Source organism: Actinomadura terrae (assembly GCF_022751215.1).
Lineage (GTDB): Bacteria > Actinomycetota > Actinomycetes > Streptosporangiales > Streptosporangiaceae > Spirillospora > Spirillospora terrae.
Map to the genome: position 1 here is coordinate 284,309 of NZ_JAICDG010000001.1, position 57,671 is coordinate 341,979.

Here is a 57,671-nt window from a genome sequence, read left to right on the forward strand (position 1 = left end):
GCGTCCACCACGATCAGGCCCGGCAGCCGGCCGGCGGCCAGCAGCCGCGCCGCGTCCAGCGCACTGGTCTCCGGCGTCACGGTGGGGTAGTCGACGGCGAGGTCTCGGGCGCGCACCCCTCCGACGGTAGCAGCCGGTCGACCCGCCGACCTGGGCCTTCTGGAGTGCGAAACACGCCGCGACCCCGTTAGGGTCGGGTGCTGGTGTGCCGGGAAGGCTGGTCGGCGGTTCTGTTCAGCGACCCCTCGGAAAGGGGAGCCTCTTGGCCGCCACAGCCGCGATCATGATCTTCATCGGCGCGTACCTGCTGATCGCGTCGGAGAAGGTCCACCGGACGGCGGTCGCGCTCGGCGGCGCGGGGCTGATGCTGCTGCTGCACATCACCGACGCGGACGGCGCGTTCTTCTCGGCGGAGACCGGCGTCGACTGGAACGTCGTCTTCCTGCTGCTCGGCATGATGGTGATCGTCTCGGTGCTGCGGCGGACCGGGGTCTTCGAGTACGTCGCGATCTGGGCGGCCAAACGCGCGCGCGGCCGCCCCTACCGGCTGATGGTGATGCTGGTCGTGCTGACCGCGGCGGCGTCGGCGCTGCTGGACAACGTCACGACCGTGCTGCTGGTCGCGCCCGTCACGTTCCTCGTCTGCGAGCGGCTCGCGCTGCGGGTGGAGCCGTTCCTGGTCGCCGAGGTCATGGCGTCCAACATCGGCGGGACGGCGACGCTCGTCGGCGACCCGCCCAACATCATCATCGCCAGCCGGGGCGGGCTGTCGTTCAACGACTTCCTGGTGCACCTCGCGCCGCTCGTCGTGCTGCTGATGGTCGTGTTCTGCGTGCTGTGCCGGTGGCTGTTCCGCGCGTACTTCCACTACGACCCGGAGCTCGCCGCCGAGGTCATGGAGCTGGAGGAGCGGGAGGCGATCACCGACCGGCGGCTGCTCTGGCAGGGGCTGTCGGTGCTGGCGCTCGTGGTCGTCGCGTTCGTCCTGCATCCGGTGCTGCACTACGAGCCGTCGGTCGTGGCGCTGCTCGGCGCCGGGCTGCTGGTCGCCGCGACCAAGGTCACCACCCAGCAGGCGCTGGACGAGGTCGAGTGGCCCACGCTGGTCTTCTTCGCCGGGCTGTTCGTCATGGTCGGCGGGCTGGTCGAGACGGGGGTCATCGCCGACGTCTCACGTGCCGCCGCCGACGCCACCGAGGGGCGTCCGGCCTTCGCGGCCATGCTGCTGCTGTGGGCCTCGGCCGGGCTGTCGGCGATCGTGGACAACATCCCCTATGTCGCCACGATGAGCCCGATCGTGTCGGACCTCGTGCAGCAGCAGCCGGGGACAGAGGGGCACGTGCTGTGGTGGGCGCTGGCGCTGGGCGCCGACCTCGGCGGCAACGCCACCGCCATCGGCGCGAGCGCGAACGTGGTGGTGCTCGGCATCGCCGCCCGCAACGGCGCCCCGATCAGCTTCTGGTACTTCACCAAATACGGACTGGTCGTCACGCTCGTCACGGTCGCGCTCTGCGTGCCCTACCTGTGGCTTCGCTATCTCTGAGCCGGCTCGCGACAACCATTTCTCAGGACGTCTTGTCGGCCCCACTGTACAAGCGTACGATGGCGCCGTCGCCGAGTTATTGAACACTTGTACAGGCTGGTGGACGTGGGCACGGACGAGTCCGAGGAGACCGCGCGGATCCGGATCAGGGACGCGGCGCTGGCGCAGTTCGCCGAGCACGGCGAGCGGGGCGCCACGATCCGGGGGATCGCGCGGGCGGCCGAGGTGTCGCCCGCGCTCGTCCAGCACTACTTCGGGACGAAGGAGGCGCTGCGCCAGGCGTGCGACGAGTACGCCATCGAACTCCTCCGCACCACCAAGCGGGACGCGATGAGCGGCGGGCTCGGCAGCCCGGGGTTCATGGAGGTGGCGTTCCGCGCGGGCATGCCCGTCCAGCGGTACCTGGCGCGTGCGCTGGTGGACGGCTCGAAGGCCGCCGACAAGTTCTTCGACGACGCGGTCGCGCTCAGCGAGGAACTGCTCCAACGCGACCTGCCGGGGCTGGCCAAGCCGAACACGGGCGACCTGCACGGATACGCGGCCGTCATGACCGCGATCAGCTTCTCGCTCGTCGTGATGCACCACCATCTCTCGCGGGCCCTCGGCGCCAACACCCTGACCCGGGAGGGATATCCGCGGCTCGTGCTGGCGGCGCTCGACGTCCATTCCGACGTCCTGCTCTCGCCGGAGCTGCTCGACCAGGCCCGCGTCGCGATACGGCAACTCGCCGCCGCCGAAGACGACCCCGATTCCGACCCGCCGAACGGATGAGCACGCCGCCCCCCGCCCCCGCTGAACATGCGCCGGGGCCGGCCGCGGCGTGCCGTCGAACCCCTGACAAGGAGCACGAGTGACCCCCGACTCGATTCCCATATCCGTGAGCGGTCTGGTCAAGACATTCGGACAAACCCGCGCGCTCGACGGCCTCGACCTGACCGTCCGGAACGGCGAGGTCCACGGTTTCCTCGGCCCCAACGGGGCGGGAAAGTCGACGACGATCCGCGTCCTGCTCGGCATGCTCCGCGCCGACGCGGGCACCGCCCGGCTCCTCGGCGGCGACCCCTGGCGCGACGCGACCGAGCTGCACCGCCGCCTCGCCTACGTCCCCGGGGACGTGACGCTGTGGCCGAACCTGTCGGGCGGCGAGGTGATCGACCTGCTCGGCCGCATGCGCGGCGGCACCGACAAGCGCCGCAAGGCCGAGCTGCTGGAGCGGTTCGAGCTGGACCCGCGCAAGAAGGGCCGCGCCTACAGCAAGGGCAACCGGCAGAAGGTCGGCCTGGTCGCGGCGCTGTCGTCGGGCGCCGAGCTGCTGATCCTGGACGAGCCGACCTCCGGCCTCGACCCGCTGATGGAGGAGGTCTTCCAGGAGTGCGTGCGGGAGGAGCGGGACCGGGGCCGCACGGTCCTGCTGTCCAGCCACATCCTCTCCGAGGTCGAGGCGCTGTGCGACCGGGTGACGATCATCCGGAACGGCGCGGCGGTCGAGACCGGCACGCTCGCCGAGCTGCGCCACCTCACCCGGACCTCGATCGACGCGGAGCTGGCGCACTCGCCCGGCGGCCTCGCGGACCTGCCGGGCGTCCACGACCTGCGGGTGGACGGCGGCCGGGTGCGCTGCGAGATCGACACGACCCGGCTGGACGGCGTGCTCCGCCTGCTCGCCGACGGCGGCGTCCAGAGCCTGTCGATCCGGCCGCCGACGCTGGAGGAGCTGTTCCTGCGCCACTACAAGGACGACCTCGCCGCGGAGGAGGCGGCGCACGCCGCCGCGTCCGCCGACCGGGAAGGCCGCGCGTCATGACCGCGCTCGCGGGGACCGGCGGGATGATCCGGCTGATCCTGCGGCGCGACCGGTACCTGATGCCGGCGTGGGTGCTGGTCGCGGTGCTCGTCCCGGTCAACTTCGTGGCGGCGACCGACAAGCTGTACCCGACGGCCGCCGAACGGATCGAGTACGCCCACACGAGCGGGACGAACGCGACGTTCCTGGCGCTCTACGGGCCGCTGTTCGACTCGGGGCTCGGGAGCATCGTCGCGCAGCGCTCCGGGTTCATTCCGGTGATGCTGGGCCTGCTCGCGTCGCTGACCGTCGTCCGGCACACCCGGACCGAGGAGGAGGCCGGGCGGCGCGAGCTGCTCGGCGCGACCGCCGTGGGACGCGGCGCCGCGCTCGCCGCCGCGCTCGCGGTCACCTGCGCCGCGGGCCTGGTGATCGCGCTGCTGCTCACCGCCGGGATGGCCGCGCAGGGCCTGCCGGTGGCCGGATCGCTGGCGTTCGGGCTGGAGCTCGGCCTCGCGGTGTGCGTGTTCGCGGCGGTCGCGGGCGTGGCCGCGCAGCTCACCGAGGGCGCCGGGGCCGCGCGGGGGCTGTCGGTCGCCGCGCTCGGCGCCGCGTTCACGGTCAGGCTCGCCGCCGACGTCGGCGGCGCCGGGAACGGGCTGTCCTGGCTCGGCTGGCTGTCGCCGCTCGGCTGGGTGCAGCGCATCCGCCCCTACGCGGGCGAGCGCTGGTGGGTCGTCGCCCTCGTGGCGGCGCTGACGGCGGTGCTGGTCGCGGCGGCCTCGGCGCTGTCGGCGCGGCGGGACGTCGGCGCCGGGATCATGCCGCCGAGGCTCGGCCCGCCCGACGCCTCGCCCCGGCTGAGGGGGGCGTTCGGGCTGGGCTGGCGGTTGCAGAGCCGCGCGCTGTACGGGTGGCTCGCGGGGTTCGCGGCGCTCGGGCTCGTCTACGGCGGCGTCGCGGGCAGCGTCCAGGAGCTCGTCGACGACAACCCGGACCTGGAGAAGATCTTCACGAAGCTGGGCGGGCAGGCGGCGATCGTGGACGCCTACTTCGCCTCGGTGATGAGCATGCTCGGGCTGTTCGCGGCGGCCTACGCGGTGTCGGCGACGCTGCGGCTGCGCGCCGAGGAGTCCGGGCAGCGCGCCGAGCCGCTGCTGGCCACCCCGGTCGGACGGCTGCGCTGGGCGGCCAGCCACCTGGTGTTCACGCTGCTCGGGTCGGCCGCCGTGCTGGCCGTGGGCGGGCTGACGGCGGGCCTGGCGCACGGCGTGGACGACGGCGACCCCGGCCGCGAGGTGCCGCGCGTCCTCGGCGCGGCGCTGGCGCAGCTCCCGGCGGTGTGGCTGGTCGCGGCGGCGGCGATGGCGATCTACGGGCTGGCGCCCCGCTACAGCGCCGCGGGCTGGGGCGTGGTCGCGGTGGCCGCCGTGATCACGCTGTTCGGGACGTCGCTGGACCTCGCCCAGATTGTGCTGGACATCTCGCCGTTCACGCACGTCCCGAAGCTGCCGGGGCACGAGTTCAGCGCGACCCCGTTGGCCTGGCTGCTCGCGGTCGCGGCGGCGCTCGGGGCGGCCGGGCTGGCCGCCTTCCGCCGCCGGGACCTCGCGCTCGGCTGACGCCCTCGGCGTGTCCGGGTGAACCGGATGCGGGCTCCGGACGTACAAGAGAGGGTAGGGAGGGGCGACGCGGCACGGCGGGGGGCACGGTGACGACGACGGACGACGGCCTGGAGACCAGGCCACCGGCGGCGGACGCACCCCCCGCGCCTGGACAGGAGCGCCGCGTCCTGGGTTGGTTCGTCACGGGCCTGGCGGGCGCGCTGGTGTACCTCGCGCTCGTCGTCCCGGACGAGTTCGCGCGGCTGACACCCGGAGCCCTCGTCCGGGTCCCGGCGGAGGCGGTGGTCGGCGCGGCCGTCCTCGCCGTCCTGCCGGGAAGGGCGCGGAAGGCGACGGCGGCGGCCGCCGGGGCCGCGCTCGGGCTGCTGACCATCGTGAAGGTCCTGGACGTGGGGTTCGACGCGGTGCTCGTCCGGCCGTTCGACCTCGTCCTGGACTGGGTGCTGCTCAGGCCCGCCGTCGAGTTCCTGGACGCCTCGCTCGGCCGCGCCGGGGCGGTCGCGGCGGTGATCGGAGTGATCGTCCTCGCGGTCGCGGTACTCGCGTCCATGACGCTCGCGGTCCTGCGGCTGGCGCGGCTGGCGTCCGCGCACCGGCGGGAGACGCTCGCGGGCGCCGGGGTCGCCGGGACGGCGTGGCTGGCCTGCGCGGCGCTCGGCGCGCAGCTCGTCCCGGGCGTGCCGGTGGCGTCGGGCGGCGCGGCAGCCCTCGCCTACGACCACGCCCGCGAGGTCCGGACGAGCCTGCGCGACGAGCAGGTCTTCGCCAAGCAGGCCGCCGTGGACGCCTTCCGCGACACCCCGGGCGACCGGCTGCTGACCGGCCTGCGCGGCAAGGACGTCGTGCTCGCCTACGTCGAGAGCTACGGGCGCGACGCGATCGAAGATCCCCAGTTCGCGCCGCAGGTCGACGCCGTCCTCGACGCCGGGAGCAAGCAGCTCCGCGATGCGGGGCTCTCGTCCCGCAGCGGGTTCCTGACCTCGCCGACGGCGGGCGGCGGGAGCTGGCTCGCGCACGCGACGCTGCTGTCGGGGCTGTGGATCGACAACCAGCAGCGGTACCGGACGCTCGTCGGCAGCGATCGGCTGACCTTGAACCGCGCGTTCCAGCGGGCCCGGTGGCGGACGGCCGCCGCGATGCCCGCGAACGTCCGCGCCTGGCCGGAGGGCCACTTCTTCGGCTACGACAAGGTCTACGACTCGCGGAACATCGGCTACCGCGGTCCCCGGTTCAGCTACGCGACGATGCCCGACCAGTTCACGCTGTCGGCGATCCAGCGGTCCGAGCGCGCGCGGCCCGAGCCGGTGATGGTCGAGTCGGCGCTGGTGTCGAGCCACGCGCCGTGGGCGTCGATCCCGAGGATGGTCGACTGGAACGCCGTCGGCGACGGGTCGGTCTACCGGCCCATGGTCACCGACGAGAACCCGCCGTGGCCCGCGCACATCCGCACCGAGTACCGGAAGTCGATCGAGTACTCGCTGAACAGCCTGATCTCCTACGCGAAGACCTACGGCGACGAGAACCTGGTGATGGTCTTCCTCGGCGACCACCAGCCCGCGGCCACGATCACCGGGCCCGGCGCCGGACGGGACGTGCCGATCACGATCGTCGCCCGCGACCCCCGCGTCCTCGACAGGATCTCGGGCTGGGGCTGGCAGGACGGCCTGCGTCCCGGCCCGCACGCCCCGGTCTGGCCGATGAGCGCCTTCCGCGACCGCTTCCTCACCGCGTTCGGCGGTTAGAGACCGGCGCGGGCCTCGGTGGGGGTGCGGCCGAAGCGGGCGCGGAAGTGGCGGGCGAAGTGCGCCTGGCTGGAGAAGCCCCACCGGTAGGCGACGTCCGCGATCGTCGTCGCGGCGGCGCCCGGGGCGGTGAGGTCGTCGTGGGCGTGCTGGAGGCGGCGCTCCAGAATGTGCCGGGCCGGGGTCGTCCCGGCCGATTCGAAGATCCGTCCGAGGTGCCGGACCGACACCCCCATCACGCCCGCGACCTGGCCCGGGGTGAGGCAGGCGTCGTGCAGGTGCCGCTCGATGTAGTCCTCGGCGATGATCAGCTGGGTCTGGTAGGCGGCGGGCGCGGGGCGGCCGCCCGAGCGTCCGGCGGCCAGCAGCTTGATCAGGTCCAGGACCGTGCCGCGCGCGCCCTCGCCCGGGTTCTCCAGGACGGAGCGCAGCGCCACGACCAGCTCGCCCTCGCGGGCCGTCCCGCGGCCGAACAGCATCGGCGCGGGCACCCCGCCCGCCATGCACTCCTCGACGAACAGCTCGCGCGGGATGTCGACCAGGAACTGCCGCATGGACGAGGAGAACCCGAACAGGTAGGGCCGCCGCGTGTCGTAGACGACGAGGTCGCCGGCGGTGGCCGACAGGCAGCCGTGCTCGTGCAGGAACACCGCCTCGCCCTTGACCAGCAGCGTCGCGAACACCGAGTCCTTCGGGGCGTCCTTGGCGACCTGCGGGGTCCGCTCGACGGCGTGCGCGTTGCCGCTTATCTCGGCCAGCCGCACGTCGCCGAGCTGGAAGTTGGCCTGCCGGGCGAGCAGCCCGCGCTCGGAGTAGGAGGTGCAGGACAGCCCGACCAGAGCCCGGCGGTTGTACTCCTCCCAGAACCCGATCCGTTCGCGCGGATCGATGTCCTCGGTGGTCGCGTGGCTGGTCATCAGTGCGGGTGCCGGCATGGGGCTCCTTCCCGGGCGCGGGCGGTCCTGAAAGGAGCCTATGTCCTGTTCACGGCTATACCGCCAGGTAGCCTCCATCCACCGGAAGGACCGCGCCGGTCATGTAGGACGCGGCGGGCGAGCACAGGAACGCGTTCACGGCGGCGATCTCCCGGGGCCGCCCGTAGCGGCCGACCGGGATCCGGGCGCGGACGGCCTCGGCGGCGGGCGGGTCGTCCAGCAGGCCCCGGGCCAGCGGCGTGACCACGAACCCGGGCGCGACCGCGTTCACCCGGACGCCGTCGGCCGCGTACTCGGCCGCCAGCGACTTGGTCAACTGCGAGATCCCGCCCTTGCTCGCGCTGTAGGCGGGCCGGTCGCGGCTGCCGGTGAAGGAGAACATCGAGGAGACGTTCACGATCGACCCGCCGCCCTCGGCGCGCGCGAGCGCGGGCCGCGCGGCCTGGCAGGCGATCATGGTGGCGGTCAGGTTGATCTCCAGGACGCGCCGCCAGCGCTCCAGGTCGTACTCGTCGCGGTCGTGGCTGACGCCCGCGCAGTTGACCAGGACGTCCAGCCGTCCCGCCTCGGAGATCAGCCCGGTCAGGCCGCCGCCGTCCAGCACGTCGTGCTCGACGACGCGGACCGCCGGGTGCCCGGGCAGCTCCTTCTCGTCGGCGGGACGCAGGCCGAGCGCCGTCACCTCGGCGCCCAGTTCGGCGAACAGCACGGCGGTCGCCGCGCCGATCCCGGACGTCCCGCCGGTCACGAACACCCGCCGCTCGGCGAACAGCCCGGGCGCGAGGCCTTCGGTGTCGTTGGTCATGGCCGCACCAGCACCTTGATCTCCTCCTTGGAGCCCGCGCCCAGCAGGGTCTCGAAGCCGCCCGCGACGACGTCGGCGAGCGGGACGGTCGAGGTCACGATCGGGGTGAAGTCCATCCCCTCCTCGGCGGCGAGGCGGATCAGCTCGGGGTGGACGTCCCGGTAGCCGACCGTCCCGATGATCGACTGCTCGTTGTTGACCAGCGCGAACGCGTCGAACGCGAACGTCCCGCCGAGCCCGGCGAGGACGACCCGGCCGCCGCGCCGGGTGGCGGCGAGGCTGTCGCGCAGCGTCCCCTCGGTGCCGACGGCCTCGAAGGCCACGTCGGCGTCGCCGGACGGCAGCGCCCCGACGCCGACGGCCTCGGTCGCGCCGAGCCGCACCGCGAGGTCGCGCCGCTTCTCCGACGGGTCGGACGCGACGACGCGTCCCGCCCCGTACCGGGCGGCGAGCTGGACGATCAGCAGCCCGATCGGCCCCAGCCCGACGACCGCGACACTCTCTCCGGGAACCAGCCCGGAGCGCCGGATGGCGTGCAGCGCCACGGCCGCAGGCTCGAAGACCGCCGCCTGCTCCAGCGAGACGTTGTCCGGCAGCCGGTGCAGCATGTAGGACGGCACGACGGCCCGCTCGGCGAGCCCGCCGTCGCCCATCAGCCCGGCGAACCCGAAGTGGTCGCACAGGTTGTACTCGCCCGCGCGGCAGCGGGCGCAGTCGCCGCACCGGTAGTGCGGCTCGACCGCGACCCGGTCGCCGGGGGAGAACCCCTCGACGCCGGGGCCGACCTCCGCGACCGTCCCGCTGAACTCGTGGCCGAGCGTCAGCGGGGCGCGCCGTCCCGACTCGGGGTGCGGTTCCCCGACCGGGATGGCGTGCGGCCCGTCGGCGTACTCGTGCAGGTCGCTGCCGCAGATCCCGCAGTACGCGACCGTGATCGCGACTTCCCCGGGCCCCGGGGGAGCGGACGGGACGTCCTCCACCCGCACGTCCCGGGCCTGGTACCAGACGGCCGCCTTCACGCGGTCACCTCCGCTTTCCCCGAGCGGCGCAGGACCGCCGGGGCGGTCTCGCGGAGCCCGAACGACAGCGCGACGACCAGCGCGGCGCCGCCCGCCGCGATGAACATCGCCGCCTGGAGCCCCCAGGTGTCGGACGCCCAGCCCGCCACCAGCGGACCGAGGAACCCGCCCGCCAGCTCGCCCACGCCCATGATCACGCCGAGCGCGGTGGCGAGCGCCGCGCGCGGGACGGTCTCGGCCGGGATCGTCGCCATGAACAGCGTGAAGCAGCCGAGGCCGGTGTAGGTGAGGATCATCAGGCCGCCGAGCAGCCACGGGCTCCCCACGTACACGACCGCGATCGGGCAGCCCACCGCGAGCGCGGTGAACCCGATCAGCGCGGGCCGGCGCCCGATCCGGTCGGAGATCCCCGGCGTCGCGAAGCCCCAGACCACCCAGGCGACGCCGAGGCAGGTCATGACCGCGCTCATCGTGCCCGAGCTCCAGTCCTTCTCGTCCGTGAGGTACTTGGGCGTGAAGGTGATCAGCGTGACGAACCAGGTGAGGTAGCACGGGGCGATCAGCATGCAGATCACCACGTTGCGCAGCTTCAGGACCTCCTTGACCGGCACCTTCGGCGCGGCCTTGGCGGCCCTGGCGGCCGCGGCGGTCTCGGCGTCCTCCCGGTCCACCGGCGGCTTCTCCAGGACGAACTTCGCGATCAGCGCGGCGACGAGCAGGCCAGGGACGATCGTGACGAAGAACGCCGTCCGCCAGCCGAACGTGTCGGCCATCCAGACCACGACGACCGGCGCGACGATCCCGCCGAGCAGGCCCGCCGAGGAACCCTGGAGCAGGCCCATGTTCAGGCCGCGCCGCGACTCCCGGGACGCCTCCACCATCATCGACTGCGACATCGGGAGCACCGCGCCCTCGGCGGTGCCCATCAGCGCCCGCGCCGCCAGCAGCCCGACGAACCCGGTCATCAGCCCGGACGCGGAGGAGAACACCGAGAACAGCAGCACGGCGCCGACCAGGATCGGCTTGCGCCGCCCCAGCCGGTCCGACAGGCTTCCGGCGAACATCCCGGCCAGCGCCCAGGTCAGCGCCAGCACCCCGGACAGGATGCCGAGCTGGGAGTTGGACAGCCCGAAGTCGTCGTCCATGTAGGGCGCGAGGAACGCCAGCGCCTGCCGGTCGAAGAACACGAAGCCGAACGCCAGGAACAGGATGAGCAGCAGCCGGTTCTCGTACCGGTCGGCCGCCCCACGCGCCGTGCGCGTCAGGATCTGGGTCATGTCTGGGTCCAGGTTTTTCTCAGGGGGCCCGGCCCGGTGCCGGCGCCCCAGGGCCCGTTCTCAGCGAACAGCCGTCAGCGGAACAGCGAGTTGACGTAGTCCGCGCCCAGCCCGACCTTGTCGTAGTGCTTGCGGCACATGTCGATGTAGTCGTGGACGTCGAAGAAGCCCTCGGTCTCGCCGTTCTCGTCCAGCCAGATCAGCGGGCCCTTGACGATGAACAGCGTCTTCATCGGCTCCTCGTGCTCGTAGGCGACGAGCGTGTGGCCCTCGCCGGGCGCCTCGTAGACGAAGTCGCCGGCGGTGGCGGTCCAGGGACGCTCGAGGTAGCCCCACTTGCCGGAGATCGTGTAGGCGAACACCTCGTGCGGGTGGTAGTGCCGGTTGACGAGCCCGGCCTCCTTGGACCGCAGGATGTCGGACCAGGTGTTGTCCTTGACGTTGATCCACAGCGGCCGGGACCCGACCGTGTCGGTGAACGGCACGTAGTACCGGTCGTCGTCGGTCGCGACGTTGCTCAGGTACACCTCGGGCAGCGCGTCGGGCTTGAACGAGTTCTCGATCGGCTTGAGGTTCTTCCAGAACTCCGAACCAGGGGTTTCAGGCATGTGAACGGCTCCTCTCGTTGCGGCGAGTGAACCCCGTCGCGCGGGGTCCCGTCTTTCGTGTGGCAGACGCCACGGTTTGCACATCCAAGACATGACCCGGGCTTGACCCGGGCGTCCATGATCCGGCGACGCGCCAGCCCCTCCGCCGGTTGCCATCGGGCCCGCACATGGCCATGACCCGCGATAACCCGGTACCGATCACCACTTACCGGTAAATCTGGGGATCTCCTACAGAAGGGACCCACGGGGTGAAGAGAATCGTCGTCATGGGGGCCGTCGCCATCGCCGGAGCGACCGGAGCGGCGCTGCTGGCCGCCGCACCGGCGGAGGCCGCGAGCGCGGTGCAGATCCACCGCGTCTACTACGACTCGCCGGGCAAGGACACCCGCTCGAACTCCTCGCTGAACGGGGAGTGGGTGCAGCTCTACAACACCTCCAAGTCGTCGCGGCAGCTGAAGGGCTACAAGCTCCGGGACAAGACCGGCTACACCTACACCTTCGGGTCGTTCACCCTCGGCGGCCGCAAGTCGGTCTACGTCCACACGGGCAAGGGCCGCAACACCGCGACGCACCGCTACTGGGGCCGCGGTTCGTACGTCTGGAACAACAACGGCGACACCGCCTACCTCCGCTACCCGAACGGGAGCACGGCCGACTCGTGCTCGTGGGGCAGCAAGGGGTCCAGCAAGTACTGCTAGCGGACGGTCCGCCCCGTCCCGGCGGCCATGGACAGCAGCGCCAGGGCGTCGTGGGACGGGGAACCGGGCGACGCCTGGTAGATCGTGACGCGCTGTCCGGTGCCGGTGAGGCGCAGGGACTCCACGTGCAGGGTCAGGTCTCCCACTTCGGGATGGTGGAAGACCTTCTCCTCGCCGCGCCGGTGCCGGACGTCGTAGCGCCGCCACAGGGCCGCGAACTCCGGGCTCCGCGCGTCCAGCTCGTCCACCAGGGCGGCCAGGTCGGGGGCTTCGGGGTCGGACGCCGCGACGCCGCGCAGGTTCGCGACGCACCCGGCGGCCGACCGGTCCCAGTCGGCGAGGAGGCCGCGCGCCGCCGGGTGCAGGAACACGTACCGGACGGTGTTGCGCCGCTCCTCCGGCCAGTCCGCCAGGCCCGCGTAGAGCGCGAGGGCCTCCGGGTTGGCCGCGAGGACGTCGCCGGTGCGCGACAGCGCGTAGGCCGGGCACGGCCGGATGTTCTCCAGCAGCAGCCGCACCGACGGGCGGAGCGTCCGGTCGGCGGCGCCGCGTCCGGGGGGCGTCCGGCGGGCCGCGTGGTCGGCCAGCGCGTAGAGGTGGGCGTGCTCCTCCTCGTCCAGCCGCAGCGCGCGGGCCAGCGCGTCCAGGACGGCGCCGCTCGGGTTGGTCTCCTTGCCCTGTTCGAGCCGGATGTAGTAGTCGATGCTCACGCCGGAGAGCGCCGCCAGCTCCTCGCGGCGCAGACCGGGCGTCCGGCGCGCGCCGGGGCCCGGCGGCAGCCCCACCTCGGACGGCCGGACGCGGGCACGGCGGGCGCGCAGGAACACGCCGAGCTCACTCGACACGGCCCCAGTCTCCCAGCACCGAACCCCGCCTGGGTGACCCTGTCACTGCCAGGAACGCGGGGGCCCTCACGCTCCGGCGCCGGATGGTCCAGCCTCGGCGGCATGACCTCTACGACCTTCGGGGCGGGCTCGACCGCCATGGACGTGATCGCCGAGCACGACCTGTCCGGCAAGGAGACGATCGTGACGGGCGGGGCGTCCGGCCTCGGCCTGGAGACGGCCCGCGCCCTCGCCTCCGCCGGTGCCCGCGTGGTGATCGCGAGCCGCGACCCCGCCGCAGGCGAGGCCGCGGCGGCGAAGCTGCGCGCCGAGACCGGGAGCGAGGTGGTGTTCCGCCCGCTGGACCTCGGCTCGCTCGCGTCCGTCACCGGCTGGGCCCGCCGCCACGTCGAGACCGGCAGGCCGCTGCACATCCTGGTCAACAACGCGGGGATCATGGCCACACCGCTGACCCGGACCGCCGACGGGTTCGAGTCCCAGTTCGGCGTCAACCACCTCGGGCACTTCGCGTTCACGGCCGGACTGCTGCCCGCCCTCCGCGCCGCCGGGGGCGCGCGCGTGGTCGTGCTGTCCTCGCGCGCGCACCGGCGCGGCGACGTCGACTTCGACGACCCCAACTACGAGCGCCGCCCCTATGACCCGTGGCAGGCCTACGGCCAGTCCAAGACCGCGAACGCCCTGTTCGCCGTCGGCCTCACCGCCCGCCACGCGGCGGAGGGGATCACCGCCAACGCGGTCATGCCCGGCGCGATCATGACGGGCCTGCAACGCCACATCCCGCAGGAGGTACTGGCGGACATGGGCTGGTCGGGCGTGCCCGACCGGCGCGGCTGGAAGACCCCCGAGCAGGGCGCGGCCACCTCCGTCTGGGCCGCCGTCGCCTCCGAGCTGGACGGCGTCGGCGGCCGGTACCTCGACAACTGCGCCATCGGCACCCCCTGGACCGGGACCGGCGACCCCCCGACCGGCCACTACCTCCCCTACGCCCTGGACCCCGCTAACGCCGACCGGCTCTGGTCCCTCTCCGAGGACCTCACCTGAGATCGCGGGGTGTTTTACGGAGTTTCCGCTGGGCAGGGGGAGATCGACCCCCCGAGAGACGGAAACGCCGACCTGTCCGGTGGGAGGGGACCGATGGCGAGCGCCGCGCCGACGGCGTCCGGGGTGGACGAGGGAAACGCCCTGTGGACGTCCGAGGGAACGAGCCGAGAGGGCGAGGACGCCGCGGACGCTCCGCCGGGCCCGGCGCCGCGCGGTGAGTGCGCCTGCGGCGACCCGTCGGGGGTGCTGCGCTCGTACGGGCCGTTCGTCCGCGCGCTGCGGTCGATCACCCGATGAGCTGGGACGACGCGCGGGTCCGCGAGCACGTCCGGCAGGTGGAGGGGCTGCTCGCGGGGCTGGACGCGCACGCGGCGCGGACCGTCCGGGCTTTGGTGGAGCTGTACGGCGAGGCGCTGGAGCGGGTGCAGCGCATCGCGGCGAACGCGGGCGCGGACGGCGCGCTGACCGGTGACGAGCTGATCGGCCACCTGCTGATGGCGCACGGCCTGCATCCCGACCCGCCGGAGGTGCGGGTCGGGCGGGCGCTCGGCGCGATGGAGGCCTTCCTCGCCGGGCACCGCGCGCGGGCCGAGGTCGCGGGCATCGACGCGGCGACCGTGGAGCTGGTCGTGGCCGGCGAGGGGGCCGCCGGCGGGGAGGTGCCCGCGCCGGTCGCCGACGCGGTCGTGCGGGCAGTGCGGGCGGCGGCGCCCGAGCTGGAGCGGGTCGAGGTGCGCTCGCCCGGGCCCGCGCCGTGAGCGCTCCCGACCTGGCGCTGGACCTGCTCGGCATCGAGCCCGAGCGGTGCGCGGCGACGCCGACGCTGAACCTGGTGGTCAGGCTGCGGCGCGCGGACGGCGGGCCCGTCCAGTGCGTGCTGCTGACGACGGTGGTGAGCATCGCGGCGGCCCGGCGCGGCTACGACGGGGAGGACCAGGACCGGCTCGCGGGCGTGTTCGGCGCGCCGGAGCTGTGGGACCGGTCGCTGCACGGGCTGACCTGGGCGCGGATCACCGCGACCGTCCCGGCGTTCCGGGGCGCGACGAAGCTGACGCTCGGGCTGCCGTGCGGCCACGACATGCAGGTCGCCGCCGACCAGTATCTGAACGCGCTGCGGGACGGGGACGTGCCCATCGACCTGTCGTTCAGCGGCACGGTCTTCTACCCCGACGCGGACGGCGCGCTGCGCACCCGGCAGATCTCCTGGCACTACCAGGCGACGGGGGAGCTGACGATCGGCCTGTGGCGCGACCTCATGGACCGCTACTACGGCTCGGCCCGCTGGCTGCGTCTGGACGAGGACCGCTTCGACCGGCTCGCCGCCTACCGGGCGCGGCGGGCGCTCGCGACCTTCGACGACGCGGTGGACGAGCTGCTGCGCGTCGCCGAGCCCGAGGCCAGGCACGAGCCTAGGCGCGTGCCTAGGCGCGAGGCCGGGCACGGGGGCGAGGGCCGGCGCCGGTGGACGCGGTGACGCCGTCCCGTCCACCGGCCGGCCGGAACCCTCTTCAGGCGCGCCCGCGCCGCTCGGCGGCGATCCGCTCCAGGGTGACCACGACGTCGGCGGGGCTCGGCGTCGCGAGCCACTGCTCGTGGACCGCCTCGGCGCCGCGCTTGTAGGACTCGTCGGTGGCGACCGTGCGGATCAGCTCGCGCATCTCCTCGACGGACTGGGCGCGGTGGTCCAGCCGGGCGCCCGAGCCCTTGGAGATGACGAAGTTCGAGACCGGCGTCGCCTCGACCTTCTTGGCGGGCAGCTCGAACACCGGCGGCGGGCCGTCGGCCTCCCGGTCCTCCCGCTTGCCGATCTCCAGGCCGGGCAGCAGCGTGCCGGTGCGCGAGGCGTCCTGCTCCTGGACGGGCTTCAGCATCAGCGACTCGCCCTCGATGTCGCACACCAGGTGCGGGACCTTCGCCGGGACCGCCGCCGAGTACGTCCCGATGCCGCCGTGGTGGATCATCGCCGAGCAGGTCGGCAGCAGGTGGGTCAGGTTCACCCACTCGATCTGCCGGACGTTCTCGGGGATCTTCTCGACGCCGTCGAGCTGGAGGTCGTTCAGCGTGGCCACGACCTCGACGTCCAGGCCGTCCAGCGCCTTCATGATCTTGGGGGTGCGGTCCCAGTCGCCGCGGACGAACCGGCGGGTCGACTCGCCCAGCGACATCGCCACCCGGGGCCGCTCCGGCCGCTCGCGCAGCCACTCCGGGAACTCCTGCGCGCCCGCGTACGGGATGTGCCGCATGTGCACCCGCGTGATGTTGGCCGGGAGCTGCATGCCGTCGGGGATCGTGTCCACCGTGAAGTCGCCGAGCAGCAGGTTCTTGTCGATCTCCATGCCGTATTTCTCGGCCAGCGGCGAGAGCAGGGTCGCGAGCGGGTTCGGGTCGAGGCCGGCGGCCCTGACCTGCGCCTCGCGCTCGGCGAGCTTCTCCAGGCTGTAGGCGAGGACGTCCTCGCCGTTGCAGAGCCGCGCGTGCGCCGCGCCGCAGGCCCGCGCCGCCACCGCGCCCGCCGGGACCGTCACGTCCCACAGCACCAGGTCCGGCTTCCACGCGCGGCAGAAGTCGACGAGGTGCTCCGCCTCGGACCGGTCGACCCGGACGTAGTCCGACATCGGCACGAACAGGTACTGGTAGAAGGTGATCCAGAATTCGCGCTCCCGGTCGTCCAGGCCGAGCGGGCCGGTGTAGCGGTCGACCTCCTCCGGCGTCTTCGGCGGGTTGGCCTCGTCGGTGAGGCGCACCTCGGCGACATCGGTGTCGCCGAGCTGGACGGGGGACAGGCCGGTGCTGATGATCTGCTCGGCGGCGCTGTGGTGCGAGGCGACCCGGACCTCGTGGCCGGCGCTCTGGAGTGCCCACGCGAGCGGCACGATCGGGTAGAGGTGCGCGAGCGAGTTGGGGTAGATGGTGAACAGAACGCGCATCGGATCTCCTTCGGACACTGGCGGTCACGAGCATCGTCCGCCCGGGCGCGCGTCTCCTGCACCTCATGGATTGCTCAGCGAAACGCACCCGGAAATCGCTCCGGGGCGGCCTCGTCGCCGAGGCCGCCCCGGAGCTCAGGGGGAGGGGAGTGGTCTAGGTTCTGGGCGCGGGCTCCAGGTTCGTCTCCACGTCCCGGGAGGGGGCCTCCTCGCGTTTCGCGAGCGCGCTGGGCAGCCAGATCCGGCGGCCGATGTCCATCGTCAGCGAGGTCACGAGCACCGACCGCACGATGAAGGTGTCGAGCAGGAGGCCGAGCGCCACCGCCGTGCCCATCTCGACGAACGAGACGACGGGCACGGTCGTGAGGACGGCGAACGTGGCGGCCAGCACGAGCCCGGCCGAGGTGATCACGCCGCCGGTCGCGGTGAGCCCGGTCAGCGTGGCCTGCCGGGTGCCGTGCGTGCGCGCCTCCTCGCGCACCCGGGTCATGAGGAAGATGTTGTAGTCCACGCCGAGCGACACGAGGAACACGAACACCAGCATCGGGAACGAGGTGTCGGTCGCCTCGAACCCGAACACGCTCTTGAACAGCACCGCGCTCACGCCGATCGCCGCCGCGTACGACAGGACGACGGTGGCGATCAGCACCAGCGGCGCCACCAGCGCCCGCAGCAGCAGGACGAGGATCAGCATGACCGCCGCCAGCACGAGCGGGATCAGCAGCTTCGTGTCGTGGTCGTAGGCGCTGTTGGTGTCCTTGGTCAGCGCGGTCTGGCCGCCGACCCGGGCGTCCGCGCCGTCGATCGCGTGGACGGCGGTCCGCAGCCGCGAGACCGTCGTCAGCGCGGCGTCGCTGTCGGGCTGCGCCTTCAGCGTGCCCTCCATGTAGACCAGACCGTCCTTGGTCACGGGCGTGTTCACCGACGCGATCCCGTCCGAGGAGCTCAGCGTCTGCCGCAGCTCCTGCGCCGCGCCCGCGTTGCCGATCACCACGACCGGCAGGCCCTGCTGGCCCGCCTGGTAGTGCCGGGAGAGGGCCTCCTGGCCGGTCACCGAGGGCTGGTCGTTGGTGAACGCGTCCTGCTGCTCAAGGCCGCTGTTGTTCAGCTGGAGGTTGCCGAGGGCGAGGACGCCGAGGATGAGCGCGGTGCCGATCCAGATCGCCCTCGGACGCGTCGCGATCCGTCCCCCGATCCGCGCCCACAGCCGGGCGCTGGTCGCCTCGGACGCGGCGACCTGGGGCTTGACCGGCCAGAAGATCCACCGACCGAAGATCACCAGCAGCGCGGGCATCAGCGTCAGCGTCACGATCAGGCCGACGACGATGCCGATCGCCAGCACCGGGCCGAGCCCGGCGGTGTTGTTCATCTGCGCGAACTGGAGGCACAGCAGCCCGACCGAGACGGTGGCCGCGCTCGCGATGATCGCCGGGGCGGCGCGGCGCAGCGCGATCGCCATCGCCTCGTGCCGGTCCTCGTGCCGCGCCAGCTCCTCGCGGTAGCGCGACAGCAGCAGCAGCGCGTAGTCGGTGCCGGCGCCGAACACCAGCACCAGCAGGAACCCGGTGTCCTGCGCGTTCACGGTCAGCCCGGCGTGCTCGGCCAGCAGGTAGATGAACGCCTGCGCGCTGGTCAGCGCGAGCATCGCGCACAGGAACGGCAGGATCCACAGGACCGGGCTCCGGTACGCGAAGAGCAGGATGATCACGACCGCGAGCACCGTGAACAGCAGCTGGGTCGAGTTCAGGCCCGAGAACGCGTCGGTGGTGTCGGCCAGGTAGCCGCCCTGCCCGGTGATGTGCACCGCGAGCCCGTTCGCGCCGGGACCCGCCGTGTCGCGCACCCCGTCCACCCGTTTGACGATCTTGGTGGCGCCGTCCGAGCCCATCTGGATCGGCACGACGGTCTGCAACGCCTTGCCGTCGGTGGACGGCGTCGGCCCGACGATCCGGTTGAGGACGCCCTCGTCCTTGGTGAACGCCTGCACGTCCGCGGCGGCCTTGGCCCGGTCGGCCGCCGTGATCCCCGACGCGCGCTCGTAGACCACGACCACCGGCACGTTGTCGCCGGGTTGGAACTTCTTCTGCAATTCCAAAACCTTGGTGGCCTCGGCGTTGCCCGGCAGCCACTGGGTGTAGTCGTTGTCCTCGGCGCCCGTGAGCTTGCCCGCCAGCGGACCGGCCACCGCCATCGTCAGCAGTAACCAGACCACGAGGACGACCCACTTGCTGCGCCGCCCGCTCACGAACCGGGTGATTCCAAGTGTTCTGTCCATCCGAGCTCCTGACATCAGTGAAGGCTCCGCGGTCGGCGGTACCTGTATGACGGCGCCCCCATGGAAAACTCACCGCGGGTCCGGACGGTGAGCTTCGCGGGACCCGTCCGTCTCAACAGTCGGCACACACGATGGAGGAGAAACATGATGCTCAACGGCAAGAACGCGATCATCTACGGGGCCGGTGGCGCGGTCGGCACGGGCATCGCGAAGGCCTTCGCGCGCGAGGGCGCCCACGTCTTCCTCACCGGACGCACCCGGGACAAGCTCGACCGGCTGGCCAAACAGATCGCCGACGAGGGCGGCCTGGCCGAGGCGGCGGTCGTCGACGCGATGGACGAGGACGCCGTCGACGCGCACGCCCGCTCCGTCGCCGACCGGGGCGGCCTGCACATCTCGCTCAACCTCGTCAACCGGGGCGACGCGCAGGGCATGCCGCTCGCCTCGATGGCGACGGCCGACTTCACCCGGGCCATCACGAAGGGGATCACCACGACGTTCATCACGTCGCGGGCCGCCGTCCGGCACATGACCGAGCAGGGCTCCGGGGTGATCCTCGCCTTCAACAGCGGCTCGGCCCACGGGAGCCCCATGATGGGCAGCACCGGTCCGGCCGACGCGGCGATCGACGCCTACATCCGCAACCTCGCGCAGGAGGTCGGGGCGAGCGGAATCCGCGTCCTCGGGCTGTGGGCGGCGGGCATCCCCGAGACGCTGACGCCGGAACTGCTCGGCTCGGTCAACGGCGAGATGAGCGTGGACGACTCGGCGCTCCGCGGCATCATCGACAACCTGGACGGCATGCGCATCCTCAAGCGCTCGCCCTCACTGGCCGAGGTCGCCGAGGTGGCGGTGTTCCTGGCGTCCGACCGCGCGTCCGCCATCACCGGCACCTTCACCAACGCCACCCAGATGTTCGTCTGACCCTGTGGGGCGGTGGTTCCAGGGTCCACGAGACGGGGGAACGGCGTCCCGTGGACCCTGGCCGGCACCGCGTGCCGGCGGGGGTTCGGGGTTCAGCTGCCCATCTGCTGGAGGGCCCAGCTGTTGCCGTCGGGGTCCGCGAAGTAGGCGTAGTACACGGCGGGCTTCCCGGGAGCGCCCATGTTCTGGATCTCGCTGATCTCCACGCCGCGCTTGGACAGCTCGGCGTGGACGGCGTGGATGTCGTCGACGACGAGGTGCAGGTTCTGGATCGAGCCGGGCGGGGTGCCGACCCAGCCGTCGCCGAAGCCGATCGAGCAGGCCGAGCCGGGCGGCGTCATCTGCACGATCCGCATGCCGCCGCCGGGATTGATGTCGTGGTCCAGTTCGAATCCGGCTTTCTCGGAGTAGAAGGCGATCGCCCGATCGGTGTCGGATACGGGGATCGGCAGCAGTTCGAGCCTGAGTTCCATGGGCCGGACGTCCTTTCGCCAACGCGATTGTTTTCCTCACACGGAGCGCCGATCCGGTCGGCCGGATCGGCGCCGGCTCAGCCAATCACGTTGTGCCCGGCACTGTCATGCGAACGCACCCCCTGTCCGGCTCGCGCGCTCTGACCTGCGCGTCCGGCGGCCGGAACCGAGGTCGCATTTGGGGAGAAGCGGCGCCGGGCGCGGGCCACCAGCATGAGTCCTACACAGGGCCTTTATGCGCCGTCGGTCGAGAGCCCAGCGTGACGCAGTGCTGGTCACCGGCGGCCCCGAGCTGGGGGTGGTGTCCATGAGGGTGTGCTTTCGCGGATGGGCCGGAGGCCGGGCCGCGCGCGGTGCCGGGGCGGTGGTGGCGGGCGCGCTGGCCGTGCTGACGCTGCTCGCGACCGGCGCGCCCCCGGCCCTGGCGCTGCCGGGGGTGCGGCCGACGACCGAGCGCGGGAACGTCCCGGAGATGGGCCTGACGATGGTGGACGGCTCGGCGCTGCACTGCCCCGCGGGGGTGACGAAGTGGTCGCCGCTGGTCGTGCCGATCGAGATGGCGATCCCGCAGGGCGAGCCCAACGGGAGCATCGACCCCCGCGAGACCCGGAACATGCCGGACGGCTCGTCCCTGTGGTACCGCTCGCTCGGCGACCTGCGGACCGGCGGTCCGATGAAGCTCGACACGCAGTGGACGCAGGACGGCCGCACCAGCATCCCGATCACCCGGACGCAGCTGCGTTCGGGCACGTACCTGCTGGGCGCGCTGTGCGCGAAGCCCGGCGGAGGGCGGCACACGTTCCCGCTCGACGCGAACGGCGCGCTGATCGGCGAGTGGTACGTGGTGACGTTCACGTGGGTGGACAGCCGTCCCGAGACGGGGACCTTCCACTTCGAGCGGCAGCACAACGGTTCCGGCATCGACACCGCGACCGCGCCCGCCACCGCGCCCACCGCCCCGGCGCCGCAGGCCGCCGCCGCGCACGCGCATGACGACGCGTCCGGCGACTCGGACGGCACGGGCTGGTTCCTGATCGCGGCCGCCGGCCTGCTGGTGGTGGTCGCCCTCGGCGTCACCGGCGTCCGCCTCCGCCGCCGCGCCACCGGACCCGGGACGGGCGAGCCGCCCTCCTCGGCGCCCGGGACATCCCGAGTCTCACGATCCCCGGAGGACAAGTGAAAAGGCCACGTTCGACCCTGTTCCTGGCATGGCTGGGACTGCTCGCGGCGCTGGCGGCGGCGTCGTCGTTCACGCCCGTCCAAGCCGCCACGCCCGTCCAGGCCGCCCGGGCCCCCGCCGCCGCTGTTCCGGCGGGTGAGGAGGTCACCGCACTGACCGCGGGGGCCGCCCACACCTGCGCCATGTTCGGCGGCAAGACCATGCGGTGCTGGGGCGACAACCAGTACGGCGAGCTGGGCAACGGGCTGAACGCCCCGTCGCCGAAGCCCGTCGAGGTCAAGGGCCTGGCGTCGGCGCCCACGACGACGCTGTCGCGCGCCGTCCACAACTGCTCGCTGCTCGGGGACGGGACCGTCCAGTGCTGGGGCATGAACAAGTACGGGCAGCTCGGGGACGGCACGCTCACCAACTCCAACCGCCCCATCACGGTCAAGGCGCTGACCGGCAAGGTCCGCCTGCTGACGGTCGGGGGCGACCACGCGTGCGTCACCTACGAGAACGACACCACCTGGTGCTGGGGGCAGAACAAGTACGGCGAGCTGGGCAACGGCGAGCTGACCACCGGCTCCAAGGTGCCGGTCGAGGTCAAGGGGCTGCCGTCGCCGCCCGCGCAGCTCGTGTCCAGCGTCTGGAACACCTGCGGCGTGCTCAAGGACGGGTCCACCTGGTGCTGGGGGCACAACGAGGAGGGTGAGCTGGGCAACGGCACCAAGAGCCTCGGCTCGCCGAAGCCGGTGAAGGTGAAGGGGCTGCCCTCGACCCCCGTCCGGCTGACGGCGGGGAACTACCACATCTGCGCGCTGGAGAAGGACGGCTCGACCTGGTGCTGGGGCGAGGGCAAGTACGGGCAGCTCGGCACCGGCTCCACCAAGTTCTCCCTGGTGCCGAGGCCGGTCGTCGGCCTGGAGCGCAATCCCACCCAGCTCGTCGCCGGCGGCTACCACACCTGCGCGGTGTTCGCCGACAACACGATGTGGTGCTGGGGGCAGAACAACTTCGGCCAGCTCGGCAACGGGACGACCAAGAACGCCTCCAAGCCCGTGCAGGTGCGCAACTTCCGGCTCAACCCCATGTTCGTCGTCGGGGGCGGCCTGCACACCTGCGTCGCCTACCGGGACTCCTCCATCGACTGCTGGGGCCTCAACGCGGCCGGTCAGCTCGGCAACGGCACCATGAAGCCGCTCAACCCCACGCCGGGCTCGGTCGTCGGCCTCGCCGCCGCCCCGGCGCATCACGGCGTGCACCCGGCCGCCGCGAACAGCGACGCGAAGGACGACTCGGACGACGACGGGCTCTCCACCGGAACGCTGACCGGGATCGGCCTGGCCGGCCTCGCCGTGGTGGTCTTCCTCGCCTTCCTGGCGACGCGGCGCCGCCCGAACTGAAGCGCCGCCCGAACTGAAGCGCCGCCCGAACTGAGTCCCGCTCGAAATGAAGGGCCGCCCGAAATGAATTGCCGGAGGGAATTCAAGAGATGACCGGACGGAACTGACCCGTGCGGACGGAGACGGTGACCACCATCGTGATCGGTGACGTCGCCCTGATCGTGGCCGCGTCCACCCTGTTGGGCGCGGCCGCGCGCAGGCTCGGCCAGCCGACCGTGTTCGGCCAGATCCTCGCCGGGATCGCGCTCGGGCCGACCCTGCTCGGACGTTTTCCGGGCGACCCGACGTCCCGCTTCTTCCCCGGGGAGGTACAGCCCTTTCTCAACGTCCTCGCGCAGATCGCCATCGTCATCTTCATGTTCGTGGCGGGCTATGAGATCGACTTCCGGTTGCTGCGGCGGGAGGGCCGCAGCGCCCTCACGGTCGGGGTGCTCGCGCTCGTGACGCCGATGGCGCTGACGCTGGCGGCGCTGTCGCTGTTCGACGGCACGTTCGCGAACGTCGACCCGCGCCACGCGGGGACGCACTCGTTCACGCTGTTCCTGACGGTGGCGACCTCGATCACCGCGCTTCCGGTGCTGGCCGCGATCGTCCGGGAGCGGGGCATCGCGGGAACGGTCCCGGGGACGGTGTCGATGGCCGCAGCGGGGTTCATGGACGCGGGCGCCTGGCTGCTGCTCGCCGCCGCGCTCGCCGGGACGGGCCACGCGTCCGACCGGCCGTGGCCGGTCACGCTGGCGATGCTCGTGGTGTTCCTCGCGGCCATGTTCGGGGTGGTGCGCCCGCTGGCGGCGCGCTGGATCGACCGGCCGCGCGCGCTGCCCGCGACCCATCTGCCGCTCGCGCTCGTCCTCGCGCTCACCGCGGCGTGGGCGACGTCGCGGATGGGCCTGCACCCGGTGTTCGGCGGTTTCGTCGCGGGCCTCGCGATGCCGCGCCGCGACGGGGTGCCCGACGCCGAGATCCTGGAGCCGATGGAGCAGAGCGCCGGCCTGCTGCTGCCGCTGTTCTTCGTCACGACCGGGCTGTCGTTCGACATCGGCACGGTGGACGGCGGCGCGCTCGCGCTGCTGGCGGTGATCCTGTTCGTCGCGATCGCGGGCAAGCTCGTCCCCGGCTACCTCGGCGCGCGGCTCAACGGGCTGCGGCCGCGCGAGTCGGCGGTCGTCGCCGCGCTGGTGAACGCGCGGGGGCTGACCGAGCTGATCGCGCTCAACGTGGCGCTGGAGGCGGGGGTCATCAACGCCGAGCTGTTCACGGTGCTCGTGCTGATGGCGCTCGTGACGACGTTCCTTACCGGGCCGCTGCTGGCCGTCCTCACCCCGGAGCGCGGCGTCCGGACGGCGCCGCCGCTGGAGACGACCTCGGCTCCGTAATCAGCACGGAACACCTCAGCCGCCGCGCGGAAGCGCGGCGGCTGAGATGTTCCCGGCCCGGCTACGCGGCGGTGCCGCGGTCGCCGGTGTGGAGGAGGTCGCGCAGCGCGTTCTTGTCGGGCTTGCCCAGCGGAGTGTGCGGGAGGTCGGCGAGGATCTCCAGCCGCTCGGGCAGCTTGAACGCGGCGATGCCCCGGACGGTCAGCGCCGCGCGGACGCCGTCGAGCGTCAGCCGGTGCCCCGGGTGGAGGCGGACGACCAGGCACACCCGCTCGCCGAGGACGGGGTCGGCCAGCCCGAGCACGGCGGCCTCGGCCACCGCCGGCAGCTCCTGGACGAGCACCTCGACCTCGCCCGGCGCGACCTTCTCCCCGCCCCGGTTGATGAGGTCCTTGACCCGGCCGCGGACGACGACCATGCCGTCGGGGGTGACCTCGACGAGGTCCCCGGTGCGGTACCAGCCGTCGCGGGTGAACGAGGCGGCGTTCTGCTCCGGCGCGCCGTAGTAGCCGCGCGGCGTGTAGGGGCCGCGGGTCAGCAGCTCGCCGATGCCGCCCGGCGGGACGGGCGTGCCGTCCCGGTCCACGACGAGGAGCTCGTCGTAGGGGCTGATCGGCGCGCCCTGCGTGGAGTGCGCGACGTCGTCGGGGGCATCGACCGGCATGCAGCAGATCAGCCCCTCCGCCATCCCGTACATCTGCTGGAGGCCGCAGCCGAGCGCGGGCCCGATGCGGGCGGCGACCTCGGGCGACAGCATCGACCCGCCCACCTGGACGAAGTGGAGGCTGGACAGGTCGCGCCCGCAGCCCTCGGCCTCCTCCATCCAGCGCAGCGCGATCGCGGGCGTCGCGGAGGTGACCGTCACCCCCTCCGCCTCGATGGCCGCGAACACCGGCCCGGGACGCGGCGAGGGGAGCAGCACCACCCGCCCGCCCGCGATCAGCGTGCCGAGAATCCCGGGGTTGGCCAGCGGGAAGTTGTGCCCGGCGGGCAGGACCGCGAGGTACACGCTGTCCTGCCCGACCCGGCAGATCTCGGTGATGCGGCGGATGTTGTACTCGTAGTCGTCGTGCGTGCGGTTGATGAGCTTGGGCATCCCGGTCGTCCCGCCGGACAGCAGGAACAGCGCGGGCTCCGAGGAGGCCGGGGCGCTGGCGTCCAGCCGGGCGCGCCGCTCGGCCTCCCCGCCGCGTCCCTCCCACAGGTCGGAGAGCGCGACGCTTCCGCGCGCCGACGGCTCGCCCGACACCAGCACCAGCGGGCGCGCGTCCAGCCGCTCGGCGACGCGGTCGGCGACGCGGTGCGCGAGCGCCTCGTGGTCGAACCCCCGCCAGCCGGACGGCACGAACAGCGCCCGCGCGCCGACGTGCTCGGCGATCGAGGTCAGCTCGTACTCGCGGTGCGGCAGCAGCATCATGACCGGGGCCGCCCCGAGCCGCAGGCACGCCATCGTGACGACGACGAACTCCCACGAGTTGGGCAGCTGCACGAGCACGCGGTCGCCGCGCGCGAGGCCGCGGTCGGCGAGGCGCTCGGCGAGCAGGTCGGCGCGCTCGGCGAGGGCGCGGTAGGTCAGCCGGGTCTCGCCGTCCACGACGGCGGTGCGGTCGGGCCAGCGGTCGGCCGAGTCCCACAGGTAGGCGCCGAGCGGGCGGCCCCGCCAGCATCCCGCCTTCCGGTAGAAGGCGGCCCTGTCGGGGGGCCACTGGACCATGCGGTGGCGTGTCGGGGTACTCATCGGGGCACTCCGTCCGGGTCGGGGCTGAGGAGCTCGGCCAGCAGCCCGGCGACGGCCTCGACCGTGGGACGGTCCCAGAACAGCGTCGCCGGGAGCTGGAGGCGGAACCGCCGTTCGAGCCCGCGTCTGATGCGTACGGTCATGACGGAGTCGACGCCCATCTCCGCGACCGGGCGGGCCGTCTCGACCTCGTCCGCCGACAGCCGGGTCTCCGCCGACACCTGGTCCCTGACCTCCGCCAGCAGGAAGTCGCGGAGGCCCTCGCCGTCGAGCCCCTGCCAGGGGGCGGCGGCCGCGTCCGCCTGGGGCTCGGGCGGCGCGTCGTCGAGGTCGGCGAGCAGCGGCGGCCTGCGGTCGCCGGGGCCCGGCGGGATCGTGCGGAGCACGGCGGCATAGGGCAGCGCGTGCCGGTCGGCGAGCCACCAGGCGCTGAACGCCTCGGTGGCGCTGATGTCGGACGTGCCGCGCGCCGCGAGCTCGGCGTCGATGACGGCCGAGGACGTGGACATGCCGAGCCCGCGCCAGGACGTCCAGCCGAAGCTGGTCGTCGCGGTGTCGCCGGCGGCGCGGCGGTGCGCGGCGAGCGCGTCGAGGAAGGCGTTGCCCGCCGCGTAGCTCGCCTGCCCCGGCAGGCCGAGGAGCTGCCCGCAGGAGGAGAAGAGGACGAAGAAGTCCAGCGTCCCCGGCGGGAACATCTCGTGCAGGACGAGCGCGCCGTTCACCTTGGGACGCATGACCGTGCGCAGCGACTCCTCGTCGAGCGTCCGGAGCGTGTTGTCGTCCAAGACGCCGGCGGCGTGCACGACGCCCCGGATCGGCGGCAGGCCGAGCGCGGCCAGCGAGAGCAGCTTGCGCGCGGCCTCGGCATCGGCGATGTCGAGCGCGACGGTCGCGACCGTGACGCCGAGCCGTTCCAGCGAGCGGATCTCCTCCACCCGCGCGATCTCCGCCGGGTCGGTCAGGTCGTCCCAGGTGTCGCGGGGCGGCAGCGCGCGGCGGCCGACGAGGACGAGGCGCCGCCCGCCCCGGTCGGCCAGCCAGCGCGCGACCTCCAGGCCGAGCGTGCCGAGCCCGCCGGTGATCAGGTAGGTGCCGTCGGGGCTACAGCTCAGCGGCTCGCGGACCGGCTCGCCCTCCAGCGGGCGCAGCCGCGCGACCGACGCCTCGCCGTCGCGGACGACGACCACGTCGTCCTCCAGCGCGGATCCGACGATCTCCACCAGGCTCGGCGCGTCCTTGGGCGAGGAGCCGACGTCCACGACCCCGCCCCAGAACTCGGGGTGCTCGCCGCCGATGATCCGGCCGAGCCCCCACAGTGCGCTGTGCCCGAGCGAGCCCTCCTCGGCGCACTCGCGGACGCCCTGCGTCGCGCACCACAGCTTGGCGGGCGCGGCGAGCCCGGAGTCGGCGAGCCGCCGCGCGGTCCGCGCGAGCAGCCAGGCCGCGTCGACGGCCGCCTCGCCGGTGTCGACCGACGGCCCGAGCGGCGGCACGACCACGATCGTGTGCCCGCCGGCCAGCTCGGACTCCGCCAGGTCCTCGGGCGTCGCCGCGACGCGGAACGGGACGTCGGCCGCGCCGAGCCGTTCGGTGAGCCGTCCGAGGAGCGCGGTGTCGGGGCCGACGAGCACCACGCGCGTGCGGGTGGCGGCCGGGAGTTCGGGCAGCGGACGCCAGACCAGCTCGTGCACGAGGCGGCGCGGGCTGGTCAGCACGGCCGTGTCGCCCTCCAGCACCCCGTAGCGGAGCCGGTCGAGCCTGCCGATCACCGTGCCGGCGGTGTCGCGGATCTCCACGTCGACCGTGTCCTCGCCGACGACCCGCACCAGCACGAGCGCCCGCGCGGGGCTCGCCCCGTCGAGCGCGACGCGGTGGACGTGCGCGGGCATGCGCAGGACGGGGTCCCCGCCGAAGGCGACCGACGCCGCCGACAGCGCCGCGTCGAGCAGCGGCGCCCAGGTGTGCGGCGGCTCCTCGCCGTCCCCGACCTGGGCGTCCACGGCCAGCACGCCGTCGCCCGCCCGCACCCGCGGCAGCTCCCAGGCGAAGCCCATCGCGGCGACGCCCAGCGTCGCGAGCCGCTCGACCACGTATCCGGGCGCCAGGTCGGTGCCCGTCTCGGGGATCGGCCCGCCCGGCGGGAGCGGCTCGGTGCGGACCTCGCGGGTGGCCGTCGTGTGCGTGACCCACGCCCGGTCATCGGGGGTGCTGTCGGCGATCCGCGACGACAGCCGGAGCATCGCGTCCTGGAGGACGATCTGCACCTCGCGCGGACGGGTGACGGTCACGGGCACGTGCAGGCCGACGCCGGTGAGGTCGGGGCGCCGCCCGTCCGCGGCCGAGGCGGCCGTGAGGAAGGTGTTGAGCAGCACGGCGGCGGGCACGATCTCGACCTCGCGGACGGGATGGTCGCCCGGGTAGGGCCGGGTCTCGCGGTCGAGCGAGGTCAGCCAGACGGTGGCGGGGGTGGAGCCGTTCACGCTCGTCCGGCCGCCGAGCAGGGTGTGGCCGCGGGGGTCGTGCCGCTCCAGCACCTGAGGCCGGGCGTCCGACTCCTCGATCCAGTGCGGGCGGTGCCGCCACGGGGCCGGGGGCAGGTCGGCGGGGCCGCCCTGCGGCCACAGCGCCGACCAGTCCACCGGAGCGCCGTGGCAGTGCAGGACGGCGAGGTTCTCCAGCAGCGTCCGCCGCTCGGGGCGGTTGCGCCGCATCGAGTGCGCCACGCAACTGTCGGCCGAGCCGCCCAGGTCGTCGAGCGTCTCAAGGATCGAGTGCTCGACGACGGGATGCGGGGAGACCTCCAGGAACATCCGGTACCCGTCCTCGCGCGCGGCGGTCACCGCGTGCATGAACCGGACGGTGCGCCGCAGGTTGGCGGCCCAGTAGGCGCCGTCGCGCACCGCGCCGTCGCGCGGGTCGTCCAGCGCCGTCGTGTAGAGGGGCACCTCGGCGGGACGCGGCGCCAGGTCGGCCGCCGCCGCCTCCAGCCCGTCGAGCAGCGGCTCCATCGCGGGGCTGTGGAAGGCGACGTCGGAGTCGACCCTCCGCACGGCGACGCCCTCGGCCTTCAGCCGCTCGCCGAACTCCTCCACCGCCGCCGGGTCGCCCGACACCACGGTCGACCGCGTCGCCGCCGCGACCGCGACCGCGACGTCGCTCCGGTCGCCGAGCATCTCCGCGACGTCCTCGGGCGGCAGCGCGACCATCAGCATCGCGCCCTGCCCGACCACCCGCCGCAGCAGCAGCGAGCGGCGGCAGACCAGCCGCGCGCCCTGCTCGGCGGTGAACACGCCGGCCGCGACGGCGGCGGCGATCTCGCCGACCGAGTGCCCGATGACCGCGTCCGGCCGCACCCCGGCGGCCCGCCACGACGCCGACAGCGCGACCTGCGCCGCGTAGATCATCGGCTGCGCGACGTCCACCGGGAGCGGGGAGTCGTGCCGGATGACCTCGATTGGGGAGAAGCCGATCTCCTCCTGGAAGACGGGGTCGATCTCGCGCATGACGGCGGCGAAGTCCGGGTCGCCCGCGAGGGACTCCTTGGCCATGCCGAGCCACTGCGTGCCGTGGCCGGAGAACACCCACACCAGTCCAGCGCCGGGCGCGAGCGCCTCGGTCGCCGCGGCGCCGCGCAATGCGGCGGCGAGTTCGGCGCGGTCGGACGCGACCACGGCGGCCCGGTGCGCGAGATGGGTGCGGCCGAGCGCGAGTGTGTGGCCGATGTCGCGGAGCGGGACGTCCGTCGCTTTCTCGACGTGCTCGGCGAGCGTGGCCGCCCGTTCGGCCAGCGACTCGGGGGAGGCGGCCGACAAGGGGAACACGCGCGCGGTGCCGTCGTCGTCGGCGTCGCCCGGCGCGTCGGCCTCCTCCAGGATGACGTGCGCGATCGTGCCGCCGTACCCGTAGCCGGAGACGCCCGCGCGCCTCGGCCCGTCCCCGGACGGCCACGGCGACGGCTCGGCGACGACCCGCAGGCCCGACGTCTCCCAGGGGATCGCCGGGTTGGGCTCGCCGAACCCGGGGTTCGGCGGGATCTCGCCGTGCCGCAGCGCGAGCACGGCCTTGATCAGCCCCGCCATGCCCGCGCCCGCCTCCAGGTGGCCGACGTTCGGCTTGACCGACCCGATGAGCAGCGGCTTCTCGGCGGTCCTGACCGCGCCGAGGACCTCGGTGAGCGCCGCCGCCTCCAGCGGGTCGCCGACCCGCGTGCCGGTGCCGTGGGTCTCGACGAAGCCGACCGTGGCCGGGTCGATGCCCGCGCTCTCGTACGTCCGGCGGAGCAGGTGGGCCTGGGCGTCGGCGTTGGGCGCCATGATGCCGCTGGTCTTCCCGTCCTGGTGGACGGCGCTGCCGCGGATCACCGCGAGGACCCGGTCGCCGTCGCGGCGCGCGTCGCTCAGCCGCTTGAGGACGACGACGCCGCCGCCCTCGCCCCGGCCGTAGCCGTCCGCGTCGGCCTGGAAGGACTTGCTGCGGCCGTCGGGGGCGATCGCGCCCGCCGCGTCCAGCACCATCGACAGCCCCGGCGCGGCGACCACCAGCACGCCGCCCGCGAGCGCGACCGGGCACTCGCCCGCGCGCAGCGCCTGCGCCGCCAGGTGCACCGCGACCAGCGAGGACGAGCAGGCCGTGTCGATCGCCATGCTCGACCCGCGCAGGTCGAGGACGTGCGAGACGCGGTTCGCGACCGCGCAGTACGCGCCGCCGATGCCCGACCACGCCTCGATCCTCGGCAGGTCCTCCAGCAGCCGGCGGCCGTAGTCGTCGGACCCGACGCCCATGAACACCCCGGCGTCGGTTCCGGCGAGCGTGTGCGGCGGTATCCCCGCGTGCTCCAGCGCCTCCCACGACAGCTCCAGGATGATGCGCTGCTGCGGGTCCATCAGCGCGGCCTCGCGCGGGGTGATGCCGAAGAAGTCGGCGTCGAAGCCCTCGACGTCGTCGAGGAACGAGCCCCTGCTGGGCGCGTCGCGGACGGCGGACGCGTGGTCCGGTCCGCGCTCGGCGTACCAGTCCCAGCGTCCCTCGGGGAGTTCGCCGGCGGTGGTCCGGCCCTCGCGCAGGAGCGTCCAGAACCCGTCCGGCGAGTTCACCCCTCCGGCGAAGCGGCAGGCCATCCCGACGATGGCGACGGGTTCGGGCGAATGCATCGCGCCCACCTTTCCTTCACAGCGGACCCGGGATGGTCCCCATCGTCGGTTCGCCGCTCCGCCCCCGGCACCTTGAGAAGTGCGGAGCCCTGGCGGTACCGGGCGCCGCGTCCGGCACCGATCATGGGAGCGGGAGGCGCCATGGTGGACGTGAAGCATGTGGTGATCGTCGGGGCCGGGCCCGCGGGCCTGTTCGCGGCGCGCATGGTGCGGCTGCTGCTGCCGGACGCGGCGGTCGAGGTGTGCGAGCGCGCGGGACCGGACGAGGTGACGGGGTTCGGCGTGACGCTGTCCGCGCGGACGCTCGGCGGGATCGCCGAGGCCGACCCGGACACGCACCGGCGGATCGCGGCGGCGAGCCTGCCGCTGTCGGGCATCGAGATCGCGCTGCCCGCCGCGACCCTCCGCTACGACGGGTTCGAGGTCGCGAGCATCTCGCGGAGCACGCTGCTGGCGATCCTGCGCGAGCAGGCCGAGGCGGTCGGCGCGCGCGTCCGGTACCGCTCGGCGGTCCCGCCGGGGGCCGTGCCCGACGCGGACGTCGTCGTGTTCGCCGACGGCGCCGCGTCCGCGCACCGGAACGCCCGCGCCGCCGCGTTCGGCACCGTCACGCGGACCGGCGCGGCGCGGTTCGTGTGGCTCGGGACCCCGGCGGACCTCGGCGGCCGGACGTCGTTCGCGTTCGTCCGCACCCCGCACGGGCCGATGGCGGCGCACTGCTACCCGCACGCCGACGCGGGCGGGACCGTCGTGGTCGAGACCGACGAGACGACCTGGCGCGCCGCCGGGTTCGCGGGCTCGGACACGATCGGCGGCGCGGCGATAGGGGAGGACGCGCTCGCCCGGCTCGGCGACGTCTTCGCCGAGCACCTCGGCGGCGCGGGCCTGATCGGTGCACGCGGCCGGTGGGGGCGCTTCACCGTCGTGACGAACCGGAGCTGGTCGGCGGGGAACGCGGTGCTGCTCGGCGACGCCGCGCACACCGCGCACTTCACCGTCGGGTCGGGGACGAAGCTGGCGCTGGAGGACGCGATGGCGCTGGCGTCCGCGCTCGCCGCCCACCCCGAGCGCGCCGCCGCGTTCCGCGCCTACGAGGAGGCGCGGCGCGGCCCGGTCACCCGCACCCAGCGGCTCGCGGCCCCGAGCATGCGCTGGTGGGAGAGCTTCGGCCGCCGCCTGGACCTGCCGCCGGAGGAGTTCGGCCTGCACTTCCTGACCCGCACCCCCGCGATGACCTACGCCGCGCTGCGCCGCCGCTGCCCGGAGCGCCTCGCGGAGGCCGCGGTCTCGTTCGGCGGCGATGCCGACCGCCACGCGGTCGACACGCCCTTCGAGCACGGCTCGATCAGGTTGCCGCACCGCGTCGTCTCCGAAGGGGTTGTTCGCTTCGCGGAGGTCCCCTGCCCCGAGGACCCGGACTGGAGCGAACTCGACGCCCCGCTGCCCAAGGTGGAGGACGGTCGCGTCGTGTTGGTTCAGGCGGCGGGGCCGGAGTGGGAGCGGTGGCACGAGACCGTCCGCTATGCGGGGATGGTCAGGGCCGGGACCGGGCGTCCGGTCGCGGTGCGGGTGCCCGCGGACTGGCGGGACGGCCCCGGCCTGGACGCCGACGACGACTCCTGGTCCGCCCGCGTCCACCTGGCGCTGCTGTCGGGACGGATCGACCTGATCGCCGCCGCCCGCTGACCCCTTCGGACTCAGCGGGCGGGGGCGGTCCGGGGGTCAGCCGGTGGGGAGGATCAGTACCTTGCCCGCCGCCTCGCGCGACTCGATCGCGCGGTGCGCGGCGGGCGCCTCGGCCAGCGGGTGGACGCCGTGCACGCGCGGCCGCAGCTCGCCCACCATCCCGAGCACGGCCGCGGCGCGCCGCCGCATCAGCTCGGGCGTCGGGTCGTAGCGTCCGAGCGACGGCTTGGTGAGGAACAGCGTGCCGCCGAGCGCGTTGAGGTCGACGGCGCCGACCGGGCCGCCCGTCTGCCCGTAGGACACGAACGTCCCGCGCGGACGCAGGCAGGTCAGCCCCTCGGCGAAGGTGGCCTGGCCCACCGCGTCGTAGACGACGTCGACGCCGCGCCCGCCGGTGAGCTCCAGGACGCGGTCGGCGAAGTGCCCACTGGAGTAGTCGATCACCTCGTCGGCGCCCGACTCCCGGGCGGCCTTCGCCTTGGCCGGGGTGGAGGCCGTCCCGATCACCCTGGCCCCCCGCAGCGACGCGAGGCGGCACAGCAGCCCGCCGACGCCGCCGCCCGCCGCGTGCACGAGGCAGGTGTCGGCCTCGCCCAGCGGGACCACGTCGGTCGCGAGCATGTGCGCGGTCATCCCGTGGACCAGCACGGCGACGGCGTCCTCGTCCGAGACGCCGTCGGGCACCGGCACGAGGCGGTCGGCGGCGACGACGCAGTGCGTGGCGTAGGAGGCCGAGGGCCCCATCCAGGCGACCCGGTCGCCCGGACGCACGCCCTCGACACCGTCCCCGGCGCGCAGCACCTCGCCCGCGCCCTCCATCCCGGGGGTGAAGGGGAGCGCCACGCGGTAGGCGCCCGACCGCTGGAAGAGGTCGACGACGTTGACCCCGGCGACCGTCACCCGCACCAGCACCTCGCCGGCGGCGGGTTCGGGGTCGGCGGCCTCGGCGACGCGCATGACGTCGGGCGGCCCCTGCCGCTCCAGGACGACGCGCCGCACCGGTCAGCCACCCGCCATCGGCGCGAGGATGGTGACCGTGCTCCCGGCCTCCACCACCGTGGCGTCCCGGCTGCGCCGGGGGATCATCTCGTCGTCCACGCAGAGGTTCACGTACAGGAGCGGCTCGCCGTCCGGGCCGAACAGGCGTCCGCCGATCCACGGGTGGTCGTCGGCGAACCGCCGGATGACCTCGGGCAGCGGGCCCTCGGTGCCCTCGAAGGCGGTGTCGCCGTCCGGGCTCCACACCGAGGGAACCATGATCTTGATCATCAATGCCTCACTTCGACGGGCGGTAGGTGCGAGCCCGCGCCGCGGGCGCGCGGCTCACCCAGCCCATCCTCGGTCCGGCCCGCCGCCGCCCTCATCCTCCAGAGTGCGCGGGCCCCGGCGGGGGCGGCCCGACCTGGCCGCCCCCGGTCGCGGGCCGGTGGCCCTCCGGCGGCCGCGCCCGGACGCCCCGAGAATCGGTCCGCCCGGTAACGGGAATCGGTCCGTCCGTGAGAGCCCGGCGGATGCACTCGGGAACAGTGCGTGAAAGCCGCATAACCGCACAGCCGCATGCCACCGTCAAGCCTCGGTTATGGGACTGTGACCTCCGCGATAGAAGGGTTTTGTTTTGTTGTGAATTGCTCAGATCCATGGTTGCGGAAGCGCCGTTGCAAGGATGTATCTTGTGGGAGAAAACGGGGCAGGCAGCCATGTCCGCGCCCGTCAGGGCCCCGACGGGGCCCGCTGAGGAAGCATTACAACGTAATATTACGATGTGATGTTACGAATGGTGAGGTGGCGATTGCAGATGTCATGTTCCCGCGAATGAATGCCACTTCTCCAGTCGGTCGGCCACGTAAGAACGGGGGGATTTGAGCCATGTGTGGACTGTGTTTACCGGCCTCGACGCACGCGGTCGCGGCAACCGGAACGCCGCCTCGGAAGGGGCGCCGCGCGGTGGACGCGGCCCACACGCTCCCTGCCAGGAGGGGCCGTGCCAGACCGGCCCCGGTGCTCCCATCCAGAGGTTGTGCCGCCTGAACTTCCCCTGACGCCGTCGGCGGGCTCCCAAACGGCCGCCCGGGCGCCTTCCGGGCCCGGCCGCGCTCGAGCCGACGCGTCATTCTTTCCCGGCGCACCGCCGCCTTGGGTATTGACTCATTTGGTTGCACGAAGATGTGGAGTGGCCTGTCAAGGAGGGGACAGAAGTTGGACGACACGCTGGAAGACATGAGGGATCCCTACCGGGCCCGAGGGGCCGGGGATCCCGCCAACGCCGCCATGGAGCAGGCCGTCGTGCGAGTGATCGAGACGATGCGGGAGAATCTTGGCGAACGCATCACCGTCGATGACATGGCCCGCGCGGCGATGTTCAGTAAATTCCACTTCTCGCGAATCTTTCAGCGGATCACGGGGGTCTCCCCGGGAAGATTTCTTTCCGCCATGCGCCTACAGGAGGCGAAACGGCTTCTGTTGACCACTTCCCTCACCATCACGGAGATCACCTATCTGGTCGGTTACTCCAGCGTCGGAACGTTCAGCACCCGGTTCAAGGAGGCGGTGGGCCTGCCCCCGACCGACTACCGCCGCCTCGGCGGATTCACCGACACGATCTCCCGCGACTGCCGCCGGCGGGGCCTCGGGGTCGCCACGACGACCGTCAGCGGGCACGTCCGGCCGCCCGACACCGGGCCCGTCGGCCCGGTCTTCATCGGCCTGTTCCCCGACTGGATACCGCAGGGCTCACCGGTGAGCTGTACCGTCCTGCGCCGTCCCGGCCCCTACCAGCTCGACAAGGTTCCCCCGGGCACCTGGCACGTGCTCGCCCACGCGATGCCGCCCGGTCTGGAGCGCTTCCAGCATCCCGGCGACGAACCCCTGATCGTCGGGGCGAACGGCCCCATCACGATCCGGCAGGGGGCCGGGCAGCGCCGCGCGGACCTGTGCCTGCGTCCGATGCGGGTGCTCGACCCGCCCGTCCTGCTGGCGCTGTTCGAGGTGCGCATGGAGGCGCTGGGCGGCCCGCCGTCGCAGGACCGGGCTCCGAACGGCCGCGCCCCGGCGCGGCACGCGGGGGCCGGGCCGGTGAATCGGGCGAGAAGCGGCTCCTGAGACGGGTGAAGGGCCGGGCCGCGAAATGCGGTCCGGCCCTTCCTGTTCTGTACGTCCTGTTCCGCAGGTGTGGTCCGCCGACCACGTCCGGCCACGCCCTATACGGGGTGGACCGTCATCGGGAGGCCGCCGCGGACGCGCAGCGACAGCATCGGCTCGGGCACGACCTCCCGCCCCGGGGTGAGGCGGAGCCGCAGATCGCGGCAGGCGAGCGCGAGCACGAACGTGGCCTCCATCAGCCCCAGGTGGTTGCCGACGCAGAACCGGGGCCCCGCGCCGAACGGGATGTAGGCGTAGCGGGGCCGCTCGGTGGTCGCCTCGGGCTCGAACCGCTCGGGCCGGAACGCGTCCGGCGCGTCCCAGAAGGCGGGGTTGCGGTGCAGGGTGTAGGGGCAGATCAGGACGTCGGAGCCGGCCGGGACGTGGTAGCCGCCGACCTCGTCGTCGCGCTGCGCCTGCCGCGTCAGGATCCAGACGGGCGGGTACAGGCGCATGACCTCCTGGATCACCATGTCGGTGTAGGGGAGCCGCCGCAGGTCCTCCAGGACCGGCGGCCGGTCGCCGAGCACCTCCACGGCCTCGGCGTGCAGCCGCTCCCACACGTGCGGGTGCCGGTCGAGGAGGTGGAACGCCCAGCTCAGCGTCGACGCGGTCGTCTCGTGCCCGGCCAGCAGCAGCGTGATCAGCTCGTCGTCCATCCGCTGCCGCCGGACGCGCCCGTCGCTCTCCTGGAGCGTCGAGCCCATCAGCCGGGACACGACGTCGTCGCCGCCCGGGGGGCGTTCGAGCATCACGAGGTCGTCGGCGACGTGGTGCAGGTAGCGGCGGGCCCACCGGAAGCGCAGCTGCTTGGGCAGCGGCACCCACGTCGGGACCATGTTGAGCGTGACCATCTCGAACATCGCCTGGTCCTGGACGGCCTCGAACGCCCCGCCGGCCGAGCCGAAGCCGCCGAGGTCGGCGTCCAGCAGCGTCCGGCCGAGCACGCCGAGCGTCAGCGCCGTCATCTCGTGGACGACGTCGACCGGTTCACCCCCGGCGCGGCTGCGGAGCCGGTCGACGAGTTTGCCCGCCTCCTCGGCGACGACCCCGGCCTGCCCCGCGATCCGCTTGTGCTGGAACACCGGCTGGATCGCGTCGCGCTGCTTGCGCCACAGCTCGCCCTCGCTCGTCAGCAGCCCGTCGCCGAGGGCGCGCTTGGCCTGCACGAGGCCGATGCCCTTGTGGTAGTTGGCGCTGTTGTCGGCGAGGACGTGCTTGGCGTGGTCGGGGTGGTTGAAGATGTAGAGGGTCTTCGGGCCGATCCTGACCCGCGCGGCGTCCCCGTACTCCTCGGCGGCCTGCGACATCAGGCCGAGCCGGTCGCGGATCAGCTTGGCGAACAGCATCGGCGTCCGGCTGCGCGGCGGCCCCGGCGGGACGCGCCGCGCGTGCGCCGGGGCTCCGTGCGGACTGGTTCGGCGACCGAGCACGCTCACGTCCGCACCTCACTGATCAGGGGGGCCAGCCGGCGGAGCTTGCCGCCGTGGAACAGCAGCGCGTCCGAGCCCTCGCCGCGCTGGAGCGCGGTGACCCGGCCGACGAAGATGGTGTGGTCGCCGCCGTCGTAGCCGCGCCACAGCTCGCACTCCAGGCTCGCGAGCGCGCCGCTGATCAGCGGGACGCCGGTGACGGGCCCCTGCCACCAGTTCACGGACTCGAACTGCGAGGCGCCGAGGCCCCGGCGCCTGGTGGCGAAGTGGCGGGCGACGCCCTCCTGGTCGCCCGCCAGCACCGAGACTCCGAAGTGCTCGGCGGCGCCGAGGACGCCGTGCATGACGGCGGTCCGGTCGACGCAGACCAGGACGAGCGGCGGGTCGAGCGAGACCGAGGAGAAGGAGTTGGCGGTCATCCCGTGCGGCATCGCGCCGCCGACGGTCACGATCGTGACGCCGGTCGCGAACGTCCCGAACGCGTCCCGCAGCGCCTTCGCCTCGTGCTCCGCTCCGTTCGGTGCGGCGGCGGTCATGCGACCCTCCCCACCTCTGCGGTCCCGAGCGAGTACGGCTCCAGGGCCTTGAGCAGCGCCTCCGGGACGCGGGACGGCTCCGTGCGGGTGTTCGGGCCGCGCATGCACGCCACCCGCTGCCGCCCGCGCGCCACCAGCGACTCGCCGTGCGGGTCGAGCCGGTAGTAGTCGAAGCCGAACTCCAGTTGCGTCTGCGCGAGTTCGATCAGCCGCATCCGGATCGACAGCTCGTCGAACGCGGTCAGCTCGGCGAAGAACTCGCAGTCGACCTTCAGCGTGAACAGCTTCAGGTCGTCCTGGAGGTCGGCGAGGACCTCCGGCGCCTTGCTCTTGAGGAACAGCTCCCTGCACCGCCCCTGCCAGGACAGGTAGTTGACGTAGTAGACGTTGCCGACGAGGTTGGTCTCCTCGAAACCGACCGTGTGCAGGTACTCGTAGTAGTTCGACAATTCAGGACCGCCCTTCGGCGAGAAGTGCGAATGCCACCGGCTCAGGCGCGCCGTGCAGCCTTGTGACGAACGTCGCGACCCGCAGCTCGCCCGAGGCGAGGACGGCCCAGCCGGGACGGCGCGCCGCGCCGAGCGTCAGCGGGGCCGTCGCGGGCAGCCCGTTCTTGGCGAGGCACTCCATCGCGACCCACACGCGGGTGGCCGCGACCTGCGGGTCCTCGCCGGTCTCCGCCACGATCAGGTCGCACAGCACCCGGTGCCGGCCGAGCAGCGCGTCCCAGTCGGTGGTGGAGCGCGCGACGACCGGTTCCAGGTCGCAGGCGACCGGGCCGGCCGCGGCGACGCCCATGGTCAGGCCCGCGCCGTGCGAGCACGACACCGCGTGCCCGCCGTCGATCTCGGGACGCCCGTCCGTCCGGTGGCGGAGGGCGACGGCACGGCCGAGCGCGCGGCCCAGCGTCACCGCCGTCCACTCGCGGCGTTCGCGGACGTCCGCGGGCCGCGCGTGCGGTTCGACCGCGACCGCGACCGAGCCGCCGAGCAGCTCCTCCGCGGTGCGTTCGAGGAACGGACCGAGCAGGGACGGCGCCCACGGGCCCGGGCCGTCGTGCTTGCGGACGGCCTGGAGCCGCAGCCCCTCCCAGCGTTCGACGACCCGGCCGTCCGCGTCCCGGACGGCGACGTCGTAGACGTAGCTGTCACCGTCCTGCGAGCGCTCGGTGGCGCAGTAGCGCACCTGCTCCAGCCCGCGCAGCGCCTCGCCCGCCGGGTAGATCCGGTCGATGCCGGTCGGCAGCAGCGTGGCGTGCGGGACGCAGACCTGGTTGCCGTGCATCAGCGCGTCCCGCATGCCCGGGTCGCCGAGCAGCAGCCGCTGGGGGAGGAACGCGGCGAACCAGCCGCCCTCGCCCGCGACCGCGAGGTCGGCGTCGACCCGCCGCGCGGCGAGGTGGTGGTAGCGGCGCAGCCGGTGGAACCGCGCGCCCTGGAACAGCACGTCGCCGTAGAGGCTCCGGGCCGGGTCGAGCGGCACCGCGGGCAGGCCGCTCTCGACCTGCTCGGGCGGGCCGTCCGGCGCGGGGGCGGCGCCGTAGCGCAGCCGGGCGTGGAAGTGCTCGGCGGCGAACCCCGTCTCGGCGCTGCGGATGACGACCTCGATCGTTCCGTCGCCGGTGACGACCGCCGCGACCCGGATCGTCGTGCTGCCCTCGGGCGGGACGACGATCGGGCGCGGGAACCGGGCGTCCTCGACGATGGGCGCCTCCGTCCGGCCGGTGACCGCCGCCGCGACCTGCGCCATCGCCTCCATGCCGAGCACGGCGGGCAGCAGCAGGTTGCCGTCGAGCAGGTGGTCGGCCAGGTAGGGGTCGGTGCCCGCGCTCAGCGTGGTCTCGGCGACCAGTTCGACCCCGTGGTAGCGGACGAGCGGCCGGTCCACGAACCGCAGCAGCGGCAGCTCGGGCTCGTCGTAGCGGACGGTGTCGATCGTCCCGGTGCGGCCGCTGATCACGACGGTGACCGGCGCGGCGGGGTCGGCGAGCAGCCGCCGCATGATCTGGACGCCCTCGTCCGGGTGGATCGCGGTGATCCCGTCGCGGGCCAGCTCCTCCACCACCGACAGCCGTTCGCCCATCCCGACGCCCGACCAGACCGACCACTCCATGCACAGGCAGCGGCAGTCCGGGTGGCGGTCGGCGAACTCCTCGGTGAACGCCGCCAGCCACTCGTTGGCGGTCGCGTAGTGGGCCTCGCCGCGCAGCCCCGCCCGGCCGATGATGCTGCCGAACGTGACCAGCAGCTTCAGCCCGCCGGTGTCGAGCGCGTCGAGCACCGTCCGCAGGCCGCCGATCTTGGGGGCGAACGTCCGCTCCATCTCGGCGGTGTCGAGCCCGGCCAGCGACACGGGCTCGTTGCGGCCCGCGCCGTGTAGGACGGCGGTCACCGGCCCGAGCGCGGCCGTCGTCTCCGCGACCGCGCGGCGGACCTGCTCCGCGTCGGTCACGTCGGCCCGCGCGTACCGGACGGCGACCCCCCGCTCCTCCATGCGCTGGAGGTTGGCGGCCAGCTCGTCGTCGCGCTCGGGGTCGGAGCGGCCGAGGACGGCGAGCCGGGCGCCGCTGTCGAGCGCCATCGTCAGCGCGCACTCGGCGGTGATGCCCTTGCCGCCCCCGGTCACGAGGATCACGTCGTCCGGCCCGAGCGGCTCCCGGGTCGCCGCCGGCTCCACCGGCAGGACCCGAAGCGTCGGCACGCGCCGCGTTCCGGCGGCGTCGTAGCGGGCCTCGCTGAACGCGGTGGTCGCGGCGACCTCGTCCAGGACCCGGCCGACGGCCTCGGGCGTGTCGGGGACGTGCGCGATCGTCACCCTGAGCTGCGGCGCCTCCTGCCGCAGCGTCCGGACCATGCCCGCCGCGCCCCGGTCGCCGTGCTGGACGAGCACGAACCGCCGGCCGGCGGGCGCGGTCGCCGCCGCCTTGACCGCGTCCAGCACCGGGCCGAGCGACGCCTCCGTGAAGTCCGCCCCGAGGCAGACCAGCGTGCCGGACCCGACGCCGCCGCCCTCCAGCGCGTCGCGGACCTGCCGCGCGATCTGAGAGCCGGTGCCGGTCAGGCTCCACCCGCCGTTCTCCTCGTCGCGGGGCGCGGCGGCCACCGGCACCTCGTCGAGGTCGACGGAGTAGGCCCGCGCCCAGGACGCGGCGCCCTCCACCACCGGTTCGGCCTGCTGCCCGCCGCGCCCGTCGGCGAGCGCGTCCAGCACCTCGGCGAGCTCGCGGATCGTGGCGTTGGCGAAGTTGGTCGGCGCCTGCGCGACCGAGAGGCCGAGCGCCTGCGCCGCCTGGTTGAGCACCTGCCCGACGGAGATCGAGCTGAGGTGCAGGCTGTCGAGGAGCTTGCTGTCCTCGTGGACCATCTCCAGCGGCAGCTCGGCGCGCTCGGCCGCGAGCCTGCGCAGCAGTTCCACGCTGGAGGCGTCGCCGACCGCGGTCTCGGGCGCGGCCGGGGCCTCGATCCTGACCTCGGCGCCGATCGCCGACTCCGGGGCCTGCTCGCACGGGCTGGCGAAGAACGAGAACTCGGCGCCGATCTCCAGCGGACGGGTGAACCGGCCGCGGAACAGCGCGTCGTGCCGCACGGGCGCGCCCGCGACGAACGCGACCGCCGCGACCCGCAGCAGCCCGGTCAGCGACTCGTCGTCGGTGTCCAGCGCGACGGCGGGGACGTCGGCGATGTCCTGGGTCAGGCCGCTCAGCACCCGGCCGGGGCCGACCTCGATGAACAGGTCGGTCTCCTTCGCGGCGAGCTGGAGCGCCTGCGCGAACAGCACCGGGCGGGTGATCTGCTCCCGCAGCAGGTCGTTCACGTCGGTGCCGGGCGGCAGCGCCTCCCCGGTCACGGTCGACACGACCCTGCGCGCGACGCCGCTGAAACGTTCGCTCGTGAGCTTTCCGACGAACGCATCGGCGGCCGGAGCAACCAGCGGCGAGTGGAACGCGTGCGACACCGCCAGTGCCGTCGAGCCGATCCCGGCCGCGGCGGCGCGCTCCCGCACCGCCTCGATAGCGGCCACCGGGCCCGCGACCACCGTCTGCGAGGGGCCGTTGAACCCCGCGATGACCACCCCGGAGCGGTCGAGCAGGCCCGCGACGATCTCGGGCGACGCGGCGATCCCCGCCATCGTCCCCGACGCGCTGTGCTCGGTCATCGTCTGCCCGCGCGTCGCCGCCACCTTCAGCAGCGTCGCCTCGTCCATGACCTCGGCCCAGTGCAGCGCGGAGATCTCGCCGAGGCTGTGGCCGACGGCGACGCCCGCCTCCAGCCCGAGCAGCGCCATCGCCCGCAGTCCCGCCATCGAGCCGGTGACGATGCGGGGCTGCGCGAGCGCCGTCGCCGTCATGTCGCCGCTGCCGGGCAGCGCGGCCCGGTCGTAGACCTGCGCGACCTCGGGGAAGCGCCGCCGCAGCGCGCCGCCGCTGGTGCCGCGCCCCGAGCCCTGGCCGGGGAACAGGTAGCCGATCCGCGGCGCCTTGGCCGCGTGGCCGAGGAACGCGCGCCCGTCGGGCGTGAGGACGCTGGTCGTCCCCGCGTCCACGGCCTCGGCGAGCTGCCGCAGCCGCCGCTCGGCCTCGTCCGGCGACGACACCACGACGGCGGCCCGATAGGGCAGGCCCTGCAAGGAGCGCTGCGCGGTGGCCGCGACGTCGGCGAGCTGCGCGTACGACAGCGCGGGCACCCAGTCGGCGAGTTCGGTGAGGCGGTCGCGGAGCTTCGGCCAGGACGCCGCGTCCAGCAGGATCAGCTCCGCGTCCTGCACGGACGAGGCGAGCGGCTCGGCGGCGGGGAACGCCGGGGTCCGGGGGCCGGTGCCCTCCAGGACGATGTGGGTGTTGATGCCGCCGAAGCCCATCGCGGTCACGCCGGCGCGGACCGCCGCGTCCTCGGGCCAGGACTCCGCCTTGCGCAGCGCCCGCAGCGCCGAGCCCTCCTCGGCGAGCACCGGGTGGGGGTCGAAGCAGCCGACGGTGGGCGGCAGCACCTGGTGGTGCAGCGCCATCACCGCCTTGATCAGCCCGGCCACGCCCGCCGCCGCCTTGGTGTGCCCGATCATGCCCTTGACCGTGCCGATCACGGCGGTCGGCGCCGCCGGGTCGGCCGCGGTCCGCGCCTGCGCCAGCGCGGTCAGCTCGGTCGCGTCGCCGACCGCCGTGCCGGTGCCGTGCCCCTCGAACAGCGGGACGGTCTCGATCCCGAACCCGGCGCGCTCGTAGGCGCGCTCCAGCGCCAGCCGGTAGCCGCCGACCTCGGGACGGGTGATGCCGCCCTTCCCGTCGGAGGAGATGCCCCAGCCGGCGACCCGCGCGTAGGGGCGGCGGCCCAGCGCGGCCGCGTCCTCCTCGCGCATCAGCACGACCATGCCGCAGCCCTCGCCGGGCCAGAACCCGTTGGACCCCTGGTCGTAGACGCGCATCTCGCCGCGGGCGAGCGCGCCGGTCTTGGCGAACCCGATGATCTCGAACGGGTCGATCGACAGGTCCACGCCGCCCGCGACCGCGACGTCCAGCTCGCCGTCGACCAGCGCGCGGCACGCCGTCGTCACCGACAGCAGCGACGACGAGCACGCGCCGTCGACCGTGTACCCGCCGCCCTTGAAGTCGAAGAAGTTGCAGACCCGCCCGGCGATCGTGTTCGACAGCCCGCCCGCGAGCGTGTCCTCGTCGATCGCGGGGAACGGCGCCTTGTAGCTCTCCTCGACCCCGCGCAGGAACTCGGCGATCCGCTCGTCCGGCCAGCCCTGGCCCGAGAGCGCGTCCGCGAGCGTCCGCCGGACGTAGGGCCAGCGCAGCCGCATCGTGTTCGCCCGGGTGAACTCGCCGGTCAGCGTGTTGCCGACGACGACGCCGGTGCGCTCGCGCGGCAGCCCCTCGCCCTCGGGGAACCCGGCGTCGGCGAGCGCGCGGGTCGCGGTGTCGAGCGCGAGCCAGTGCGTCAGGTCCGTCGACCGGTACGTGCTTCCGGCGATCTTGTAGCCGATCCGGTCGAACTCATAGCCCTCGATGACCGCGGCCATCCGGGCGTAGAACCGGTCGGGGGCGGCGGGGTCGGCGTCCCAGTAGTCCTCCAGCCGCATGCGCTCGTCCGGCAGCCGGCGGAACGCCCGCCGCCCGGCGACGGCGTTCTCCCACAGCTCCTCCGGCGAGGCGGCGTCGGGATAGCGGCACGCCATCCCGACGACCGCGATCCTCGTGCTCTTCTCGGTCATCTCACACCCCCACGCGCCACCAGGCCGAGCGCGATGTCGCGGCGCCACCGCTCGAAGGCGGGCATCTCGCCGTCGCCCGCGTCGGCCGCGGCCTTCCTCGTGTCGTCGCAGATCTGGGCGGCCTCTTCCGGCGACACCCCGCACAGCACCCCGGTACCGACGGCGGTGTGCGCCACCGAGAGGCCGGCGAGCAGCCGCGCCTTCGCCGCGAACGCCGACCCTTGGGCGGCGTTGACGCGGTAGGGCCCGGCGCGCCGCGCGAACTCGCGCAGGTCCTGCTCGTCCGAGCCGCCCGCGTAGGTCGCCGCGAGGCCCGCGCCCGCCCACAGGTCGGCCTGGCGCGAGTCGGCGAACCCGTCGATCAGGTCGCACACGACCCGGACGTCGGTGCCGCCCACGAACCACAGCGCGCGCCCGATGCCCTGGTCGATCGCGTGCCGGGCGTACCGGTGCGGGTCGTCGGCGGGCCAGGGGAACCGCGGCTCCTCGTGGTGCTGGTGGACGTACCGGTCCGTCTTGAAGTACGCCTGGTGGAAGCCGTACCCGTCGAGCGCCAGCCAGCGCAGCAGCGGGTCCGGCAGCGAGATCTTCGACCAGCGGAACCGGGGCACGCGGGCCATCGCCCAGCCGGCGCCGATGTAGGCCATGTAGATGTGGGCGTTGCCGCGTCCCGCGAGGAGCGCCGCGAGCCGCCGGCTGCCGCCGCCGGGCAGCGCGTCCAGGACGGTCAGGCCCATCGCGGCGCCCTCGTAGGCGAACCCGCGGAACCGTACCGGTATCTCCTCCAGGCGCTCCTCGGCCTCGGCGACGGTGCGCGCCTCGACCGCGTGGCCGTATCCCGTGAGGAAGGTCGCCCCGACGTTCTCCAGCAGATCCCGGGACTCCGCGTCTTTCTCATGGAATCCGCGGGTGCGCAGCTTGGTCGCCGAGACGTTCGGGGTGAGAACGCGACGTCTGAGCGAACGCAGGTTACCCGCCAATTTGTCCTCCCGGTCCACCGAGTGTGGTGCGTGAGCGCAATTAAGGGTCATCGTTTCCGGCGGGCGGGGGCGGCGCCAACTTCCAGCGTGCTACCGGGGGTGCCCGGTCATTTCCGCGGCCCGCGCGGGACGTTCGGAGAAAGGCGCCGGCGGCCGGTGGCGAACGTTCGCCACCGGCCGCCGGAAACGCACCGGGTCAGTGCCCGCGCGCCTGCCGCCGGCGCGCCTGGAAGGCCGCCATCAGACCACCGAGCACGAGCAGGGTCAGCACCGCGCGGCGGCGCCGCTTGGTGGTCTTCGTGGTGGACGAGGCGTCGGAGAGCGCAGCGCTCATGGCGATCGGTCCCTTCTCGCACTTTAGTGACAATCTGCGACGAGCCTAATCAGCGGAGCGCCGATACAGGCCACTCTCAATGTGCGGGGCAGATAAGGAGAAGGGTGTTATCTATTCGTCGCCGAGCACGGCGGTGGCGAGCTGGGCGGCGAACGCGTGCGGCTGCGTCACGTAGCCGAGGTGGCCGCCGGGGAAGTCCACGACCTCGAGGCCGAGCCGCTCGGCCAGCTCGACGTTGGGACGGTAGTTGACGTCCTCGCGGGAGGCGGTGCCCCCGGCCAGGACGAGGCGGTCCGCCACCGGGCGCAGCGCCTCCACGTCCAGCGTGTAGTTGGGGTAGGTGCGCAGCTCGTGCTCGAACCAGAAGATCTGGTTGACCTTGAGCCGGTCCAGCATCTCCCTGAGCTTGTCGGGCGGCAGTTCCGAGCCCTTCGGCGGGCGGGTGTCGCCGAGCCCCATCCGGTCCTTGAAGAGGCCCTTCGCCTCGTCGACACCCTGCTTCCGGTAGATGTCGTATAGCTCGTCGTAGAAGTCGGCCAGCTCGTCCGCGTCGGGGAGGAGGCTGGTCAGCGGCGGCTCGTGCGAGACGAGCGTCCGCACCCGGTCGGGGTACCGCGCGAGCAGCACGAGCCCGGCGATGGCGCCCGAGCAGGTGCCGAGCACGTGCGCGGGCCCGCCGACGAGGTGGTCGATGAGGGCGCGGGCGTCCTCGGCGTCCACCTCGACCCGCCGGTCGTCGGGCACGATCTCGTGCTGCGGGCTGCGGGAGAAGCCGCGCCGGTCGTAGGTGATGACCGTGCAGCGCTCGGCGAGAAGGTCGGCCATGGGCCCGAACGGGGCCGCGTCGCCGTTCCCCGTCGAGATCACCAAAAGGGCCGGCCCGGTGCCCCTGACTTCGTAGTAAAGATGGGCGCCGTCGACGCCCAGCGTGCCGCTGGTAGGAGTGTGCGTGCGCACGTAAGCCCGCCCTTCCTGAGGGATTCAGTCGCAGGGTAAAGGCGGGCGGTGCCGTTCCGGCATCTTCGGAAGTGCCGCGTCGGGCCGGTTTTCTGGCGTGTTTTCGAGCAGGGCATTCGCGGAGATGCCGCGCGTCCGGCGCCATGGAAACGTTCGATCACGGGCGCCACACCGTGGCCCCTCTCTTTCATTGCGAGGATTTCGTGGCACGAGCGACCGGTTTCGACGTGGAGCGGCTGCGCGCCGACTTCCCGATCCTGCGGCGGCGCGTCAACGGGCGCCGCCTCGTCTACCTGGACTCGGCGAACACCTCACAGACACCCGTGCCCGTCCTGGAGGCGATGCGGCGGCACCACGAGCGGCACACCTCGAACGTGGGCCGGTCGGTGCACACGCTCGCCCTGGAGGCGACCGGTGCCTACGAGGGCGCCCGCGCGAAGGTGGCCGCGTTCGTCGGCGCCGCCGCGCCGGGCGAGGTGGTGTTCACCAAGAACTCCACCGAGGCGATCAACCTGGTCGCGCACGCGTTCGCGACCCGTCCCGTCGCGGGATACGACGACCCGCGCTTCCGGCTCGGGCCGGGCGACGAGATCCTGGTCACGGAGATGGAGCACCACTCCAACCTGATCCCGTGGCAGCTGCTCTGCGAGCGGACGGGCGCGGAGCTGCGCTGGCTGCCGCTCACCGAGGACGGCCTCCTCGACCTGGGCGACCTCGACCGGTACCTCAACGAGCGCACCAGACTGGTGTCGTTCGTCCACGTGTCGAACATCCTCGGCACGGTCAACCCGGTCGAGCCGATCCTGGCGCGGGCCCGCGAGGTCGGCGCGCTGGTGATGCTGGACGCGTCGCAGTCCGTCCCGCACATGCCGGTGGACGCGGCGGCGCTCGGCGTCGACTTCCTCGCGTTCACCGGCCACAAGATGTGCGGACCGACCGGGATCGGGGCGCTGTGGGCGCGGCGGGAGCTGCTGGAGGCGATGCCGCCGTTCCTCGGCGGCGGCTCGATGATCGACGTGGTGGCGATGACCGGGGCGACCTACGCGCCGCCGCCCGCGCGCTTCGAGGCCGGGACGCCGCCGATCGTGCAGGCCGTGGGCCTCGGCACCGCCGTGGACTACCTGTCCGCCGTCGGCATGGACACCGTCCGCGCGCACGGCCGGGCCCTCACCGCCTACGCGCTGGAGGCGCTGTCGGCGATCCCCGGCGTGCGCGTGTTCGGCCCGTCCGACCCCGCGCTGCGCGGCGCGCTCGTGGCGTTCGCGCTCGACGGCGTGAAGCCCGACGACGTCGGCGAGGTGCTGGACGGCGAGGGCGTCCAGGTGCGGGTGGGCCGGCACTGCTGCGCCCCCGCCTGCTCCCGCTACGGCGTGCCCTCGATGGCCCGTGCCTCGTTCCACCTCTACACGACCACCGCCGAGGTGGACGCGCTCGCCGCCGCCGTGGACAAGGCGCGCGGCACCAGATGAGCCGACGGGTACCCGGTTCTCTCGGCCCCGGGTACCCGTCCTTTTCTCTTCTCGCCTAGTCGCTCGTGCTCAATCGACGGTGACCGTCGGGACGTACCGGATCCAGCGTCCGCCCGCGTGCCGGAACCCCTGCTCCTTCGCCATGATCTCCTCGGCGTGGTTCCAGGCGAACAGCAGCGCGTAGTCGGGGTAGGGGTCGCTGAACGCGTCCGGCGGCCGCACCGGCAGATGCGAGCCGGGCACGAGCCGGCCCTGCTTGTCCGGCGTCGAGTCGCACACGAACGGGACGAGGTCGGTGCCGATCCCGCAGAAGTTCGTGATCGTCGTGGCCTTGCCGGGCGCGCCGTACCCGACGACCCGCTTGCCGTCCGCGCGCAGGTCCCGCAGCAGCGCCAGCAGGTCGTCGCGCACCTGCCGGACGTTGTCGCCGAACCGCCGCAGCGTGTCCGGCGAGGACAGCCCGCGCTCGCGCTCCTCGGCGAGGAACCGCCGCACGGACGCGCCGACCCGCCGCTCGCCGGCCCGCGCCACCGTGTACCGGATCTCCCCGCCGTGCAGCGGGATCGGCTCGGCCTCGACCAGCTCGAACCCGAACCGCTCCGCCATCGCCGCGACCGAGGTCACGCTGAAGTAGAAGACGTGCTCGTCGTAGATCTGGTCGAACGCGCCCTGCTCCAGCACGGTCGAGAGGTAGGGCTCCTCGAACACGAAGATCCCGCCCGGCGCCAGCAGCGCGCCGACGCCCCGGAACACCGAGCCGATGTGCGCGATGTGGCAGATCGTGTTGGCGCCGAACACGACCTGGGCGGGGCCGTGCTCGGCGCGGACCGCCGCCGCCGTCTCCTCGTCGAAGAACGCGTTCAGGACGCTGACGCCCTTCGCGCGCGCCTCGTCCGCGACGTTCGTCGACGGCTCGACGCCGAGGTGCCGGACGCCCGCGTCCGCCACGGTCGAGAGCATCACGCCGTCGTTGCAGCCGATCTCGACGATGAACGCGCCGGGTCCGGTCAGCTCGTCGCGCAGGAAGCGGCGCGCGTCGTCCTCGAAGTGCCGCCGGTGCCCCTTCGATCCGGACGCCCGGTACCGGTACCCCTCGTGGTACCGGACGGTCTGCGGCACCTCCTCCAGCAACTGCACCATCGAGCACCGCCCGCACGCGCCCGCCGCGAGCCGGAACAGGAACTCGCCGTCGACCTGCTCGGGCAGCGGGAAGGCGTTGGCGGACGGCTGCCGTCCGAGATCGATGAACTCCTCGACCACGCCGCCGCACACTCTGCATTCGCCGTTCATGATCCGGGCCTCCAGCGCGGGGTCAGTAGGTGACGACGGCGCGGAACCGCACCTCGCCCTTGGCGACACGGTCGAACGCGTCCGCGACGCGCGCGTTGTCGTAGACCTCGACGCGCGGCGTGACCTTGCCCGACGCGACGATCGACAGCGCCTCCCGCAGGACGCCCGGCCCCTCGTGGGTGGCGCCGAGCACCTGCTGGTCGAGCGCGAAGAACGGCCGGGCCATGTCGGGGGCGATGCTGAAGGGCGCGAGCCCGTCGATGCCCGCCATCACGATCCGCCCGCCCGGCCGCAGCCCCCGCATCGCCTCGGACGCGGCGGCCGACGACGGCGCGGTCACCACGATCACGTCGGCGCCGCCCGCCGCCTCCAGCTGCTCGCCGTCCGCGACGATCAGGTCGGCGCCGAGCTCCCGGACGGCCGCGTGCTTGTCGGGCGACCGCGTCACCGCGATCGTCTCGTGCCCGGCCGCGGCGGCGAACTGGAGCGCCAGGTGGCCGAGCCCGCCGATGCCGAGCACCGCGACCCGCTCGTACGGCTTCGGCGCGGCCTTGCTCAGCGCGCCCCACGCCGTGTACCCCGCGCACAGCACCGGCGCGGCCAGCTCGTAGTCCAGCCCGTCCGGCAGCATGACCGCGCTCGCGGCGGGCGCCACCACGTACTCGGCGTGCCCGCCGGGGACGGTGATCCCCGTCATCCGGGGCGCCGGGCACGCGAACGCCGCGTGCCCCGACAGCGGCCGGTTCTGGACGCAGTAGTCGCAGCGCCCGCACGTCCCCTGGATCCAGGGGACGCCCACGCGGTCGCCCGCGTCGTGCGAGACGACCCCGGCCCCGGCCTGGACGACCTCGCCGACCGCCTCGTGCCCCGCGATCGCGGGCGAGAACGGCGGGAACGGGATGATGCCGCGCGTCGCGAGCACGTCGTTGAAGCAGATGCCCGAGGCGTGCACCCTGACCAGCACCTCGCCGGGCCCCGGCTCCGGCGTGGGCACGTCCTCGATCCGCCACGCGGCGTTGACTTCGGGAATGACGGCTGCCTTCATATTCGACCACCTAGGTAGGAGTGGGCGGACAGAACGACGGACGGGGAGCCGGCCCGCCGTCACGGGCGCGGCTCCACCGTCACGGGGGTGGGGCGGTCAGCGGGGGTTGAGGCGTCCGGCCTCGACGTCGAGCCGGCCGAGGACCTCGGTGATCGCGGCGGTCGTCCGGTCGGCCTCGGCCCGCGTGAACACCAGCGGCGGCGACAGCACCAGCGTCTGCCCGTAGTTGCGGGTGATCACGCCGTGCGTCTCGTAGACGTCGTCCGCGACCTCCAGCGCCAGATCCATCGAGAGCGGCTCGCGGGTCTCCTTGTTCACCACCAGCTCGATACCGGCCATCGCGCCCTCGACCCGGACGTCGCCGACCGACGGCAGCCCGGCGGCCGTGACGAGCCCGCCGCGCAGCCACTCGCCGATCTCCAGGGACCGCCCGAGCAGCCCCTCCTTCTCGATGACCTCCAGGTTGGCCAGCGCCACGGCCGCGCTGACCGGGTGCCCCGAGTAGGTGTAGCCGTGGAAGAAGTTGCGGTCCCCGCCGGCGACGGCCTCGGCGATCTCATCCCGCATCAGCACCGCGCCCATCGGGACGTACCCGCTGGTCAGCCCCTTCGCGGTCGTGATGATGTCGGGGTCCATGCCGCGCGGCGCCGAGTCGAACCAGGTCCCGATCCGGCCGTAGCCGGTGATGACCTCGTCGGCGATCAACAGGATGCCGTGCGAGCGCAGCAGCTCCCGCACCCGCGGCCAGTAGTCGGAGGGCGGGGCGATGACGCCGCCGCCGCCCAGCACCGGCTCGCCGACCATCGCGGCGATGTTGCGCGCGCCGAGCCGCTCGATCGTCTCCGACAGCTCGTTCAGCAGGAAGTCGGTGGTGTCCTGGCCGCCGTAGAACTCCGCCCGGTACGGGTAGGGCGGCATCAGCTTCTCGACGTGCGGCAGGTTCGGGCCGACCGCGACCTGCATGTCCGGGATGCCGGTGGCGGTGCCGCTGCCGTAGGTCGCGCCGTGGTAGCCGTAGTGCCGGGCGAGGATCCAGTTGCGGTCGGTCTCGCCCCGGTGGTGGTGGTAGAGCCGGGCCAGCTTCAGCGCCGTGTCGACGCCCTCCGACCCGCCGCAGGTGAAGTACACGCGGTTGATGTCGCCCGGCGCGAGCGCGGCGAGGCGCTCGGCGAGCAGCGCGGCCTTGTCGCTGCCGTACTCGAAGAAGCTGGTGAAGTGCGCCAGCTCGGAGATCTGCCGGGCCGCCGCGTCGGCCAGCTCCTGGCGGCCGTGGCCGACCTGGGCGACCCAGATGCCGCCCCCGAGGGCATCCAGGAACTCGCGGCCCGACGCGTCCCATACCGTGCTGCCCTCGCCGCGGACCATGACGCGCCGCTCCCGGCGGGGCCCGCGCTCGTGCGAGTGCAGGACGTGACGCCGGTCGAGGTCTTCGAGGATGGCCGCCGAGCGCGCCGAACGGGTCGAGGAGATCGTCACCTTCGCTCCTAGTCTCGGTGGGTTTCCCCGAACGATCGCAGCGGCGCGTGGCCTGGGACATCTTCCAGGGTGCGGTGCCCGGTCCGGCTGGTGGCGTCCACCGGCGCCCGCTGGCAAAAATCTGGCATGTCGTGACCTGTCGAGACCTCGCCATCCGTGCGACTGTGTGGTGACAATCTGAGCTATGCGAGAAGACGAGTCCCCCGTCGTCGACGAAGCCGCGTTCACGGCACTGGCCGAGAAGCACCGGCACGAGTTGCAGGTGCACTGCTACCGGATGCTGGGTTCCATAGAGGACGCCGAGGACCTGGTGCAGGAGACCTTCCTGCGCGCCTGGAAGAAGCGCGACACCTTCCAGGGCCGCTCCACCTTCCGCGCCTGGCTGTACCGCATCGCCACCAACGCCTGCCTGGACTTCCTCTCCGCCCATCCGCGGCATCCCCAGCCGCGCCGCACCGCGCCGCCGAACGCCGCGAAGGCCGGAGACGAGATCCCGTGGCTCCAACCGTTCCCCGACAGCCTCCTCGAACCGCTGATGCCGGGCGCCGCCGAGCCCGACTCGGTGGTGGTCGCCAAGGAGACCATCGAACTGGCCTTCATCGCCGCCATGCAGCACCTGTCGCCCAAGCAGCGCGCCGTGCTGCTGCTGCGCGACGTGCTGGGGTACCCGGCCAGGGACACCTCCGGCATCCTCGGCACCAGCGTGATCTCGGTCAACAGCGCGCTCCAGCGGGCGCGGGCGACGCTGAAGGAGCGGCTGCCCCCGCGCCGCGCGGAGTGGCGGGCCGGGGAGGACCCGAACGCCGCCGAGCGGCGCCTCGTCCAGCGGTACATGGCCGTGATGGAACGCGGCGACATGAGCACGGTCGCGCAGGCGATGGCCGACCTGATGGCCGAGGACATCCGGGTCTCCATGCCGCCGCAGCCGCTGTTCTACTCCGGCCGCCACGACTTCTACCTGGGGGTCAGCGCCTACCTCGACCCGGACTCGCCCACCTACGCCGGGCAGTGGCGCAGCGTGCCGACCCGCGCGAACCTCCAGCCGGCGGTCGCGCACTACATCAGGCCGCCGGGCGGCGAGGTGTTCCAGGCGCAGGTGCTGGACGTGCTGCGGGTCGAGGAGGGCACGATCATGGAGATCACCGCGTTCGAGGGGCGGCTGTTCCCCCGCTTCGGACTGCCGCTGACGCTGGAGGAGGGCCCGTGACCGGAGAATCGGTGACCGGAGCAGAATCCGTGAGCGGAGCAGGGCCGGCGCGGCGGGTCGTGCTGGCGATGGCGACCTCGGTCGACGGGTTCGTCTCGGCCGAGGACGGCGCCGTCGACTGGCTCTTCCCCTACCTGGACGCCGAGGTCGAGCAGTGGATCATGGAGTATGTGGGGGAGTGCGACGCCCAGCTCATCGGCCGCGTGAACTACCTGGAGCAGGCGGCGTACTGGCCGACCGTCGCCGACCCGCAGGCCCCGCTGCTGAACGACGCCGAGAAGGTCGTCTTCACCTCCACGCTGACGGAGGTGAACTGGGGCAACGCGCGGATCGCGGAGCATGACGTCGCCACCGAGATCGAGCTGCTCCGCAAGCGTCCCGGCCGGGACATCCTCGTGCCGGGCGGGGTGGGCTTCGCCCGCCACGTCGTCGAGCTGGGGCTCGTCGACCTCTACCGGTTCATGGTCTACCCGGTGGTGCTCGGCGCCGGAGTGCCCCTGTTCACCAGGCGCCTCCCGCTGCGGTGCGTCGCGTCCAGGACGTTCGGCAACGGCTCCGTCGCCCTCACCTACCGTCCGGACGAGTCGCCGCCGGGCTGAGCGCGGGAGTCCATCGGGCGCCGCCGCCCCTCCCCGGGGCGGCGGCGCCTTTTTGAATAACCGCACGGCAATTCCGGAGTAGTAGGACGCGGCACGCGAGATCGACGATGGATTTCAAGCGTGCTCTCAATGCCGCGCGTCCGCTATCGCGCGTCCACTACTGAAAGGGTCCCGCCGTGAAGGCTCTGGTGCTGTCGGGTGGGTCCGGCGCCCGGCTCCGGCCCATCAGCCATTCCATGCCCAAGCAGCTCATTCCCGTGGCCAACCGGCCGGTGCTGGAGTATGTGATCGACGATATCCGGGGCCTCGGCGTCACCGACATCGCGATCGTCGTGGGCTCCTGGGCGACGCAGATCCAGCAGGCGCTCGGCGACGGGTCCCGCTTCGGGGTGCACCTCACCTATCTGCGGCAGGACCTGCCGCTCGGCCTGGCCGACGCCCTCCGGCGGGCCAGGCGCTTTCTCGGCGACGACGATTTCGTGATGTATCTCGGGGACAACGTCCTGCGCGAGGGCGTCGCCGAAATGGCCGAGGAATTCCGCAGGACGCGTCCGGCGGCGCAACTCGTCGTGCACAAGGTCGCCGACCCCCGCGCCTACGGCGTCGCCGAGGTGGACGCGGACGGCGCGGTGCTGCGGCTGGTGGAGAAGCCCGAGCAGCCGCGCAGCGACCTCGCGGTCGTCGGGGTGTACTTCTTCACCGCCGCCGTCCACGCGGCCGTCGACGCGATCGAGCCGAGCGCCCGGGGCGAGCTGGAGATCACCGACGCGATCCAGCGTCTCGTGACGGACGGCGCGAAGGTGCGGGCGCGCGAGTACACCGGCTACTGGCGGGACGTCGGCGAGATCGAGCACGTCCTGGACTGCAACCGCCGCCTGCTGGAGGACGTCCGCCACCGCGTCGCCGGGACGGTCGAGGGCGGCGCCGCGCTGCGCGGCCCGGTCGTCGTCGAGGAGGGCGCGCGGGTGGTGCGGTCCCGCGTCACCGGTCCGGCCGTCATCGGCGCGGGCACGCTGGTCGAGGACAGCGAGATCGGCCCCGGCACCGCCGTGGGGCGCGGCTGCCTGCTGCGCTCGACGTCGCTGGCCGACTCGATCGTGCTGGACGGGGCGTCGGTCTGCTTCGCCGGCCCGTTCGCCCGCTCGGTGATCGGCCGGTCCGCGACGGTCGGGCCCGCCGGGGGCCGCGCCGGGGCGCGCACCGCGCACCGGCTCGTCGTCGGCGACCACGCCGGAGTCGAGGTCGCGGCCCGTCCGGACGGCGCCGGGTGACGCGCTGGCGGGTCGCCTCGGAGGCTGAGCTGTACCGCGACGACTGGCTCGACATCCGGCTCGCCGACGTCGAGTTGCCCGACGGGAACCGGCTCAGCCACCGGATCATCAAGGTCCCGCCGTACGCGGGGGTCGCCGCGCTCGGGCCCGGGCGCCGCGTCCTGCTGCTGTGGCGGCACCGGTTCATCACCGACTCGTGGGGCTGGGAGATCCCTGGCGGCCGCGTCGAGCACGGCGAACGCCCCGTCGACGCCGCCGCGCGCGAGTTCCGCGAGGAGACCGGCTGGCGGGCCGCGCCGCTGCGGCCGCTGCTGTGCGTGCAGCCGATCAACGGCATGGCCGACGCCGTGCAGGAGGTCTTCCGCGCGGACGGCGCGACGTTCGCCGGGCGGCCGTCCGACCCGTCGGAGGCGGAGCGGGTCGAGTGGGTGCCGCTCGCCGACGTCCCCGGCCTCATCGCGGCCGGGCGGATCGTCAGCGCGGCGACCATGGCCGCGCTCCTCTACCTGATGGCCGCGCCCGACCAGCCGCTCGACCACCCGCTCGATCGGTCGTCCGCCCACTAGCCCGGCCGTCCGTCCGGCTGCGCATTCGGGGAGATGTGGGGGCCGGACGGCCGCTGCGAGGCTCGTCAGCGATGCCCGATGCAGGGCGCCCGCGACCGTTAGCACCGGCCGCGGTGAGTTTCCATCCGCGCCGTCGTCACATAACCGAGCCGTGGAGGTGGCGCGGTCGTTCGACGAGAGGACGAGGATGAGCGCAGAAGCGGGGCCGGTGCCGCGGGCGGGGCGGCGCGAGTGGGCCGGGCTGGTGATGCTGTGCCTGCCGACGATGCTGGCGACGGTGGACATCAACGTGACGCTGCTGGCGTTGCCGCACATCGCCAAGGACCTCGGGTCCAGTGACATCCAGCAGCTGTGGATCACCGATGTGTACGGGTTCGTGATCGCCAGCTTCCTGATCACGATGGGCACGCTGGGCGACCGGCTCGGGCGGCGCAAGGTGCTGCTGTCGGGAGCCGCGCTGTTCATCGTCGCCTCGATCCTGGCCGCCACGGCCGGGTCGACCGGGGCGCTGATCGCGGCGCGGGCGGTGATCGGGCTGGCCGGGGCGACGCTGATGCCGTCGGTGCTGGCGATCATCACGGACATGTTCCGCGACCCCAAGCAGCTGGCGGTCGCGATGGGCGCCTGGGGCTCCTCGATCATGCTCGGACTGATCGGCGGCCCGATCATCGGCGGCCTGCTGCTCGGCCCGTTCTACTGGGGGTCGGTGTTCCTGATCGCGATCCCGGTGATGGCGGTGCTGCTGATCACCGGCCCGTTCCTGATCCCCGAGTCGCGCAACCCCCACGCCCGCCCCCTCGACCTGGTCAGCGTCGTCCTGTCGCTGGGGATGATCATGCCGGTGGTGTACGGGGTCAAGGAGCTCAGCCGCGACGGCTGGGCCGTCCTGCCCGTGGTCGCGATCGTCGTCGGGCTCGTGCTCGGCGCGATCTTCGTGCGGCGGCAGCGCGGCATCGAGAACCCGCTGCTGGACCTGAACCTGTTCGGCATCCGGTCGCTCACCACCGGCCTGGCGCTCGGCCTGCTGGTCGCGATGATCACCGGCGGGACGGGCCTGACCGTGACGCTGTTCATGCAGATGGTCCGCGGCATCACGCCCGTCCACGTCGCGCTGTGGCTGATCGCCCCGTCGATCGCGATGGTCGTGTTCGGGAACATGGCGCTCGGGATGTCGCAGAAGATCCGCCCGGCCGTGGTGCTGGCCGCCGGATCGGTGGTGGCGATCGTGGGTCTGCTGGTCCTCACCCAGGTCAGCACGAACGGCGGCATGGGCGTGCTGCTGACCGGGCTGGTCCTCGTCTACATCGGCGCGTCCCCGGTCGGCATGATGAACAGCTTCCTGGTCATGCAGGCCGCGCCGCCCGACAAGGCGGGCTCGGCCGGGTCGCTGTCCTCGACCTCGGGTGAGCTGGGCGCCGCGCTCGGCGTCGCGGTGTTCGGCGTCGTCGGCACGAGCGTCTACCGGCACGAGCTGGACATCCCCGCCGGAACCCCCGGCCCGGTCGCCGACGCCGCGCACAACGGCATCGCGAACGCGGTCTACGGCGCCAAGGGCACCCCGACGGGCCCGGCGCTGCTGGACGCGGCGGAGAAGGCGTTCACCAGCAGCCTGCACGTCGTCGCACTGTCCACCGTCGTCCTGTACGTCGCGCTGGCGGCCATCGCCTACATCGGCCTGCGCGACCTTCCGCCGACCGGCTCCCCCGAGCCCGCCGCCGACGCGAAGGCCGAGCCCGCCGAGCAGCCGACCGCCTGACCCGAACCTCCAGCAGACGAAACGATGGGCCGGTCATCGACCGGCCCATCGTCGTATCCGCCTCGGCTCAGCCGGGCTGCCCGGCGCGCGTCCCGACCTCCGGGCGGCCCGCCAGCCAGGACCGGCCCGCCGGCGGCCGCCGGATCGCGTGCCGCAGGACGCGGGCCATCATCGCGGGCTTCATCAGCGCCTGCGGCGGGTCCATCAGCCCCGCCACCCGCATGAACCCCTCGGTGACCTTCGGGTCCTTGGTCGCCGCGTACTGGAGCCGCGCCATGTAGGCGTTGCCCATCCTGACCTTGAGCGTGCGCTCGCCCTCGACGTCGGGGAAGTCCAGGTCGCCGCCCGCCGAGATCTCCCACGGTACAT

Annotated in this window: 47 protein-coding genes (2 of these 47 running past the window's edge); 22 read left to right on the top strand and 25 right to left on the bottom strand. The window is 73.2% G+C overall.

Going from position 1 to position 57,671, the window contains the following annotated elements:
- A protein-coding gene (locus tag K2F47_RS41190; protein WP_242900794.1) for a CBS domain-containing protein crosses the window boundary here: on the bottom strand, positions 1-116 show its 5' portion. It extends 346 nt beyond the left edge of the window; 116 of the gene's 462 nt are visible here — the first part of the coding sequence; its start codon is at positions 114-116; its stop codon lies off the left edge, out of view.
- 146 nt (positions 117-262) lie between these two features.
- Here K2F47_RS41190 and K2F47_RS01310 point away from each other — a divergent pair, with 146 nt between their 5' ends.
- The 5 genes from K2F47_RS01310 (at position 263) to K2F47_RS01330 (ending at position 6,693) form a co-directional block, all read left to right on the top strand.
- Positions 263-1,543 carry an ArsB/NhaD family transporter gene (locus K2F47_RS01310; RefSeq protein WP_242900795.1) on the top strand — a complete coding sequence of 427 codons (1,281 nt, stop codon included), beginning with the start codon at positions 263-265 and terminating at the stop codon, positions 1,541-1,543.
- A gap of 105 nt (positions 1,544-1,648) precedes the next feature.
- Positions 1,649-2,314: a TetR/AcrR family transcriptional regulator gene (locus tag K2F47_RS01315; protein WP_242900796.1), complete on the top strand. Its 666-nt coding sequence runs from the start codon at positions 1,649-1,651 to the stop codon at positions 2,312-2,314.
- A gap of 79 nt (positions 2,315-2,393) precedes the next feature.
- The gene (locus K2F47_RS01320; protein ID WP_242900797.1) at positions 2,394-3,347 is read left to right on the top strand and encodes an ABC transporter ATP-binding protein; all 954 of its coding nucleotides are present in this window, start codon (positions 2,394-2,396) and stop codon (positions 3,345-3,347) included.
- Complete coding sequence (locus tag K2F47_RS01325) at positions 3,344-4,948, top strand: ABC transporter permease (protein WP_242900798.1); 1,605 nt, start codon at positions 3,344-3,346, stop codon at positions 4,946-4,948. Before K2F47_RS01320 ends, K2F47_RS01325 begins: the two co-directional genes overlap by 4 nt.
- Before the next feature lie 89 nt (positions 4,949-5,037).
- Positions 5,038-6,693 (top strand): sulfatase-like hydrolase/transferase, encoded by a 1,656-nt coding sequence (locus K2F47_RS01330; protein ID WP_242900799.1) that lies wholly within the window; start codon positions 5,038-5,040, stop codon positions 6,691-6,693.
- On the opposite strand, the gene K2F47_RS01335 is transcribed toward K2F47_RS01330, so the two are convergent.
- The 5 genes from K2F47_RS01335 to K2F47_RS01355 form a co-directional block, all read right to left on the bottom strand.
- Positions 6,690-7,628: a helix-turn-helix domain-containing protein gene (locus K2F47_RS01335; RefSeq protein WP_242900800.1), complete on the bottom strand. Its 939-nt coding sequence runs from the start codon at positions 7,626-7,628 to the stop codon at positions 6,690-6,692. The genes K2F47_RS01330 and K2F47_RS01335 overlap by 4 nt on opposite strands.
- A gap of 55 nt (positions 7,629-7,683) precedes the next feature.
- On the bottom strand, positions 7,684-8,433 hold the full coding sequence (locus tag K2F47_RS01340) for an SDR family NAD(P)-dependent oxidoreductase (RefSeq protein WP_242900801.1): 750 nt from the start codon (positions 8,431-8,433) through the stop codon (positions 7,684-7,686).
- Positions 8,430-9,452: a 2,3-butanediol dehydrogenase gene (locus K2F47_RS41195; protein WP_242900802.1), complete on the bottom strand. Its 1,023-nt coding sequence runs from the start codon at positions 9,450-9,452 to the stop codon at positions 8,430-8,432. The genes K2F47_RS01340 and K2F47_RS41195 overlap by 4 nt, the downstream gene beginning before the upstream one ends.
- Complete coding sequence (locus K2F47_RS01350) at positions 9,449-10,729, bottom strand: MFS transporter (protein WP_242900803.1); 1,281 nt, start codon at positions 10,727-10,729, stop codon at positions 9,449-9,451. The genes K2F47_RS41195 and K2F47_RS01350 overlap by 4 nt, the downstream gene beginning before the upstream one ends.
- 74 nt (positions 10,730-10,803) lie before the next feature.
- Positions 10,804-11,337, bottom strand: coding sequence for a 2,4'-dihydroxyacetophenone dioxygenase family protein (locus K2F47_RS01355; protein WP_242900804.1), 534 nt, complete (start codon positions 11,335-11,337; stop codon positions 10,804-10,806).
- A gap of 248 nt (positions 11,338-11,585) precedes the next feature.
- Here K2F47_RS01355 and K2F47_RS01360 point away from each other — a divergent pair, with 248 nt between their 5' ends.
- Positions 11,586-12,035, top strand: a complete 450-nt coding sequence (locus tag K2F47_RS01360) for a lamin tail domain-containing protein (protein ID WP_242900805.1) — start codon at positions 11,586-11,588, stop codon at positions 12,033-12,035.
- On the opposite strand, the gene K2F47_RS01365 is transcribed toward K2F47_RS01360, so the two are convergent.
- Positions 12,032-12,880: a helix-turn-helix domain-containing protein gene (locus tag K2F47_RS01365; RefSeq protein WP_242900806.1), complete on the bottom strand. Its 849-nt coding sequence runs from the start codon at positions 12,878-12,880 to the stop codon at positions 12,032-12,034. The genes K2F47_RS01360 and K2F47_RS01365 overlap by 4 nt on opposite strands.
- A 102-nt stretch (positions 12,881-12,982) precedes the next feature.
- Between K2F47_RS01365 and K2F47_RS01370 the strand changes: the two genes are divergently transcribed.
- The 4 genes from K2F47_RS01370 to K2F47_RS01385 all read left to right on the top strand — a co-directional run bounded on the left by K2F47_RS01370 (position 12,983) and on the right by K2F47_RS01385 (position 15,395).
- Positions 12,983-13,921 carry an SDR family NAD(P)-dependent oxidoreductase gene (locus K2F47_RS01370; RefSeq protein WP_242900807.1) on the top strand — a complete coding sequence of 313 codons (939 nt, stop codon included), beginning with the start codon at positions 12,983-12,985 and terminating at the stop codon, positions 13,919-13,921.
- Positions 13,922-14,014: 93 nt separating this feature from the next.
- Positions 14,015-14,218, top strand: coding sequence for a hypothetical protein (locus K2F47_RS01375; protein WP_242900808.1), 204 nt, complete (start codon positions 14,015-14,017; stop codon positions 14,216-14,218).
- Positions 14,215-14,679 (top strand): NifU-related iron-sulfur-binding protein, encoded by a 465-nt coding sequence (locus K2F47_RS01380; RefSeq protein ID WP_242900809.1) that lies wholly within the window; start codon positions 14,215-14,217, stop codon positions 14,677-14,679. The genes K2F47_RS01375 and K2F47_RS01380 overlap by 4 nt, the downstream gene beginning before the upstream one ends.
- A complete protein-coding gene (locus tag K2F47_RS01385) occupies positions 14,676-15,395 on the top strand; it encodes a DUF6084 family protein (protein WP_242900810.1) in 720 nt (239 codons plus the stop codon). The genes K2F47_RS01380 and K2F47_RS01385 overlap by 4 nt, the downstream gene beginning before the upstream one ends.
- 34 nt (positions 15,396-15,429) lie before the next feature.
- On the opposite strand, the gene K2F47_RS01390 is transcribed toward K2F47_RS01385, so the two are convergent.
- Together K2F47_RS01390 and K2F47_RS01395 are read right to left on the bottom strand one after the other, a co-directional pair.
- A complete protein-coding gene (locus tag K2F47_RS01390) occupies positions 15,430-16,848 on the bottom strand; it encodes a nucleotide disphospho-sugar-binding domain-containing protein (protein ID WP_242900811.1) in 1,419 nt (472 codons plus the stop codon).
- 154 nt (positions 16,849-17,002) lie between these two features.
- The gene (locus K2F47_RS01395; RefSeq protein WP_242900812.1) at positions 17,003-19,123 is read right to left on the bottom strand and encodes an MMPL family transporter; all 2,121 of its coding nucleotides are present in this window, start codon (positions 19,121-19,123) and stop codon (positions 17,003-17,005) included.
- Between the two features lie 144 nt (positions 19,124-19,267).
- Here K2F47_RS01395 and K2F47_RS01400 point away from each other — a divergent pair, with 144 nt between their 5' ends.
- On the top strand, positions 19,268-20,047 hold the full coding sequence (locus K2F47_RS01400) for an SDR family NAD(P)-dependent oxidoreductase (RefSeq protein ID WP_242900813.1): 780 nt from the start codon (positions 19,268-19,270) through the stop codon (positions 20,045-20,047).
- 92 nt (positions 20,048-20,139) lie between these two features.
- Here the strand turns inward: K2F47_RS01400 and K2F47_RS01405 are convergent, their stop codons facing one another.
- Positions 20,140-20,520, bottom strand: a complete 381-nt coding sequence (locus tag K2F47_RS01405; protein ID WP_242900814.1) for a VOC family protein — start codon at positions 20,518-20,520, stop codon at positions 20,140-20,142.
- A 268-nt stretch (positions 20,521-20,788) separates the two neighbouring features.
- Between K2F47_RS01405 and K2F47_RS01410 the strand changes: the two genes are divergently transcribed.
- From K2F47_RS01410 to K2F47_RS01420, 3 genes are all read left to right on the top strand, one after another.
- Positions 20,789-21,700, top strand: a complete 912-nt coding sequence (locus K2F47_RS01410; RefSeq protein ID WP_242900815.1) for a hypothetical protein — start codon at positions 20,789-20,791, stop codon at positions 21,698-21,700.
- Positions 21,697-23,085 carry an RCC1 domain-containing protein gene (locus tag K2F47_RS01415; protein WP_242900816.1) on the top strand — a complete coding sequence of 463 codons (1,389 nt, stop codon included), beginning with the start codon at positions 21,697-21,699 and terminating at the stop codon, positions 23,083-23,085. Before K2F47_RS01410 ends, K2F47_RS01415 begins: the two co-directional genes overlap by 4 nt.
- Positions 23,086-23,210: 125 nt before the next feature.
- On the top strand, positions 23,211-24,461 hold the full coding sequence (locus K2F47_RS01420) for a cation:proton antiporter (RefSeq protein WP_242900817.1): 1,251 nt from the start codon (positions 23,211-23,213) through the stop codon (positions 24,459-24,461).
- A gap of 61 nt (positions 24,462-24,522) precedes the next feature.
- Here the strand turns inward: K2F47_RS01420 and K2F47_RS01425 are convergent, their stop codons facing one another.
- Both K2F47_RS01425 and K2F47_RS01430 read right to left on the bottom strand, forming a co-directional pair.
- Positions 24,523-26,199, bottom strand: coding sequence for a (2,3-dihydroxybenzoyl)adenylate synthase (locus tag K2F47_RS01425; protein ID WP_242900818.1), 1,677 nt, complete (start codon positions 26,197-26,199; stop codon positions 24,523-24,525).
- Positions 26,196-31,349 (bottom strand): type I polyketide synthase, encoded by a 5,154-nt coding sequence (locus tag K2F47_RS01430; protein ID WP_242900819.1) that lies wholly within the window; start codon positions 31,347-31,349, stop codon positions 26,196-26,198. Before K2F47_RS01430 ends, K2F47_RS01425 begins: the two co-directional genes overlap by 4 nt.
- A 141-nt stretch (positions 31,350-31,490) precedes the next feature.
- On the opposite strand from K2F47_RS01430, the gene K2F47_RS01435 reads away from it, so the two are divergent.
- Complete coding sequence (locus K2F47_RS01435) at positions 31,491-33,035, top strand: FAD-dependent monooxygenase (RefSeq protein WP_242900820.1); 1,545 nt, start codon at positions 31,491-31,493, stop codon at positions 33,033-33,035.
- 36 nt (positions 33,036-33,071) lie between these two features.
- Here the strand turns inward: K2F47_RS01435 and K2F47_RS01440 are convergent, their stop codons facing one another.
- Together K2F47_RS01440 and K2F47_RS01445 are read right to left on the bottom strand one after the other, a co-directional pair.
- Entirely contained in the window at positions 33,072-34,034 is a 963-nt protein-coding gene (locus K2F47_RS01440) for a quinone oxidoreductase family protein (RefSeq protein WP_242900821.1), read from the bottom strand.
- A 3-nt stretch (positions 34,035-34,037) separates the two neighbouring features.
- Positions 34,038-34,304 (bottom strand): MoaD/ThiS family protein, encoded by a 267-nt coding sequence (locus K2F47_RS01445; protein WP_242900822.1) that lies wholly within the window; start codon positions 34,302-34,304, stop codon positions 34,038-34,040.
- A gap of 927 nt (positions 34,305-35,231) precedes the next feature.
- Between K2F47_RS01445 and K2F47_RS01450 the strand changes: the two genes are divergently transcribed.
- The gene (locus K2F47_RS01450) at positions 35,232-36,134 is read left to right on the top strand and encodes a helix-turn-helix domain-containing protein (protein ID WP_242900823.1); all 903 of its coding nucleotides are present in this window, start codon (positions 35,232-35,234) and stop codon (positions 36,132-36,134) included.
- Positions 36,135-36,232: 98 nt separating this feature from the next.
- On the opposite strand, the gene K2F47_RS01455 is transcribed toward K2F47_RS01450, so the two are convergent.
- From K2F47_RS01455 to K2F47_RS01485, 7 genes are all read right to left on the bottom strand, one after another.
- Complete coding sequence (locus K2F47_RS01455) at positions 36,233-37,612, bottom strand: cytochrome P450 (protein WP_242900824.1); 1,380 nt, start codon at positions 37,610-37,612, stop codon at positions 36,233-36,235.
- Positions 37,609-38,142, bottom strand: coding sequence for a flavin reductase family protein (locus K2F47_RS01460; RefSeq protein ID WP_242900825.1), 534 nt, complete (start codon positions 38,140-38,142; stop codon positions 37,609-37,611). Before K2F47_RS01460 ends, K2F47_RS01455 begins: the two co-directional genes overlap by 4 nt.
- Positions 38,139-38,591, bottom strand: a complete 453-nt coding sequence (locus tag K2F47_RS01465) for an acyl-CoA thioesterase (protein ID WP_242900826.1) — start codon at positions 38,589-38,591, stop codon at positions 38,139-38,141. The genes K2F47_RS01460 and K2F47_RS01465 overlap by 4 nt, the downstream gene beginning before the upstream one ends.
- Position 38,592: 1 nt before the next feature.
- A complete protein-coding gene (locus K2F47_RS01470; RefSeq protein ID WP_242900827.1) occupies positions 38,593-44,352 on the bottom strand; it encodes a type I polyketide synthase in 5,760 nt (1,919 codons plus the stop codon).
- Complete coding sequence (locus K2F47_RS01475; RefSeq protein WP_242900828.1) at positions 44,349-45,332, bottom strand: DUF1702 family protein; 984 nt, start codon at positions 45,330-45,332, stop codon at positions 44,349-44,351. The genes K2F47_RS01470 and K2F47_RS01475 overlap by 4 nt, the downstream gene beginning before the upstream one ends.
- 196 nt (positions 45,333-45,528) lie before the next feature.
- A complete protein-coding gene (locus tag K2F47_RS01480) occupies positions 45,529-45,666 on the bottom strand; it encodes a hypothetical protein (protein ID WP_242900829.1) in 138 nt (45 codons plus the stop codon).
- 111 nt (positions 45,667-45,777) lie between these two features.
- Positions 45,778-46,623: an alpha/beta fold hydrolase gene (locus K2F47_RS01485; protein WP_308198351.1), complete on the bottom strand. Its 846-nt coding sequence runs from the start codon at positions 46,621-46,623 to the stop codon at positions 45,778-45,780.
- A 203-nt stretch (positions 46,624-46,826) separates the two neighbouring features.
- On the opposite strand from K2F47_RS01485, the gene K2F47_RS01490 reads away from it, so the two are divergent.
- On the top strand, positions 46,827-48,092 hold the full coding sequence (locus K2F47_RS01490; protein ID WP_242900831.1) for an aminotransferase class V-fold PLP-dependent enzyme: 1,266 nt from the start codon (positions 46,827-46,829) through the stop codon (positions 48,090-48,092).
- A gap of 69 nt (positions 48,093-48,161) precedes the next feature.
- Here K2F47_RS01490 and K2F47_RS01495 read toward each other — a convergent pair whose 3' ends face one another.
- The 3 genes from K2F47_RS01495 to K2F47_RS01505 all read right to left on the bottom strand — a co-directional run bounded on the left by K2F47_RS01495 (position 48,162) and on the right by K2F47_RS01505 (position 51,903).
- The gene (locus K2F47_RS01495) at positions 48,162-49,382 is read right to left on the bottom strand and encodes a class I SAM-dependent methyltransferase (protein ID WP_242900832.1); all 1,221 of its coding nucleotides are present in this window, start codon (positions 49,380-49,382) and stop codon (positions 48,162-48,164) included.
- Between the two features lie 22 nt (positions 49,383-49,404).
- Entirely contained in the window at positions 49,405-50,427 is a 1,023-nt protein-coding gene (locus K2F47_RS01500) for an alcohol dehydrogenase catalytic domain-containing protein (protein ID WP_242900833.1), read from the bottom strand.
- 96 nt (positions 50,428-50,523) lie between these two features.
- Complete coding sequence (locus K2F47_RS01505; RefSeq protein ID WP_242900834.1) at positions 50,524-51,903, bottom strand: aminotransferase family protein; 1,380 nt, start codon at positions 51,901-51,903, stop codon at positions 50,524-50,526.
- Positions 51,904-52,087: 184 nt separating this feature from the next.
- On the opposite strand from K2F47_RS01505, the gene K2F47_RS01510 reads away from it, so the two are divergent.
- The 5 genes from K2F47_RS01510 to K2F47_RS01530 all read left to right on the top strand — a co-directional run bounded on the left by K2F47_RS01510 (position 52,088) and on the right by K2F47_RS01530 (position 57,302).
- Complete coding sequence (locus K2F47_RS01510) at positions 52,088-53,110, top strand: sigma-70 family RNA polymerase sigma factor (protein ID WP_242900835.1); 1,023 nt, start codon at positions 52,088-52,090, stop codon at positions 53,108-53,110.
- Between the two features lie 29 nt (positions 53,111-53,139).
- Positions 53,140-53,709 carry a dihydrofolate reductase family protein gene (locus tag K2F47_RS01515; protein WP_242900836.1) on the top strand — a complete coding sequence of 190 codons (570 nt, stop codon included), beginning with the start codon at positions 53,140-53,142 and terminating at the stop codon, positions 53,707-53,709.
- Positions 53,710-53,885: 176 nt separating this feature from the next.
- Entirely contained in the window at positions 53,886-54,980 is a 1,095-nt protein-coding gene (locus K2F47_RS01520; RefSeq protein ID WP_242900837.1) for a glucose-1-phosphate thymidylyltransferase, read from the top strand.
- Complete coding sequence (locus K2F47_RS01525) at positions 54,977-55,546, top strand: NUDIX hydrolase (RefSeq protein ID WP_242900838.1); 570 nt, start codon at positions 54,977-54,979, stop codon at positions 55,544-55,546. The genes K2F47_RS01520 and K2F47_RS01525 overlap by 4 nt, the downstream gene beginning before the upstream one ends.
- Positions 55,547-55,733: 187 nt before the next feature.
- The gene (locus K2F47_RS01530; protein ID WP_242900839.1) at positions 55,734-57,302 is read left to right on the top strand and encodes an MFS transporter; all 1,569 of its coding nucleotides are present in this window, start codon (positions 55,734-55,736) and stop codon (positions 57,300-57,302) included.
- Between the two features lie 67 nt (positions 57,303-57,369).
- Here K2F47_RS01530 and K2F47_RS01535 read toward each other — a convergent pair whose 3' ends face one another.
- Positions 57,370-57,671, bottom strand: partial view of an FAD-dependent oxidoreductase gene (locus tag K2F47_RS01535; RefSeq protein WP_242900840.1) — the 3' portion only. 1,093 nt of this gene lie beyond the right edge of the window; 302 of the gene's 1,395 nt are visible here — the last part of the coding sequence; the start codon falls outside the window, past its right edge — the gene reads right to left on this strand; it ends in the stop codon at positions 57,370-57,372.

What these genes read in the sequence shown, in the direction of transcription:
- K2F47_RS01325 (WP_242900798.1), top strand. Translation starts at nt 3,344, where the DNA reads ATGACCGCGCTCGCGGGGACCGGCGGGATGATCCGGCTGATCCTGCGG.
- K2F47_RS01335 (WP_242900800.1), bottom strand. Translation starts at nt 7,628, where the DNA reads ATGCCGGCACCCGCACTGATGACCAGCCACGCGACCACCGAGGACATC.
- K2F47_RS01340 (WP_242900801.1), bottom strand. Translation starts at nt 8,433, where the DNA reads ATGACCAACGACACCGAAGGCCTCGCGCCCGGGCTGTTCGCCGAGCGG.
- K2F47_RS01350 (WP_242900803.1), bottom strand. Translation starts at nt 10,729, where the DNA reads ATGACCCAGATCCTGACGCGCACGGCGCGTGGGGCGGCCGACCGGTAC.
- K2F47_RS01355 (WP_242900804.1), bottom strand. Translation starts at nt 11,337, where the DNA reads ATGCCTGAAACCCCTGGTTCGGAGTTCTGGAAGAACCTCAAGCCGATC.
- K2F47_RS01370 (WP_242900807.1), top strand. Translation starts at nt 12,983, where the DNA reads ATGACCTCTACGACCTTCGGGGCGGGCTCGACCGCCATGGACGTGATC.
- K2F47_RS01375 (WP_242900808.1), top strand. Translation starts at nt 14,015, where the DNA reads ATGGCGAGCGCCGCGCCGACGGCGTCCGGGGTGGACGAGGGAAACGCC.
- K2F47_RS01380 (WP_242900809.1), top strand. Translation starts at nt 14,215, where the DNA reads ATGAGCTGGGACGACGCGCGGGTCCGCGAGCACGTCCGGCAGGTGGAG.
- K2F47_RS01390 (WP_242900811.1), bottom strand. Translation starts at nt 16,848, where the DNA reads ATGCGCGTTCTGTTCACCATCTACCCCAACTCGCTCGCGCACCTCTAC.
- K2F47_RS01395 (WP_242900812.1), bottom strand. Translation starts at nt 19,123, where the DNA reads ATGGACAGAACACTTGGAATCACCCGGTTCGTGAGCGGGCGGCGCAGC.
- K2F47_RS01400 (WP_242900813.1), top strand. Translation starts at nt 19,268, where the DNA reads ATGATGCTCAACGGCAAGAACGCGATCATCTACGGGGCCGGTGGCGCG.
- K2F47_RS01405 (WP_242900814.1), bottom strand. Translation starts at nt 20,520, where the DNA reads ATGGAACTCAGGCTCGAACTGCTGCCGATCCCCGTATCCGACACCGAT.
- K2F47_RS01425 (WP_242900818.1), bottom strand. Translation starts at nt 26,199, where the DNA reads ATGAGTACCCCGACACGCCACCGCATGGTCCAGTGGCCCCCCGACAGG.
- K2F47_RS01430 (WP_242900819.1), bottom strand. Translation starts at nt 31,349, where the DNA reads ATGCATTCGCCCGAACCCGTCGCCATCGTCGGGATGGCCTGCCGCTTC.
- K2F47_RS01435 (WP_242900820.1), top strand. Translation starts at nt 31,491, where the DNA reads ATGGTGGACGTGAAGCATGTGGTGATCGTCGGGGCCGGGCCCGCGGGC.
- K2F47_RS01445 (WP_242900822.1), bottom strand. Translation starts at nt 34,304, where the DNA reads ATGATCAAGATCATGGTTCCCTCGGTGTGGAGCCCGGACGGCGACACC.
- K2F47_RS01460 (WP_242900825.1), bottom strand. Translation starts at nt 38,142, where the DNA reads ATGACCGCCGCCGCACCGAACGGAGCGGAGCACGAGGCGAAGGCGCTG.
- K2F47_RS01470 (WP_242900827.1), bottom strand. Translation starts at nt 44,352, where the DNA reads ATGACCGAGAAGAGCACGAGGATCGCGGTCGTCGGGATGGCGTGCCGC.
- K2F47_RS01480 (WP_242900829.1), bottom strand. Translation starts at nt 45,666, where the DNA reads ATGAGCGCTGCGCTCTCCGACGCCTCGTCCACCACGAAGACCACCAAG.
- K2F47_RS01495 (WP_242900832.1), bottom strand. Translation starts at nt 49,382, where the DNA reads ATGAACGGCGAATGCAGAGTGTGCGGCGGCGTGGTCGAGGAGTTCATC.
- K2F47_RS01500 (WP_242900833.1), bottom strand. Translation starts at nt 50,427, where the DNA reads ATGAAGGCAGCCGTCATTCCCGAAGTCAACGCCGCGTGGCGGATCGAG.
- K2F47_RS01510 (WP_242900835.1), top strand. Translation starts at nt 52,088, where the DNA reads ATGCGAGAAGACGAGTCCCCCGTCGTCGACGAAGCCGCGTTCACGGCA.
- K2F47_RS01530 (WP_242900839.1), top strand. Translation starts at nt 55,734, where the DNA reads ATGAGCGCAGAAGCGGGGCCGGTGCCGCGGGCGGGGCGGCGCGAGTGG.